At 60.8% G+C, this 56,845-nt stretch carries 53 protein-coding genes, 6 tRNA genes and 1 riboswitch (1 of these 60 cut by a window edge); of the genes, 14 read left to right on the plus strand and 45 right to left on the minus strand.

Annotated features, from left to right (window positions below; all coding sequences use genetic code 11):
• Positions 1–4: 4 nt before the first annotated feature.
• The 18 genes from EJ576_RS19765 to leuC all read right to left on the minus strand — a co-directional run bounded on the left by EJ576_RS19765 (position 5) and on the right by leuC (position 18,641).
• Positions 5–81 (minus strand) — tRNA-Asp (locus EJ576_RS19765).
• Between the two features lie 55 nt (positions 82–136).
• Positions 137–212, minus strand: a tRNA-Val gene (locus EJ576_RS19770).
• 107 nt (positions 213–319) lie between these two features.
• Positions 320–1,084, minus strand: coding sequence for an SDR family oxidoreductase (locus EJ576_RS19775; RefSeq protein ID WP_122726011.1), 765 nt, complete (start codon positions 1,082–1,084; stop codon positions 320–322).
• An 11-nt stretch (positions 1,085–1,095) separates the two neighbouring features.
• Positions 1,096–2,307 carry an O-succinylhomoserine sulfhydrylase gene (locus EJ576_RS19780; protein ID WP_122726008.1) on the minus strand — a complete coding sequence of 404 codons (1,212 nt, stop codon included), beginning with the start codon at positions 2,305–2,307 and terminating at the stop codon, positions 1,096–1,098.
• 65 nt (positions 2,308–2,372) lie between these two features.
• Positions 2,373–3,878 (minus strand): amidophosphoribosyltransferase, encoded by a 1,506-nt coding sequence (purF, locus tag EJ576_RS19785; protein ID WP_015884965.1) that lies wholly within the window; start codon positions 3,876–3,878, stop codon positions 2,373–2,375.
• A gap of 41 nt (positions 3,879–3,919) precedes the next feature.
• A complete protein-coding gene (locus EJ576_RS19790; RefSeq protein ID WP_028617112.1) occupies positions 3,920–4,477 on the minus strand; it encodes a CvpA family protein in 558 nt (185 codons plus the stop codon).
• Positions 4,478–4,734: 257 nt separating this feature from the next.
• A complete protein-coding gene (locus EJ576_RS19795) occupies positions 4,735–5,394 on the minus strand; it encodes an SPOR domain-containing protein (RefSeq protein ID WP_028617113.1) in 660 nt (219 codons plus the stop codon).
• Positions 5,378–6,685, minus strand: coding sequence for a bifunctional tetrahydrofolate synthase/dihydrofolate synthase (folC, locus tag EJ576_RS19800; RefSeq protein WP_122726004.1), 1,308 nt, complete (start codon positions 6,683–6,685; stop codon positions 5,378–5,380). The genes EJ576_RS19795 and folC overlap by 17 nt, the downstream gene beginning before the upstream one ends.
• Positions 6,682–7,602, minus strand: coding sequence for an acetyl-CoA carboxylase, carboxyltransferase subunit beta (gene accD, locus EJ576_RS19805; protein ID WP_016976632.1), 921 nt, complete (start codon positions 7,600–7,602; stop codon positions 6,682–6,684). Before accD ends, folC begins: the two co-directional genes overlap by 4 nt.
• A gap of 244 nt (positions 7,603–7,846) precedes the next feature.
• Positions 7,847–8,479 carry a phosphoribosylanthranilate isomerase gene (locus EJ576_RS19810; RefSeq protein WP_122726002.1) on the minus strand — a complete coding sequence of 211 codons (633 nt, stop codon included), beginning with the start codon at positions 8,477–8,479 and terminating at the stop codon, positions 7,847–7,849.
• A gap of 64 nt (positions 8,480–8,543) precedes the next feature.
• Complete coding sequence (gene truA, locus EJ576_RS19815; protein WP_028617116.1) at positions 8,544–9,368, minus strand: tRNA pseudouridine(38-40) synthase TruA; 825 nt, start codon at positions 9,366–9,368, stop codon at positions 8,544–8,546.
• A 141-nt stretch (positions 9,369–9,509) separates the two neighbouring features.
• Positions 9,510–12,071 (minus strand): FimV/HubP family polar landmark protein, encoded by a 2,562-nt coding sequence (locus tag EJ576_RS19820; protein ID WP_126570927.1) that lies wholly within the window; start codon positions 12,069–12,071, stop codon positions 9,510–9,512.
• A gap of 162 nt (positions 12,072–12,233) precedes the next feature.
• A complete protein-coding gene (locus tag EJ576_RS19825; RefSeq protein WP_122725998.1) occupies positions 12,234–13,244 on the minus strand; it encodes an aspartate-semialdehyde dehydrogenase in 1,011 nt (336 codons plus the stop codon).
• Positions 13,245–13,361: 117 nt separating this feature from the next.
• Entirely contained in the window at positions 13,362–14,474 is a 1,113-nt protein-coding gene (asd, locus tag EJ576_RS19830; protein ID WP_016976627.1) for an aspartate-semialdehyde dehydrogenase, read from the minus strand.
• Positions 14,475–14,538: 64 nt separating this feature from the next.
• Positions 14,539–15,621, minus strand: coding sequence for a 3-isopropylmalate dehydrogenase (gene leuB / locus EJ576_RS19835; protein ID WP_033901802.1), 1,083 nt, complete (start codon positions 15,619–15,621; stop codon positions 14,539–14,541).
• A 53-nt stretch (positions 15,622–15,674) separates the two neighbouring features.
• A complete protein-coding gene (locus EJ576_RS19840) occupies positions 15,675–16,439 on the minus strand; it encodes a class I SAM-dependent methyltransferase (protein ID WP_122725996.1) in 765 nt (254 codons plus the stop codon).
• Between the two features lie 128 nt (positions 16,440–16,567).
• The gene (gene leuD, locus EJ576_RS19845) at positions 16,568–17,212 is read right to left on the minus strand and encodes a 3-isopropylmalate dehydratase small subunit (RefSeq protein WP_017256547.1); all 645 of its coding nucleotides are present in this window, start codon (positions 17,210–17,212) and stop codon (positions 16,568–16,570) included.
• Between the two features lie 10 nt (positions 17,213–17,222).
• Positions 17,223–18,641 carry a 3-isopropylmalate dehydratase large subunit gene (gene leuC / locus EJ576_RS19850; protein ID WP_126570928.1) on the minus strand — a complete coding sequence of 473 codons (1,419 nt, stop codon included), beginning with the start codon at positions 18,639–18,641 and terminating at the stop codon, positions 17,223–17,225.
• A 139-nt stretch (positions 18,642–18,780) separates the two neighbouring features.
• Here leuC and EJ576_RS19855 point away from each other — a divergent pair, with 139 nt between their 5' ends.
• Together EJ576_RS19855 and EJ576_RS19860 are read left to right on the plus strand one after the other, a co-directional pair.
• Positions 18,781–19,671 carry a LysR family transcriptional regulator gene (locus EJ576_RS19855; protein WP_028617122.1) on the plus strand — a complete coding sequence of 297 codons (891 nt, stop codon included), beginning with the start codon at positions 18,781–18,783 and terminating at the stop codon, positions 19,669–19,671.
• Between the two features lie 66 nt (positions 19,672–19,737).
• Positions 19,738–23,034: an EAL domain-containing protein gene (locus EJ576_RS19860; protein WP_123474331.1), complete on the plus strand. Its 3,297-nt coding sequence runs from the start codon at positions 19,738–19,740 to the stop codon at positions 23,032–23,034.
• Here EJ576_RS19860 and EJ576_RS19865 read toward each other — a convergent pair.
• The 13 genes from EJ576_RS19865 to uvrB form a co-directional block, all read right to left on the minus strand.
• A complete protein-coding gene (locus EJ576_RS19865) occupies positions 23,031–24,956 on the minus strand; it encodes a hypothetical protein (RefSeq protein ID WP_126570929.1) in 1,926 nt (641 codons plus the stop codon). The two genes, EJ576_RS19860 and EJ576_RS19865, sit on opposite strands and share 4 nt — an antisense overlap.
• A gap of 51 nt (positions 24,957–25,007) precedes the next feature.
• Entirely contained in the window at positions 25,008–25,973 is a 966-nt protein-coding gene (locus tag EJ576_RS19870; protein ID WP_371923949.1) for a hypothetical protein, read from the minus strand.
• An 81-nt stretch (positions 25,974–26,054) separates the two neighbouring features.
• On the minus strand, positions 26,055–27,221 hold the full coding sequence (locus EJ576_RS19875) for a hypothetical protein (RefSeq protein ID WP_126570930.1): 1,167 nt from the start codon (positions 27,219–27,221) through the stop codon (positions 26,055–26,057).
• 562 nt (positions 27,222–27,783) lie between these two features.
• Positions 27,784–28,761 carry a tRNA-dihydrouridine synthase gene (locus EJ576_RS19880; RefSeq protein WP_126570931.1) on the minus strand — a complete coding sequence of 326 codons (978 nt, stop codon included), beginning with the start codon at positions 28,759–28,761 and terminating at the stop codon, positions 27,784–27,786.
• A 55-nt stretch (positions 28,762–28,816) separates the two neighbouring features.
• Positions 28,817–29,251 (minus strand): thioesterase family protein, encoded by a 435-nt coding sequence (locus tag EJ576_RS19885; RefSeq protein WP_028617128.1) that lies wholly within the window; start codon positions 29,249–29,251, stop codon positions 28,817–28,819.
• 39 nt (positions 29,252–29,290) lie between these two features.
• Complete coding sequence (locus tag EJ576_RS19890) at positions 29,291–30,124, minus strand: alpha/beta hydrolase (RefSeq protein ID WP_122725988.1); 834 nt, start codon at positions 30,122–30,124, stop codon at positions 29,291–29,293.
• A 15-nt stretch (positions 30,125–30,139) separates the two neighbouring features.
• On the minus strand, positions 30,140–30,679 hold the full coding sequence (locus tag EJ576_RS19895) for a TetR/AcrR family transcriptional regulator (protein ID WP_010209050.1): 540 nt from the start codon (positions 30,677–30,679) through the stop codon (positions 30,140–30,142).
• 182 nt (positions 30,680–30,861) lie between these two features.
• Positions 30,862–30,937 (minus strand) — tRNA-Glu (locus tag EJ576_RS19900).
• A gap of 77 nt (positions 30,938–31,014) precedes the next feature.
• Positions 31,015–31,090, minus strand: a tRNA-Ala gene (locus EJ576_RS19905).
• A 50-nt stretch (positions 31,091–31,140) separates the two neighbouring features.
• Positions 31,141–31,216 (minus strand) — tRNA-Glu (locus EJ576_RS19910).
• Positions 31,217–31,294: 78 nt separating this feature from the next.
• Positions 31,295–31,370, minus strand: a tRNA-Ala gene (locus tag EJ576_RS19915).
• Between the two features lie 147 nt (positions 31,371–31,517).
• A complete protein-coding gene (gltX, locus tag EJ576_RS19920; protein ID WP_015884987.1) occupies positions 31,518–32,999 on the minus strand; it encodes a glutamate--tRNA ligase in 1,482 nt (493 codons plus the stop codon).
• An 81-nt stretch (positions 33,000–33,080) separates the two neighbouring features.
• Entirely contained in the window at positions 33,081–35,096 is a 2,016-nt protein-coding gene (gene uvrB, locus EJ576_RS19925) for an excinuclease ABC subunit UvrB (RefSeq protein ID WP_010209048.1), read from the minus strand.
• Positions 35,097–35,440: 344 nt separating this feature from the next.
• On the opposite strand from uvrB, the gene EJ576_RS19930 reads away from it, so the two are divergent.
• Both EJ576_RS19930 and EJ576_RS19935 read left to right on the plus strand, forming a co-directional pair.
• Positions 35,441–36,637 (plus strand): amino acid aminotransferase, encoded by a 1,197-nt coding sequence (locus EJ576_RS19930; RefSeq protein WP_028617132.1) that lies wholly within the window; start codon positions 35,441–35,443, stop codon positions 36,635–36,637.
• A gap of 100 nt (positions 36,638–36,737) precedes the next feature.
• On the plus strand, positions 36,738–36,947 hold the full coding sequence (locus tag EJ576_RS19935; protein WP_028617133.1) for a hypothetical protein: 210 nt from the start codon (positions 36,738–36,740) through the stop codon (positions 36,945–36,947).
• A 105-nt stretch (positions 36,948–37,052) separates the two neighbouring features.
• Here the strand turns inward: EJ576_RS19935 and EJ576_RS19940 are convergent, their stop codons facing one another.
• Positions 37,053–37,925 (minus strand): LysR family transcriptional regulator, encoded by an 873-nt coding sequence (locus EJ576_RS19940; RefSeq protein ID WP_126570932.1) that lies wholly within the window; start codon positions 37,923–37,925, stop codon positions 37,053–37,055.
• 104 nt (positions 37,926–38,029) lie between these two features.
• On the opposite strand from EJ576_RS19940, the gene EJ576_RS19945 reads away from it, so the two are divergent.
• Positions 38,030–39,412, plus strand: a complete 1,383-nt coding sequence (locus EJ576_RS19945; protein WP_126570933.1) for an aldehyde dehydrogenase family protein — start codon at positions 38,030–38,032, stop codon at positions 39,410–39,412.
• Positions 39,413–39,443: 31 nt separating this feature from the next.
• Here the strand turns inward: EJ576_RS19945 and EJ576_RS19950 are convergent, their stop codons facing one another.
• Positions 39,444–40,352: a LysR family transcriptional regulator gene (locus EJ576_RS19950; RefSeq protein ID WP_126570934.1), complete on the minus strand. Its 909-nt coding sequence runs from the start codon at positions 40,350–40,352 to the stop codon at positions 39,444–39,446.
• Between the two features lie 110 nt (positions 40,353–40,462).
• Between EJ576_RS19950 and EJ576_RS19955 the strand changes: the two genes are divergently transcribed.
• On the plus strand, positions 40,463–41,662 hold the full coding sequence (locus tag EJ576_RS19955) for an MFS transporter (RefSeq protein ID WP_126570935.1): 1,200 nt from the start codon (positions 40,463–40,465) through the stop codon (positions 41,660–41,662).
• 3 nt (positions 41,663–41,665) lie between these two features.
• Here EJ576_RS19955 and EJ576_RS19960 read toward each other — a convergent pair whose 3' ends face one another.
• Positions 41,666–41,971 (minus strand): protealysin inhibitor emfourin, encoded by a 306-nt coding sequence (locus tag EJ576_RS19960; RefSeq protein ID WP_126570936.1) that lies wholly within the window; start codon positions 41,969–41,971, stop codon positions 41,666–41,668.
• Positions 41,972–41,985: 14 nt separating this feature from the next.
• Positions 41,986–43,050, minus strand: coding sequence for a M4 family metallopeptidase (locus EJ576_RS19965; protein WP_122725976.1), 1,065 nt, complete (start codon positions 43,048–43,050; stop codon positions 41,986–41,988).
• 128 nt (positions 43,051–43,178) lie between these two features.
• Here EJ576_RS19965 and EJ576_RS19970 point away from each other — a divergent pair, with 128 nt between their 5' ends.
• Positions 43,179–44,105 (plus strand): DNA/RNA non-specific endonuclease, encoded by a 927-nt coding sequence (locus EJ576_RS19970; protein WP_126570937.1) that lies wholly within the window; start codon positions 43,179–43,181, stop codon positions 44,103–44,105.
• Positions 44,106–44,629: 524 nt separating this feature from the next.
• Here the strand turns inward: EJ576_RS19970 and EJ576_RS19980 are convergent.
• Positions 44,630–45,073, minus strand: coding sequence for a hypothetical protein (locus EJ576_RS19980; protein WP_126570938.1), 444 nt, complete (start codon positions 45,071–45,073; stop codon positions 44,630–44,632).
• Between the two features lie 103 nt (positions 45,074–45,176).
• Positions 45,177–45,372: riboswitch (cobalamin riboswitch) on the plus strand.
• Between the two features lie 101 nt (positions 45,373–45,473).
• Here EJ576_RS19980 and EJ576_RS19985 point away from each other — a divergent pair.
• From EJ576_RS19985 to EJ576_RS19995, 3 genes are read left to right on the plus strand one after another with little or no spacing between them, the layout of a single operon-like run.
• Entirely contained in the window at positions 45,474–46,484 is a 1,011-nt protein-coding gene (locus EJ576_RS19985) for an ABC transporter substrate-binding protein (RefSeq protein ID WP_126570939.1), read from the plus strand.
• On the plus strand, positions 46,481–47,485 hold the full coding sequence (locus tag EJ576_RS19990) for an iron ABC transporter permease (RefSeq protein WP_126570940.1): 1,005 nt from the start codon (positions 46,481–46,483) through the stop codon (positions 47,483–47,485). The genes EJ576_RS19985 and EJ576_RS19990 overlap by 4 nt, the downstream gene beginning before the upstream one ends.
• Positions 47,482–48,246 (plus strand): ABC transporter ATP-binding protein, encoded by a 765-nt coding sequence (locus EJ576_RS19995; RefSeq protein ID WP_122725966.1) that lies wholly within the window; start codon positions 47,482–47,484, stop codon positions 48,244–48,246. Before EJ576_RS19990 ends, EJ576_RS19995 begins: the two co-directional genes overlap by 4 nt.
• 47 nt (positions 48,247–48,293) lie before the next feature.
• Here the strand turns inward: EJ576_RS19995 and EJ576_RS20000 are convergent, their stop codons facing one another.
• From EJ576_RS20000 to EJ576_RS20020, 5 genes are read right to left on the minus strand one after another with little or no spacing between them, the layout of a single operon-like run.
• Positions 48,294–48,791 (minus strand): GNAT family N-acetyltransferase, encoded by a 498-nt coding sequence (locus EJ576_RS20000; protein ID WP_126570941.1) that lies wholly within the window; start codon positions 48,789–48,791, stop codon positions 48,294–48,296.
• On the minus strand, positions 48,788–49,012 hold the full coding sequence (locus EJ576_RS20005) for a hypothetical protein (RefSeq protein WP_126570942.1): 225 nt from the start codon (positions 49,010–49,012) through the stop codon (positions 48,788–48,790). Before EJ576_RS20005 ends, EJ576_RS20000 begins: the two co-directional genes overlap by 4 nt.
• A 43-nt stretch (positions 49,013–49,055) precedes the next feature.
• A complete protein-coding gene (locus EJ576_RS20010) occupies positions 49,056–49,529 on the minus strand; it encodes a GNAT family N-acetyltransferase (protein ID WP_256656625.1) in 474 nt (157 codons plus the stop codon).
• Positions 49,530–49,570: 41 nt separating this feature from the next.
• The gene (locus tag EJ576_RS20015) at positions 49,571–50,515 is read right to left on the minus strand and encodes an alpha/beta hydrolase fold domain-containing protein (RefSeq protein ID WP_126570943.1); all 945 of its coding nucleotides are present in this window, start codon (positions 50,513–50,515) and stop codon (positions 49,571–49,573) included.
• The gene (locus tag EJ576_RS20020; protein ID WP_122725960.1) at positions 50,515–50,955 is read right to left on the minus strand and encodes a TspO/MBR family protein; all 441 of its coding nucleotides are present in this window, start codon (positions 50,953–50,955) and stop codon (positions 50,515–50,517) included. Before EJ576_RS20020 ends, EJ576_RS20015 begins: the two co-directional genes overlap by 1 nt.
• A gap of 193 nt (positions 50,956–51,148) precedes the next feature.
• On the opposite strand from EJ576_RS20020, the gene chrA reads away from it, so the two are divergent.
• The gene (chrA, locus tag EJ576_RS20025) at positions 51,149–52,336 is read left to right on the plus strand and encodes a chromate efflux transporter (protein ID WP_256656626.1); all 1,188 of its coding nucleotides are present in this window, start codon (positions 51,149–51,151) and stop codon (positions 52,334–52,336) included.
• On the opposite strand, the gene EJ576_RS20030 is transcribed toward chrA, so the two are convergent.
• From EJ576_RS20030 to EJ576_RS20040, 3 genes are all read right to left on the minus strand, one after another.
• Positions 52,325–52,897: a nucleotidyltransferase family protein gene (locus EJ576_RS20030; protein ID WP_126570944.1), complete on the minus strand. Its 573-nt coding sequence runs from the start codon at positions 52,895–52,897 to the stop codon at positions 52,325–52,327. The genes chrA and EJ576_RS20030 overlap by 12 nt on opposite strands.
• A gap of 25 nt (positions 52,898–52,922) precedes the next feature.
• Complete coding sequence (locus EJ576_RS20035) at positions 52,923–53,156, minus strand: hypothetical protein (protein WP_028617151.1); 234 nt, start codon at positions 53,154–53,156, stop codon at positions 52,923–52,925.
• A gap of 105 nt (positions 53,157–53,261) precedes the next feature.
• Positions 53,262–54,206 carry a hypothetical protein gene (locus EJ576_RS20040; protein WP_126570945.1) on the minus strand — a complete coding sequence of 315 codons (945 nt, stop codon included), beginning with the start codon at positions 54,204–54,206 and terminating at the stop codon, positions 53,262–53,264.
• Positions 54,207–54,428: 222 nt separating this feature from the next.
• On the opposite strand from EJ576_RS20040, the gene EJ576_RS20045 reads away from it, so the two are divergent.
• The 3 genes from EJ576_RS20045 (at position 54,429) to EJ576_RS20055 (ending at position 56,632) form a co-directional block, all read left to right on the plus strand.
• A complete protein-coding gene (locus EJ576_RS20045) occupies positions 54,429–55,418 on the plus strand; it encodes a zinc-dependent alcohol dehydrogenase family protein (RefSeq protein ID WP_126570946.1) in 990 nt (329 codons plus the stop codon).
• 341 nt (positions 55,419–55,759) lie between these two features.
• Positions 55,760–55,990, plus strand: a complete 231-nt coding sequence (locus EJ576_RS20050; RefSeq protein WP_126570947.1) for a DUF6124 family protein — start codon at positions 55,760–55,762, stop codon at positions 55,988–55,990.
• Positions 55,991–56,263: 273 nt separating this feature from the next.
• The gene (locus EJ576_RS20055; RefSeq protein WP_123474360.1) at positions 56,264–56,632 is read left to right on the plus strand and encodes a hypothetical protein; all 369 of its coding nucleotides are present in this window, start codon (positions 56,264–56,266) and stop codon (positions 56,630–56,632) included.
• Positions 56,633–56,763: 131 nt separating this feature from the next.
• Here the strand turns inward: EJ576_RS20055 and EJ576_RS20060 are convergent, their stop codons facing one another.
• On the minus strand, positions 56,764–56,845 hold the 3' portion of the coding sequence (locus tag EJ576_RS20060) for a TetR/AcrR family transcriptional regulator (RefSeq protein ID WP_178083559.1). It continues 506 nt past the right edge of the window; only the last 82 of its 588 coding nucleotides appear in the window; its start codon lies beyond the right edge, outside the window; the stop codon is at positions 56,764–56,766.

Below are 56,845 nucleotides of genomic sequence, written 5' to 3' on the forward strand. Positions count from 1 at the left end.
AATATGGCGCAGCGGACGGGACTCGAACCCGCGACCCCCGGCGTGACAGGCCGGTATTCTAACCGACTGAACTACCGCTGCGCGTCGGTGCAACCTTTAACGTTGCGTCTTGCCCTGGGGCAAAACTCTCAAGAAGTGGTGGGTGATGACGGGATCGAACCGCCGACCCTCTGCTTGTAAGGCAGATGCTCTCCCAGCTGAGCTAATCACCCTTTGCTTCGTTGAGGCCGCGAAATTTACGCAGGTAGCGGACCTAAGTCAATAGCCTGCTTGAAGTTTTTCTGAAAAAGACAAAATTGCTTCAAGACGGCTACCCGCCCTACTCGCTGTAAATCATCTTCTTGCTCATGCCACCGTCCACGACAAACTCTTGCCCGGTGACAAACCCTGCCTGGCGCGACAGCAGCCACGCCACCATCGCCGCCACGTCTTCTACAGTACCTACCCTGCCCGCCGGATGCTGCGCATGATCAGCATCACTCAACGGCTCGGCCCGACGCGCAGCCGGATCACGCGCATCGATCCAGCCAGGGCTGACAGCATTGACCCGTACTTCCGGCCCCAGGCTCATCGCCAAGGCATGCGTGAGGGCCAGCAGACCACCTTTGCTCGCCGCATAGGCTTCGGTGTCCGGTTCCGACTGGCGGGCGCGGGTCGAGGCCAAATTGACGATGGCACCGCCATGGGCACGCAGGTAAGGCGCACAGTGCTTGGCCAGCAACATCGGCCCACTGAGGTTCACAGCAAGCACCCGATTCCAGTACGCCAGGTCGAGGCTTTCCAGGGTGATATTGTGCGGGTCAGCCACCGCCGCATTGCAGACCAACGCGTCCAGGCGCCCAAACTGCCCCAATACCTCGGCAACACCTTGGGCCACTTGCTTCTCGTCGGCCACGTCCATGCTGATGAACCAGGCGTTTTCACCCAGCACCTTGGACACCTTGGAGCCGCGCTCGCGGTCCAGGTCAGTCAACACCACCTGCCAGCCTTCGCTGATCAGCCATGCGGCAATCCCGAGACCAATGCCTCGCGCCGCACCTGTGACCAGCCCAACGCGCCCGTTAGTGGCAGCCGCCGCTTCCATGGACCACTCGATCACAAGGCCGCCAGCCCGCGAGCCAGGTCAGCTTGCAAGTCAGCCACGTCTTCCAGGCCAACCGCAATGCGGATCAGGCTGTCACGGATACCCGCCGCTTCACGCTCCTGCGGCGCCAGGCGCCCGTGGGAAGTGGTACTCGGGTGGGTAATGGTGGTCTTGCTGTCACCCAGGTTGGCGGTGATGGAAATCAGGCGAGTCGCATCGATAAAGCGCCAGGCGCCCTCTTTGCCGCCCTTCACCTCAAAGCTCACCACAGCGCCGAAACCACGCTGCTGGCGCTGGGCCAATTCGTGTTGCGGGTGGCTCTTGAGGCCGGCGTAGTGCACCTTCTCGATACCGTCCTGCTGTTCCAGCCACTCAGCCAAAGCCTGGGCGTTGGCGCAGTGGGCCTTCATCCGCAGGTTAAGGGTCTCAAGCCCCTTGAGGAAGATCCAGGCGTTGAACGGGCTCAAGGTCGGGCCAGCCGTGCGCAGGAAGCCGACGATTTCTTTCATCTGCTCGCTGCGACCTGCAACCACACCGCCCATGCAACGGCCCTGGCCGTCGATGAACTTGGTCGCCGAGTGCACGACGATGTCCGCCCCCAGCTTCAACGGCTGTTGCAGCGCCGGGGTGCAGAAGCAGTTGTCCACTACCAGCATGGCACCTTTGGCATGCGCCACTTCAGACAACGCAGCGATGTCCACCAGCTCAGCCAATGGGTTGGACGGCGATTCGACGAACAGCAACTTGGTGTTGGCCTTGATCGCCGCATCCCAGCCGGAAAGATCCGCCAAGGGCACGTAGTCCACTTCGATACCGAAGCGCTTGAAATACTTCTCGAACAGGCTGATGGTCGAACCAAACACACTGCGCGACACCAACACATGGTCGCCAGCACTGCACAGGCTCATCACCACCGCCAGGATCGCCGCCATGCCAGTGGCCGTCGCTACTGCCTGCTCAGCACCTTCCAGTGCCGCAATACGCTCTTCGAACGCGCGTACTGTCGGGTTGGTATAACGCGAATACACGTTGCCCGGCACTTCGCCAGCAAAGCGCGCAGCGGCATCGGCGGCGGTGCGGAACACATAGCTGGAAGTGAAGAACATCGGGTCACCGTGCTCACCTTCCGGGGTGCGGTGCTGGCCGGCGCGCACAGCCAGGGTATCGAAAGCTACGCCATCGAGGTCGCTGTCCAACCGACCGGCATCCCATTCCTGACTCATGCTGCGACTCCTTACTCAATTCTTTATTTAAGATACAAAACCGGCCCCTCAGGGCCGGTTGTCACTCAGTTGTTGTACAGGTCGATGATCGCGCTGACCGCCTGGGTCTTGATCTTCGACGAGTCGTTACGCGCCTGCTCGATCTTGTTCAGGTAGGCCTCATCGACATCACCGGTCACATACTTGCCGTCAAACACGGCGCAGTCGAACTGGTCGATCTTGATCTTGCCACCACCGACCGCCTCGATCAGATCAGGCAGGTCCTGGTAGATCAGCCAATCAGCACCGATCAGATCGGCCACGTCCTGGGTCGAACGGTTGTGAGCGATCAGCTCATGGGCGCTCGGCATGTCGATGCCGTAGACGTTCGGGTAACGCACCGCTGGGGCTGCAGAACAGAAGTACACGTTCTTCGCACCAGCTTCGCGGGCCATCTGGATGATCTGCTTGCAGGTAGTACCCCGCACGATGGAGTCATCCACCAGCATCACGTTCTTGCCGCGGAACTCCAACTCGATGGCGTTGAGCTTCTGGCGCACCGACTTCTTGCGCGCAGCCTGGCCCGGCATAATGAAGGTACGGCCAATGTAGCGGTTCTTCACAAAGCCTTCGCGGAACTTGACGCCCAAGTGGTTGGCCAACTCCAGCGCAGCGGTGCGGCTGGTGTCCGGGATCGGGATCACTACATCGATGTCGTGTTCAGGACGCTCGCGCAGGATCTTCTCGGCCAGCTTCTCGCCCATGCGCAGACGCGCCTTGTAAACCGAAACACCATCGATGATCGAATCCGGACGCGCCAGGTAGACGTGTTCGAAGATGCACGGGGTGAGTTTCGGCGCCACGGCGCACTGACGGGTGTGCAACTTGCCGTCTTCGGTGATGTACACCGCTTCGCCCGGCGCGAGGTCGCGAATCAGGGTGAAACCCAGCACGTCCAGGGACACGCTTTCGGAAGCGATCATGTATTCGACGCCTTCGTCAGTGTGACGTTGGCCGAACACGATCGGACGGATGCCATGCGGGTCACGGAAACCGACGATGCCATAACCGGTGACCATGGCCACAACGGCGTAACCACCGACGCAACGATTGTGCACGTCAGTGACGGCGGCGAACACGTCTTCTTCGGTCGGTTGCAGCTTGCCGCGCTGGGCCAGCTCGTGGGCGAACACATTGAGCAGCACTTCCGAGTCGGAACTGGTGTTGACGTGGCGCAGGTCAGATTCGTAAATCTCCTTGGCCAGCTGTTCAACGTTGGTCAGGTTACCGTTATGCGCCAGGGTGATGCCGTAAGGCGAGTTGACGTAAAACGGTTGAGCTTCAGCCGACGTCGAGCTACCGGCGGTCGGGTAACGCACATGGCCAATGCCCATGTGCCCGACCAGGCGCTGCATGTGACGCTGATGGAACACGTCACGCACCAGACCATTGTCCTTGCGCAGGAATAACCGGCCGTCGTGGCTGGTCACAATACCGGCAGCGTCCTGGCCGCGGTGCTGGAGGACGGTTAGCGCGTCATACAGCGCCTGATTGACGTTCGACTTACCGACGATACCGACGATGCCACACATGCGACGCAACCCCTACTTAATGAATCTTGACTGAACACAGCTTACTGAGGCGTTTTGGCCGGTAAGAGGTGTTCCTTGAACGGTATATCAGCGGGTACGCTGATTCCGCTGGCCAGCCACTGACTGCTCCACCCCAATATGAGGTTCTTGGACCAATCTGCAACCAATAGAAATTTTGGCACGAGCACAGACTCCTGCCACCACGAATCCTGCTGTACCGGCCCCAGGCTCAACAGCCCGACCGCCACGACCACCAGCAACGCGCCACGCGCGGCGCCGAAGGCCATGCCGAGGAATCGATCGGTACCGGAGAGGCCGGTGACACGTATCAACTCGCCAATAAGATAATTGACCATTGCTCCCACCAGCAGCGTGGCGATGAACATGATGGCGCAGCCCGCGATGACGCGAGCCGAAGGTGTCTCGATGTATCCGGCCAGGTAGACCGACAAAGAACCGCCGAACATCCAGGCTACGACTCCTGCGATGATCCAAGTCAGCAACGACAGTGCTTCTTTTACGAAGCCGCGGCTTAGACTGATCAAAGCGGAGATGGCGACGATTGCAACAATCGCCCAGTCAACCCAGGTAAATGGCACGTTTGAGCCTACGGACAGATAAGGCGGCGCATTTTAGCAGAGCGTCGGGCTATCGGTAAGCTGTGATTACGGCTGCTTTGCAAATCAATAGTTTGGGGCGAGCGAATCCGACTTCAAGCGCACCCCGGAACAACTGTGGGAGCTGGCTTGCCTGCGATGGGGCCGGCCCATTCAACATCACTGTTGACTGACCCACCACTGTCGCAGGCAAGCCAGCTCCCACATTTGGCTTGCATTCCAACCAGAGACTGGCGGTATTAGCCGCGCTCAGGCTGGAAACGGGTCACAAAACCCTTGAGGTTCTGCTGGCGATCCAACAAGTCCCGCAGGCGATCCGCTTCGGCGCGCTCGATCAGCGGCCCAATAAACACGCGGTTTTTGCCGTCGGCGCTGCGGATATACGCGTTATAGCCTTGGCTACGCAGCTTCTTCTGCAAAGCATCAGCGCCTTCGCGGTTGCCCAGACTGGCCACTTGAATCGACCAACTGATCGGCAGGCCATTCGGATCAATACGGCTCTGGCCCACATCCGGCTTGCCCGGTGCAGCAGGTTGCGGCGCTACCGGCTTCGGTGCGGGTGCAGGCGCGGCAGGCTTGGCCGCTACGGTCGGTGCAGGCGCCGGCTTGACCACCGGCACGCTCGGCTGAACCGGCATCGACGGCGCTTGCTGGGCCGCAACCTCAGCATCGCTCGGCACCGGCTCTTCTTCCGGCAAGGCCTGGGGCTCAGGCACCACCACCGGTTCAACCTGTACTTGCGGCACCGACGGCGCCTGCGGGGCAGCCGGCGCTTCGACGACTACTTGACGCTCCTCGTCCTGACGCGAAAACAACATCGGCAGGAAAATCACCGCCAACGCCACCAGAACCAGGGCTCCGACCATTCGCTGCTTGTATGCGCTATCCAGTAATGCCATGTGCAGCTTCCTCCGTGGAGCGCCGGGCCAACCACTCGAGCGCCTCGGCAACACAATAAAATGACCCGAACAACAGAATCTCATCATCGGGGGTGGCAAGGGCGCACTGTGCTTCAAGGGCAGCGGTCACGCTTGCATACGACGCCACCGGCGCACCAAGGTTCTGCAAGGCCACTTCCAGCTCGGCGGCCGGACGGCTGCGCGAGGTATCCAGTGGCGCTACGGCCCACGCCTGGACATTGCCCAGCAAGGGTGCAACCACACCGCCCAGGTCCTTATCGGCCAGCAAGCCAAAGACTGCAAGGCGACGACCGACCGGCGGCGTACGCGACAGGCGTTGTGCCAGGTACTCGGCCGCATGGGGGTTATGCCCCACGTCCAGCAACAGGTTCAGGCGCTTGCCTTGCCATTGGAACGCACGACGATCCAATCGCCCGACCACACGGGTCGATAGCAAGGTGGCGGCAATCTGCTCGGCATTCCACGGCAGGTCCAGCAACAGGTAGGCCTGCAGCGCGAGCGCGGCGTTTTCCATTGGCAGGTTCAGCAGCGGCAAGTCACGCAGCTCTACTGCCTGGCCGCGAGCATCGTGCCCACGCCATTGCCAGTGTTGCGCACCAATTTCGAGATTGAAGTCGCGACCGCGCAGGAAAAACGGGCAATCCAGCTCGCGCACCTTGTCGAGCAAGGTGTGCGGCGGATCCAGGTCGCCGCACAGCGCAGGCTTGCCCTGGCGGAAGATCCCGGCTTTTTCATAGGCCACGGATTCGCGGGTATTGCCCAGGTAGTCGGCGTGGTCCACACCAATACTGGTGACCAACGCCAGGTCGGCATCTACCACGTTGACCGTGTCCAGACGCCCGCCCAGGCCGACCTCCAGCACCACCACATCCAGTTGCGCACGCTCGAACAGCCAGAACGCCGCCAGGGTGCCCATCTCGAAGTAAGTCAGGGAAATCTCGCCCCGACCGGCATCGAGCGCAGCGAAGGCTTCGCAGAGTTGCTCATCGGTGGCTTCGACACCATTGAGTTGCACCCGCTCGTTGTAACGCAGCAGGTGCGGGGAATTGTAGACGCCAACTTTCAGCCCTTGGGCCTGCAGCAGCGCCGCGACAAAGGCACAGGTAGAGCCCTTGCCGTTGGTGCCGGTCACCGTGATCACGCGTGGTGCCGGCCGGCCCAACCCGAGGCGGGCCGCTACCTGTTGCGAGCGCTCCAGGCCCATGTCGATGGCGGACGGATGCAACTGCTCAAGGTAGGCGAGCCATTCGCCCAGGGTACGTTGGGTCATAGGTTTGCAGGCACCGGCGGCACGACAATCGGTTCAACTTTAGGCGCGACGTACACAGGCGTCGGCAGGCCCATCATTTGTGCCAGCAGGTTGCCCAGGCGTGGACGCAGTTCACCGCGCGGAATGATCAAGTCGATCGCACCGTGCTCCAGCAAGAATTCGCTACGCTGGAAACCTTCCGGCAGTTTTTCACGTACGGTCTGCTCGATCACACGCGGGCCGGCAAAGCCGATCAGGGCCTTTGGCTCGCCGACGATCACATCACCCAGCATTGCAAGGCTGGCGGAAACGCCGCCGTAGACCGGGTCGGTCAGCACGGAGATGAACGGGATGCCTTCTTCGCGCAGACGCGCCAGTACCGCAGAGGTCTTGGCCATTTGCATCAGGGAGATCAGGGCTTCCTGCATGCGCGCACCACCGGAGGCGGCGAAGCAGATCATCGGGCAACGGTTTTCCAGGGCGTAGTTGGCGGCGCGAACAAAGCGCTCACCGACGATGGCACCCATGGAGCCGCCCATGAAGGAGAACTCGAACGCCGACACCACGACAGGCATACCGAGCAGTTTGCCGCTGACGGAAATCAGCGCGTCCTTCTCGCCTGTCTGCTTCTGCGCGCCGACCAGACGGTCCTTGTACTTCTTGCTGTCGCGGAACTTGAGACGGTCAACCGGCTCCAGGTCTGCGCCCAGCTCGTTGCGGCCTTCGGCGTCCAGGAAGATGTCAATGCGGGCGCGAGCGCCGATACGCATGTGGTGGTTGCACTTGGGGCAAACGTCCAGGGTCTTTTCCAGCTCCGGACGGTACAGCACCGCGTCGCAGGATGGGCACTTGTGCCACAGACCTTCAGGAACCGAGCTTTTCTTCACCTCGGAACGCATGATCGAAGGGATCAGTTTGTCTACTAACCAGTTGCTCATGCTTTCTTTCTCCAGTACCGGTGGCTTGAACACAGCCCCGCGTATGCCCTTGAGCTAAATTCATATGTGGCGATGACACATGCTGGACGGGGTCAGACGTTCGACCGGCCTTTTCCCGCATGCCTCCTCAGCCTTCCAGACAACCTGCCAGCGCAGGGTTGCCACTTCGTTTCCAGGCCACCCTCAGGCGGCACCGGGCTGTTTTACACAGTGGTAGTTATGGACGGCGGCAGACTGCCAGCCGTCACATCCGGTCACTGCTGTTGCGCACGGCCTGCATGAATGCGCGAATCTTGCTGTGATCCTTGATGCCCTTGCCCTGCTCCACGCCGCCGCTGACATCCACGGCATAGGGTCGCACCTGCTCTATCGCCGACCCGACATTGCCGGGGTTGAGCCCGCCGGCCAGGATGATCGGCTTGCTCAAGCCAGCAGGAATCAGCGACCAATCAAACGCTTCACCGGTGCCGCCGGGCACGCCTTCGACATAGGTATCGAGCAGAATCCCACGCGCCCCAACATAGGCGGCACACGCTACCGCGATGTCATCCCCGGCCTTCACGCGCAACGCCTTGATGTACGGACGCTGGTAGCTCTCACATTCGTCCGGGGTTTCGTCGCCGTGGAACTGCAGCATATCCAGCGGTAAGGCATCCAGGGTTTCGTTGAGTTCGCAGCGACTGGCGTTGACGAACAACCCTACGGTGGTCACGAACGGCGGCAAGGCGGCGATGATCGCCCGCGCCTGCAACACATTCACCGCCCGCGGGCTCTTGGCATAGAACACAAAACCGATGGCATCCGCCCCCGCCTCGACCGCCGCCAGCGCGTCTTCTATGCGGGTAATCCCGCAAATCTTGCTGCGAACGGCTGACATGTCGTGGAAACCCCAGGGATTGGACCGAGAAAGTCCCGGATGGTAACAAAAGCTTTTCCGGGCGTCAGCCGCCAAGTTCGCTGAAACCTGTGAGGAAGTGCGGCCCGATGAAACGTTCCGGCAATTCGAACTCGTCGCGGTACTCCACATCCACCAGGTACAGGCCGAACGGATGCGCCGTGACCCCGCCCGTACGGCGGACGCGGCTTTCCAGCACTTCCTTGGCCCACTCCACCGGGCGCTCGCCGGTGCCGATGGTCATCAGCACCCCGGCAATGTTTCGAACCATATGGTGCAGGAACGCACCGGCACGGATATCCAGCACGATCATCTTGCCGTGACGGGTCACCCGCAAATGATGGACCTCCTTGATCGGCGACTTGGCCTGGCACTGGCCGGCACGGAAGGCGCTGAAATCATGCACACCCACCAGATGCTGCGCGGCCTCGGCCATGCGCTCGGCGTCGAGCGGGCGGTGGTTCCAGGTGATTTCTTCGTTGAGGTGCGCAGGGCGGATCTGGTCGTTGTAGATCACATAGCGATAACGCCGGGCGATGGCCTTGAAGCGCGCATGAAAATGCGCCGGCATGACCTTGGCCCAACTGACGCTGACGTCGTGGGGCAAATTGATATTAGCGCCCATCACCCAGGCCTTCATGGACCGCTCAGCCTGGGTGTCGAAGTGCACCACCTGGCCACAGGCGTGCACGCCTGCATCGGTGCGCCCGGCGCACATCAGCGACACTGGCGAATCAGCGACTTTCGACAGTGCTTTCTCCAGGGTTTCCTGCACCGTCAGTACGCCGGACGCCTGACGCTGCCAGCCGCGATAGCGCGAGCCTTTGTATTCCACGCCCAGGGCGATGCGGTAAAAGCCTGCGGCCGCCATTTCGGCGGCCGCGTTATCTATATTTGCCAAGAACTGAGAGCCTGATGAGTTGCGCAAAGACGGGCATTATGCCGATTTGTGCGGGTGCCCACAAAAGCAAAACGGCGACCCGAAGGTCGCCGCTGCGTTGACGATTGGCGGTCAGGCCAGTCGACCGAGCATTTCCTTGGCCTCGCCGCGCTGAGTCTCGTCGCCTTCAGTCAGCACTTCGGTGAGGATGTCCCGCGCACCGTCCGCATCGCCCATGTCGATATACGCCTGGGCCAGGTCGAGCTTGGTGGCCACCTCGTCTGTGCCGGAGAGGAAGTCGAATTCCGGCTCATCGTCGCCCTTCGCCGCATCTTCTGCGGTGAAGGAAGGCTCGATGGGCGGATGCTCCAGGCTCTGGGACAAACGGTCCAGCTCGGCGTTGACATCGTCCAATTCGGACGCAAATGCATCAGGCTTGGCCGTTACTTCCGGCTCATCGGCCAGGGACAGGTCGAAATCTTCCGGCAGGTCGAAGTCATCCAGCGCCGCCGGAGTCAGGGTGGGCGGCTCGACGGCCGGCACATCCTTCATCTGCTCTTCCAGGCCAGAGAGGAAGTCGTCATCGGATTGCGTCGACGCCGGAGCATCCAGCTGCAGGTCCAGGTCGAAGTCCGACAGGTCATCCGGCGCAGCCTGGGCTTCAGTCTGCTGCTGCAGGAGCGATTCGAAGGTCTGCTGGTCGTCCTTGACCACCGCTGGAGAGGCTTCTTCCAGATCGCCCAGGCTCAGGTCGAAATCGGTGTCGAACGCCTCGGGCTCCGAAGGCGCAGGCGCTGGCTTGTCTTCCAGCAAATCCTTGACGTATTGAGCGTCCAAGGCAGCTGCGGCCACTGCCGCACTGACACCCGCCGCCAGCACGGCCATGGCCGGGAAGCGACTCTTGAGCTGCTCGACCTGGGCATGGTTGTCACCATTGGCCACCAATTGGCGCTCCTGGGTCACGAAGCCGTCCTTGTCGTTTTGCAGACCGTAGACTTCCATCAGCTTCAAACGCAGGTCGCTGCGCTTGGGCTCCTGCTTGATCGCCTGCTCCAGCACGTCGGCAGCCTGGTTCAGGTGACCACGGTCGACGAGAGACTGGGCTTGGGCCAGCGCATCGCTGGAGTTCGCCGGGGCCACGGCAACCGCCAGAGGCGCCAGCACGGAAGCGACGGTCGGCACGGCAACTGCTGGCTCAACCGCAGGGGCTGGCACCGGAGCGGCGGCCAGCTTGACGTTTGGCGGCGGCACTTCCAGGCCTTCGAAGCTGTCTGGCGGCAAGTCCTGGTCGATGTTCGAGGTGAATACTGGCTCTTCCGCCAGGGCCCGCGCCATGCGCAGGTGTTTTTCCTCTTCGCGACGGGCGTTGCGATGGCGTATCCCCAGCAGCAGGAGCAAAAACGCCAACAACGCTGCAGCGCCGCCGATCACCCAGAGAACGATAGGGTTGGTCAGCAGGTCGTTGAATTTGCCCTCGTTGGCGGCAGGCGTTGCATCCGCCTTGACCGGCTCAGGCACTGGCGCGGCCGGTGCAGGGATCGCTGCGGCTACGTCGGGCGCTGCCGCTGCGGCCGCCGGCTCACCCGCCAACTGCGCAGGCATTGCCGCCGTGGCCGGAGCTGTCGGGGCGCCCTTCTCAGCCTGCAGACGCGCGAGCTGATCGTTTTTCAGTTGAATCAGTTTCTGCAACTTGTCCAACTGGCTTTGCAGGTCTGCTGCGCGGCTTTTGAGTTCTTCGTTGTCGCGACGGGTGGTGTCCAGTTGCTCCTGGGTCATCGCCAGTTTGTCGCTCAACCCCGCACTATCGCCCGCCTTGCCCTTGGCCCCCTTCTTGGCCGCTTCGGCAGAAACCAGGCTCAAGTTGTCCTTGGCGTTAGTGCTCGCCGGGGCATTGCCGGCCTGGGTGCGCTTGGTCGCGTCCAGTTGCTGCTTGCCCGCCGTCGGGTTGGTGGCGGCGCGTCGGCCTTGGCGCCAGGCGGCATTCTGCGCACTGACTTCGGCGATCGCCTGGGGTTGCGGCAGCGCGGTGCTTTGTACGGGATCAGGCAGGCGCAGGACCTGGCCGGTCTTCAAACGGTTGATGTTGCCGTCGATAAACGCGTCAGGATTCAGCGCCTGGATCGCCAGCATGGTCTGCTGTACCGAGCCGCCATTGCGGTTCTTCGCGGCAATTTCCCACAAGGTGTCGCGGGAGGTGGTGGTGTGCTGCGCCGGCTTGCTCGCGGCCGGCGCGCTGCTGGCCGGTGCCGCCAGGCGCGGGGCTGGCGCGGCGGTCGTCGGAGCAGGCTGGTCGAATTTGGCCGGGTCGAGCAACACGCTGTAGTCGCGCATCAAACGGCCATTGGGCCATTGCACTTGCAGCAGGAAACGTACGTAGGAATCGGGCAACGGCTTGCTGGAGGTGACACGCACCACACTGCGGCCATTGGGATTGACCACCGGGGTAAACGTCAGGTCATCGAGGAACGCCTGGCGATCAACGCCGGCATCCACAAAGGCTTGGGACGAAGCGAGGCTCGGCGTGATCTCGGAAGCGGTGAGGCCACCGACATCGAGCAATTCGATTTCCACCGCCAACGGCTGGTTCAACTTCGACTTGAGGGTCATCTCCCCCAGCTGCAGCGCCTGCGCCATACCGGAGGACAGCGCCGAGGCGGCCGCTATTGCTAACACCAGTTTGCGAACTTGAACCATAGCCTCATCCTTTGTTTGAACACTCCCCGGCCTGCGAGAAGGTTGGTAACCGCTGCCATAAGGCATGGCGAGCCGATAGGTCACCGACGCGCAACTTTTCCTGCCTGGGGCCAAGCATAGCGCTTGGATAGAATCAATCTACAAATTGCCGCCAAGTATCTTTTACGCAAGGCCTTTTATCAACAACTGCGCCAGCTGCACGGCGTTCAGTGCGGCGCCTTTGCGTACGTTATCTGACGTCAGCCACAGATTTAGTTCCGCCGGGTCATCCACACCTGCGCGAACCCGTCCTACATAGATCACGTCCTGGCCTACCGCGTCGCCCACCGCCGTTGGGTAGTCCCCCTCCTCCACAAGCTCTATTCCTGTCGCTGCGTCGAGCAGGCGGTTCACGGCGGCGAGGTCGACCGGTGCGCCCAGTTGCAGAGACACAGTCAGGCTATCGCCAAAAAACACCGGGGCTTGAACGCAGGTTGCGGAAATCTTTAGCAATGGAGTTTCCAGCACTGCACGCAATTCGTGTATCAGCCTTTTCTCCAGATCAGTATGACCTTGGGCGTCCGGCTTGCCGACTTGTGCCAAAAGATTGAAAGCAACCTGCCGATCAAAGAACGTGGGCTCCAGCGGGCGCATATTCAGCAACTCGGCGGTTTGCCGGGCCAGTTCGCTGACAGCTTCACGCCCCTGGGACGACATCGCCAGGTTGGCGGTAACGCTCACGCGCTGGATATCCAACAGACTGCGCAATGGCGCCAGGACTACCGCCAAATGGGTCGCCGACGGGCTTGGGCTGCCGAGCCGGAAGGGTTTTTCCAGGCCGTCGAGCACATGGGCATTGGCTTCCGGCACCACGCGCGGTGCCTGTTCGGCCGACAACGCGCCGGACAAGTCGATCACCGAGCAGCCCGCCGCCGTGGCACGCGGCGCGAAACTCAAGGTCACCGCCGGCCCCGCTGCAAAGAACGCCAGCTGTGCTTTGCCGAAGTCAAACTCATCGACTTCCCTCACCCGCACGTTCTTGCCACGAAACGGCACCGACGCGCCGGCGGAATTATTGCCCGCCAGCAGATGCAGGCTACCCACCGGGAAGTCCAGTTCTTCGAGGATCTGCACCAGGGTTTCACCCACGGTGCCGGTGGCGCCAATCACGGCGATATCAAAGGTCTGGGTCATGGAGGCTGCCTCGGGCATTGCGGGGGGAGCGGCACTTTACCGGGTGGCTGGGGGTGAGGCCAATAAAAAACCCGCGCCTGTCACCAGAGCGCGGGTTTCTTCAACACATCAAAGCGATCAACGCTCCAGCAAGATCCGCAGCATCCGGCGCAGCGGTTCGGCCGCGCCCCACAGCAGTTGGTCGCCTACGGTGAACGCACCGAGGAACTGGCTGCCCATGTTCAGCTTACGCAGGCGGCCCACCGGTACATTCAGGGTGCCGGTGACCTTGGTCGGGCTCAGCTCCTGCATGCTGATGTCGCGGTTGTTCGGCACCAGCTTGACCCAAGGGTTGTGCTGGCTGATCAAGGCTTCGATATCACTGATCGGTACGTCTTTGTTCAGCTTGATGGTCAGCGCCTGGCTGTGGCAGCGCATCGCGCCGATACGCACACAGATGCCATCCACCGGGATCGGGCTCTTGAAGCGACCGAGGATCTTGTTGGTCTCGGCCTGGGCCTTCCACTCTTCACGGCTCTGGCCGTTCGGCAGCTCTTTGTCGATCCACGGGATCAGGCTGCCAGCCAATGGCACGCCGAAGTTCTCGGTCGGGTAGGCGTCGCTGCGCATAGCTTCGGCCACACGGCGGTCGATGTCGAGGATCGCGCTGGCCGGGTCGGCCAGTTGATCGGCGACAGCGGCGTGGGTCGCGCCCATCTGTTTGATCAGCTCACGCATGTTCTGCGCGCCGGCACCGGAGGCTGCCTGATAGGTCATGGCGCTCATCCACTCGACCAGGCCGGCTTCGAACAGGCCACCCAGGCCCATCAGCATCAGGCTGACGGTACAGTTGCCGCCGACGTAGTTCTTGGTGCCCGCGTCCAGCTGCTGGTCGATGACCTTGCGGTTCACCGGGTCGAGGATGATCACGGCATCGTCCTGCATACGCAGGCTCGACGCGGCGTCGATCCAGTAACCCTGCCAGCCGGCTTCACGCAGCTTCGGGAAGACTTCGCTGGTGTAGTCGCCACCCTGACAGGTCAGAATCACGTCGAGGGTTTTCAGCTCTTCAATGTTGTAGGCGTCCTTGAGCGGGGCAATATCCTTACCCACGGACGGCCCTTGGCCACCAACGTTCGAAGTGGTGAAAAACACCGGCTCAATAAGATCGAAATCCTGCTCTTCCAGCATCCGCTGCATGAGCACGGAACCGACCATACCGCGCCAACCGATCAGACCTACACGTTTCATCGCAACTACACCTTGTTAAAAAGTGGGCCGCCTTGCAGCAACAACTGCAAGCGGGCCCGAGAGATTACAGATTCCGCAGCGCGGCGACTACTGCGTCGCCCATTTCTTGCGTACCGACCTTGGTGCAACCCTGCGACCAAATGTCGCCGGTGCGCAAGCCCTGGTCCAGAACCAGGCTCACGGCCTTCTCGATCGCGTCCGCCGCGTCCGCCAGGTTGAAGCTGTAACGCAGCATCATCGAGACCGACAAAATCGTCGCCAACGGGTTGGCAATGCCCTGGCCCGCGATGTCCGGCGCCGAACCGTGGCAAGGCTCGTACATGCCCTTGTTGTTGGTGTCCAGGGACGCCGACGGCAACATGCCGATGGAACCCGTGAGCATCGACGCCTGGTCGGACAGGATGTCGCCGAACAGGTTGTCGGTGACGATCACGTCAAACTGCTTGGGTGCACGCACCAGTTGCATGGCCGCGTTATCGACGTACATGTGGCTCAATTCGACGTCCGGGTAGTCCTTGGCCACTTCTTCGACGATTTCACGCCACAGCTGGCTGGAAGCCAAGACGTTGGCCTTGTCCACCGAGCAGACCTTCTTGCCACGCACACGGGCCATGTCGAAGCCGACACGGGCGATACGGCGGATTTCGCTCTCGCTGTACGGCAGGGTGTCGTAGGCCTGGCGCTCGCCATTTTCCAGCTCACGCACGCCACGTGGCGAGCCGAAGTAGATACCACCGGTCAGCTCGCGCACGATGAGGATATCCAGGCCCGCTACTACTTCCGGCTTGAGGCTCGACGCATCGGCCAGTTGCGGGTAGAGGATCGCCGGGCGCAGGTTGCCGAACAGGCCCAGTTGGGCACGGATTTTCAGCAGGCCGCGCTCAGGGCGGATGTCACGTTCGATCTTGTCCCACTTCGGGCCGCCCACGGCGCCGAGCAGTACGGCGTCGGCCGCACGCGCACGGTCCAGGGTCTCATCGGCCAGCGGTACGCCATGCTTATCGATGGCGGCGCCGCCGATCACGTCGTGGCTCAGCTCGAAACCCAGGCTGTACTTGCTGTTGGCGAGTTCCAGCACCTTGACCGCTTCGGCCATGATTTCCGGACCAATACCGTCGCCAGGGAGAATCAGAATCTGCTTGCTCATGCGTTCCTCATTTCATCAAGCGACCCGCCCGTGGGCAGGTCGGGAAAAATCAATCAGCGTTCAGCGAAGACCACCAGCACGTCGGTGCTGAAGGTGCCGTCGGCCTGAATTTCGTAATAATCGCGCACTTCCTGGCCCATCGCCTTTTGCAGCTCAAGGATGGCAGCGCGCAGTACTTCTGGCGTGCGCATGCGCTCGACCCACGAGGTGTATTCCAGGCGCAGACGCTGGCGACTGCTGGTGCGCACATGCAAGCCGGATTCGCTGAGCTGCTGCATCCATTCGGCGGCGGCGTAATCGCGCACGTGGCTGGTGTCGCGCAGCACTTCGACGGTTTGCAGGTAAGTGTCCAACAGCGGGCTGCCCGGTGACAAGACGTCGACGAACGCGGCCACACCACCCGGTTTGAGCACGCGGCGCACTTCACGCAGGGCCAGGCCGAGGTCGCTCCAGTGATGGGCCGAGTAACGGCTGAACACGAAGTCGAACTCGCCATCGGCGAACGGCAGGCGCTCAGCGGCGCCGTGGACGGTGCGGATGTTACCCAGCCCCCGATCTGTCGCCGCAGCGGCGACTACGTCGAGCATCTGCTGCGACAGGTCGTAGGCGACGACTTCTTTGACCAGTGGCGCCACATGGAAACTGACATGACCGGCGCCGCAGCCCAGATCCAGCAGTCGTGCAGCGCCCTGCCCGGCCAGTTCGGCCTGGAGCAGCGCGAATTCGGTGCCTTGGGCGTGCACGGCACTGCTCAGGTAGGCGGAGGCTTGCTCGCCGAATTGTTTTTGCACGACTTGGGTGTGGGCGGTGGTGGTCATGGTGGTTTCCTTGGGTTTTGGGGTGGCTGTACGGGCGCTATCGCAGGCAAGCCAGCTCCCACAGTTGGAATGCAGTCCAATGTGGGAGTCGGGCTTGCCCGCGCTGGGGCCCGCACGGTTACCGCCAATCAGGCATCGCGAAACAACCAAGGCTGGCTCGCCCGGTGCTTGGCTTCAAACGCGGCAATCGCATCGCCGTCCTGCAAGGTCAGGCCGATGTCGTCCAGGCCGTTGATCAGGCAGTGCTTACGGAACGCATCCACTTCAAAGTGATACACCTTGCCGTCTGGACGGGTCACGGTTTGCGCGGCCAGGTCGACGGTCAGCTGGTAGCCCTCTTCGGCTTCCACCTGCTTGAACAGCTCGTCGACTTCCTCGTCGGTCAAGATGATCGGCAACAGGCCGTTCTTGAAGCTGTTGTTGAAGAAGATGTCGGCGTAGCTCGGCGCGATGATGCTGCGAAAGCCATATTCTTCCAGGGCCCACGGCGCGTGTTCACGGCTGGAACCGCAACCGAAGTTCTCGCGAGCCAGCAATACGCTCGCGCCTTGGTAACGGTCGGCGTTGAGCACGAAGTCCTTGTTCAGCGGGCGCTTGGAGTTGTCCTGGTAGGCGTAGCCCACGTCCAGGTAGCGCCACTCGTCGAACAGGTTCGGGCCGAAGCCGGTGCGCTTGATCGACTTCAAGAACTGCTTGGGGATGATCTGGTCGGTGTCGACGTTGGCGCGATCCAAAGGGGCGACAAGGCCGGTGTGTTGAGTAAAAGCACGCATCGGGTATTCCTCAGATCAATTCGCGAACGTCGATGAAACGACCGTTGACGGCCGCCGCAGCGGCCATGGCCGGGCTGACCAAGTGGGTACGCCCACCCGCGCCCTGTCGCCCTTCGAAGTTACGGTTGGAGGTGGACGCGCAATGCTCGCCCGATTCCAAACGGTCCGGGTTCATCGCCAGGCACATCGAGCAGCCTGGCTCACGCCATTCAAAACCGGCTTCAAGGAAGATCTTGTCGAGGCCTTCGGCTTCGGCTTGCGCTTTGACCAGGCCAGAACCCGGCACCACGATGGCTTGCTTGATGGTCGACGCCACTTTGCGGCCCTTGGCGATCACCGCCGCTGCGCGCAGGTCTTCAATCCGCGAGTTGGTGCAGGAACCGATGAACACGCGATCCAACTGGATATCGGTGATCGCCTGGTTGGCCTGCAAACCCATGTACTTCAAGGCGCGCTCGATAGAACCACGCTTGACCAGGTCGGCCTCTTTAGCCGGGTCCGGCACTTTCTGGTCAACGGCCAGGACCATTTCCGGCGAAGTGCCCCAGCTGACTTGTGGCTTGATCTGAGCGGCGTCGAGTTCGACCACGGTGTCGAACACCGCATCGGCGTCGGAGACCAGGTCTTTCCAGGCTTCTACCGCAGCGTCCCAATCCGCGCCTGCCGGAGCGAAAGGACGACCCTTGACGTATTCAACGGTCTTTTCGTCCGCCGCCACCATGCCGACGCGGGCACCGGCTTCGATGGACATGTTGCAGATGGTCATGCGGCCTTCGATGGACAGGTCGCGAATGGCGCTGCCGGCGAACTCGATGGCATGGCCGTTACCGCCGGCGGTGCCGATCTTACCGATCACGGCGAGGACGATGTCTTTAGCGGTCACACCGAACGGCAATTTGCCCTCAACGCGAACCAGCATGTTCTTCATCTTCTTGGCGACCAGGCACTGGGTGGCGAACACATGTTCCACCTCGGACGTGCCGATGCCATGGGCCAAGGCGCCAAAGGCACCGTGGGTCGACGTGTGCGAATCACCGCAGACCACGGTCATGCCCGGCAAGGTGGCGCCCTGCTCCGGGCCGATCACGTGCACGATGCCTTGACGTACGTCATTCATCTTGAACTCGGTAATGCCATATTCGTCGCAGTAGTCGTCGAGGGTCTGTACCTGCAAACGCGACACCTGGTCGGCAATGGCTTCGATGCCGCCCTTGCGCTCAGGGGTGGTGGGCACGTTGTGGTCAGGAGTGGCGATGATGGAGTCGACGCGCCAGGGCTTGCGCCCGGCCAGACGCAGGCCTTCGAACGCTTGGGGCGAGGTCACTTCATGGATGATGTGACGGTCGATATAGATCAGCGACGAGCCATCGTCGCGCCGTTTCACTTCATGGGAATCCCAAAGCTTGTCGTAAAGCGTTTTGCCGGCCATCAGTCGGTCCTCATCAGCGGTGTTCTCTATGCCGGGCTTTTCAATAACCCTTTGGCTTGTGAGGCTGATGGTATGGCGCTACATTAAATAACTCAAATTCATATTTTTTATGCTTTGGATTACCAACTGGAATACCACAATGGACTTGGCCAACCTCAACGCCTTTATTGCCATCGCCGAGACCGGCAGCTTCTCCGGCGCCGGTGAACGCCTGCACCTGACCCAACCGGCCATCAGCAAGCGTATTGCCGGCCTGGAGCAACAATTGAAGGTGCGCTTGTTCGATCGCCTGGGTCGGGAAGTCGGTCTGACCGAGGCTGGACGGGCCTTGCTGCCACGCGCTTATCAGATCCTCAACGTGCTGGACGACACGCGTCGCGCCCTGACCAACCTGACCGGCGAAGTCAGCGGCCGCCTGACCCTGGCCACCAGCCACCACATCGGCCTGCATCGCTTGCCGCCGGTGCTGCGCACTTTTACCCGGGAATACCCGAATGTGGCGCTGGATATTCAGTTCCTCGATTCGGAAGTGGCCTACGAAGAAATCCTCCATGGCCGCGCCGAAGTGGCGGTGATCACGCTGGCGCCCGATCCTCACAACCTGGTGCGCGCCACCCCAGTCTGGGACGATCCGCTGGATTTCGTGGTGGCGCCGGAGCACAGCCTGATCAGCAACGGACGCATCAGCCTGGCCGATATTGCCGGCCACCCGGCGGTTTTCCCCGGTGGCAACACCTTTACCCACCATATCGTCAGCCGGTTGTTCGAGGCCCAGGGCCTCACGCCGAACATCGCGATGAGCACTAACTACCTGGAAACCATCAAGATGATGGTGTCCATCGGCCTGGCCTGGAGCGTGTTGCCACGCACCATGCTCGATGATCAGGTGGCAAGTATCGCTTTGCCGGGCATACAGCTCAGTCGCCAGCTAGGCTATATCGTGCACACCGAAAGGACGCTGTCGAATGCTGCGCGGGCTTTCATGAGCCTATTGGATGCACAAGTCGATCTGCCAGGGACCCCGGCATGAAACTGTGCGGCCTCAAGGTCTGAACTGAACCGCGCCTTACGCCCATTGAGCCAAGGCCCTTTGATAATGCGCAACCCCGTCGATTCCGTGCCACCCTTGCCCCGCATCTACGCCCTTGACCCTCAAGCGGCGGAACAAAGCTGGGACAACGCTCCGCAATTGCTGGCAGCGCTCAATGCTGCCCGGCTGGGTGCGTGGAGTTGGGAGATCGACACCGGCAGAATAAGCTGGTCGCGCGGCACCCAGGCACTGTTCGGTTTTGATCCGCGCCAGCCGCTGCCCAAGGATCTGGATTACCTCGACCTGCTCGCGCCAGAGGATCGCGCCCGTGTGGTGCGGGCCTTTCATGCCGTACTGGCGGGCGAGCCGTTCGAACAGGCCATGCATCACCACATCCAGTGGCCGGACGGCACTCACCACTGGCTGGAGATCAATGGCAGCCTGGCACCCGACAAAGCCGGCCGGCGCCGCATGATCGGGGTGATCCGCGAGACCACCCGCCAGCGCGAACGGGAGTACGCCCTCAGTCACTCCGAAAAACGCTTCGCCACGTTGTTCCACCTGTGCCCGAACATGGTCCTGCTGACCCGCCAGGCCGACGGGCTGATCAGCGAGGCCAACCAATACTTCGAAATGCTGTTCGGCTGGCCGCTCGCCGACGCCATCGGCCGCACCACCCTGGACCTGGGTCTGTGGCGTCACCCGGAGCAACGTGCGCAGTTGGTGATGGCTACGCAGCGCATGGGCGAGCCCATCACCATGGAGGTGCAGTTTTGCGCCAGCAACGGCCAGATCCACGACGGCACCCTCAGCGCGCAAAAGGTCGAGCTGGAGGGCGAGGCCTACCTGATCAGCACGTTTCTGGACACCACCGAGCGCAAAAACGCCGAGCAAGCCCTCAAGGACAGCCAGGAACGCCTCGACCTGGCGTTGGACTCGGCGCAACTGGGCACCTGGGACTGGCACATCCCCACCGGCATGCTCTATGGCTCGGCCCGCGCCGCCCAATTGCACGGCCTGCCGCCGGAACCCTTCCATGAATCCTTCGACGCTTTCTTCGAAGGCATGCCCGATGACGAGCGCGAAAGCATGCGCAACGCCTACCGCACTCTGCGTGAGGGCCCGGCCGGCAACTACCAACTGACTTACCGCGTGCCCATGGAAGACGGCAGCTCACGCTACCTCGAAAGCCGCGCGCGCCTGTACCGCGATGAACACGGCGCGCCGCTGCGCATGGCCGGCACCTTGCTCGACATCACCGACCAGGTCGAACGCGAACAACGCCTGACCGCCTCCGAAGAGAAATTCGCCAGCCTGTTCCAGGCCAGCCCCGATCCGATCTGCGTCACCAGCCTGGACAGCGGCGCGTTTATCGAGATCAACCCCGCGTTTACCCAGACTTTTGGCTGGACGGCCGCCGAAGTGATCGACAAGAGCGCCGAGCAGATCGGCCTGTGGGACGAATCCAGCAAGCGCCTGCAGCGAATCGAGCGGGTGATCCGCGAGCAGGCGCTGAGCAATGTGGCGATCGTGGTGCATCACAAGAATGGTCAGGCACTGACCTGCGTGATTTCCAGCAGGCTGATCAAAGTGGGGGACCAGCCGTGTATCGTCACCACCTTGCGCGACATCACTCAGCAACAACGCTCGGAAGCCGCGCTCAAGGCCAGCGAAGAGAAATTCGCCAAGGCCTTCCATTCCAGCCCTGACGCGATTTCCATCACCGAGCGCGACACTGGCCGCTATGTGGAGGTCAACGACGGCTTCTGCCGCCTGACCGGCTATCGCGCCGAGGAAGCCATCGGCCTGACCCTTTACCAGATCGGCATCTGGGCCGACGAGAACCAGCGTGCCGCGCTACTGGCCGAATTGCAGATCAAGGGCCGCATCCATCACCTTGAAATGCTCTGGCACAACAAACGCGGTGAGTTGCTGGCGGTGGAAGTCTCGGTCGAGCCCATCACCCTCAACGAAACCCCGTGCCTGCTGCTGACCGCACGGGACGTGAGCCTGCTGAAAAATGCCCAGGCGCAGATCCGTCACCTGGCCTACCACGACCCACTGACCAACCTGCCCAACCGCGCCTTGTTGATGGACCGCCTGAGCCAGCAGATCGCCCTGCTCAAGCGGCATAACCTGCGCGGCGCGCTGCTGTTCCTCGACCTCGACCACTTCAAGCACATCAACGACTCCCTCGGCCATCCGGTCGGCGACACGGTGCTGAAGATCGTCACCGCACGCCTGGAAGCCAGCGTACGCATGGAAGACACGGTGGCGCGCCTGGGTGGCGATGAGTTCGTGGTGCTGCTCAGCGGCCTGGATGGCACCCGCCTGGAAGTCAGCAATCAGGTACAGGAACTGGCTGACACCTTGCGCGAGCTGCTTTCGGAACCGATGTTCTTGGATGGCCATCGCCTGCAGGTGACGCCCAGTATTGGCGTGGCGCTGATTCCCGACCACGGCACCACGCCGGCGGACTTGCTCAAGCGGGCCGATATCGCCCTGTACCGCGCCAAGGACTCCGGGCGCAACACCACGCAGATGTTCCACAACAGCATGCAGAAAACCGCCAGCGAACGCCTGCGCATGGAAACCGACCTGCGCCTGGCCCTGTCGCGTGGCGAGTTCAGTGTGCACTACCAACCGCAGGTGGATGCACGCGGCAACCGCATCGTCGGCGCCGAGGCCCTGGTGCGCTGGCAGCATCCGCAACTGGGGGCGCAGTCGCCTTCCGAATTCATCAAGGTGCTGGAGGACAGCGGCCTGATCCTTGAAGTCGGCACTTGGATCCTGGATGAAGCCTGTGCGGCCTTCCAACAGTTGATCGGGGAAGGCCTGGTCGACCCGCTGAATTTCAGCCTGTGCGTGAACATCAGCCCTCGGCAGTTCCGCCAGAACGACTTCGTGGAGCGGGTGGAGCGCAGCCTCAAGCAGCACGAATTGCCATTCAGCCTGTTGAAACTGGAAATCACCGAGGGCATCGTGATCCAGAACCTGGACGACACCATCAGCAAAATGCGCCGCCTGAAAAAACTCGGCGTGAGCTTTGCGATGGATGACTTCGGCACCGGCTATTCATCGCTCACCTACCTCAAACGTCTGCCGGTGGATGCGCTGAAGATTGATCAATCCTTCGTGCGTGACGCCACCCATGATCCCAACGATGCCGAGATCATCCGCGCCATTGTCGCCATGGCCCGCAGCCTGAACCTGGAGGTGATTGCCGAAGGCGTGGAAACCCAGGACCAACTCGCGTTCCTGCAGGGCCTGGGTTGCCATTTGTACCAAGGGTATTTGCACAGCCGGCCACTGCCTATGATCGGATTCCGGGAGCGTTTGCTCGCAGGAGATGGCCGGGGTTAAACCAGTTTCAAGGCGTTACAGTCCTGTTGCATCCAGTGCGAACCAGACAACTCGCGCTTGATGCCATATTCATCAACGACCCCCTCCACCACTACCACCGAATGCCCGAAGTTCGCCAAGGTGCCTGGCACGCCTGATGCCAGTTCCTGCACGCTACTGGAGCGGATAAAGGCGTACAGGCCGAGGCGGCGTAACGCATCACCCGGAACCTCACCGTCGTTCAGCGTTTTCAGGGCGGCGTCGAAACCGGCGCCCGCGCGAAATTCGTGATTTTCCAGCTGGGCACGCTTGGCACTCGCCGCGTAGAGGAAGACAGCATCGTCAACCAGGCCTTTATCCTCGCCATGAAAGTTGGCGGCCGCTCGCGCCCTTTCCAACTCGGCGTGAGTGAGACTCACCGTGCAACCATCACGCATGGTGAGGGTGAAACCCTCGGGCGTTTCGGTGACACGCTTGAAGATCCCCAGAGGGTTTTGCCCGTACTTCATCATCGCTGCCTTGATGGCCGACACCGTGACGCAGTTACCCTCAACACCTTGATAGAAACCGCTCCAGATATTGTCGGGCTTGACGCCGACAGGTGCAGCCGGGAACTGCGCAGGCCTAGCGCTGTGGTTGACAGGCAAGTCCGCAGCCAGCTGGTAGCCGTAGCTTTTACCGACGGACTCCTTCTTGTTACCGCTATGTTTGATGCCATTCACTACCAATGCACCTGCATAGCTATGGGTATCGGTGACGCCGACGCTGTAAGGTTCGAGCAGTTTGTCGGGTGACACCATCCGCAAAAAGCCGATCACCCCCATCCCCTTCAAGAGGCCGTAAACGTGTGCTCCCTGCAAGGAGCTCGATAACGCCGTATCAAACGGGACATTACTATTAACTTGTTTGCGCTTGACATAGGCTGCCAGCATGAAATTGGCATCGGCGACCATTTGCGCGTCAGGGCCGGTAAACCGGGAGGCTTCGGCAGTGCGCCGCAACTCCTCCTTTGACAACTTCACTTCAAAACCATCTTTCATAGTGACGCTGTACCCATTCTCAACGACCTCGACCTTTTCAAACATGTCGGAGGGCGAACGACCGAACCTGAGCATCATCATCTTGATCACAGAGACATAGCTGCTCATCTCAGATACGTCACCGAAATTTCGCTCGGTCGCGGTGAAACCCTGCAATACCTCGGAAACTTCGGGGTGCACTTTTTTATCGGGGGGGGCTACGTCGGGGAGGACTGTCGGCAGCTCGGGAGCAGGGGCAATGCGGGGCTTTGGCGCACGGTCGCTCACCAACGTGTACATGTAACTTCGATCGGGAGAACGCTCCCGACCAAATTGATGCGCCTTGCCTGCGTGAATCAGCGATGACCCTGCGTCATAGCTATCCGCAACCCCCGATCGTCTTTGGGCAACAACTGTTGCAGTGGGCACGTACTGGAGATGGCCGGACAAGCCCATGCCTTTGAGCATGTTGTAGGTCGTCTCACCCTGCAGCGATTGATTCAAGGCAGCCTCGAAACTTGGCGGGGCAGCCGTATTGCCACTGCTCAGTTGTTTGCGCTTGATGAACGCAGCCAACGCGAAATGGGCACTGTTCAGTACATCATTTTCATTGCCGGAAAAACGCGATGCAGCAGCCGCCTGCTGCAACTCCTGCCCGGAAAGATGCAATCTATAGCCATCTTTCATGGTCACGTCATAACCCTCGCGGTTGCCCCTTACATCATTGAATAAATCAGTAGGATGCGGGCCAAACGTGAGCATCATCAACTTGATGACCGCGCTGTGCGAGCTCGCGTTGAAATGCTCGCCGAAACTCCGCTCCGGCGCGTCAAACGCCGGGATGCGAGAGGTGTCCAAGTTGTTCGACACCTGAGCTGCCGAGGGATTTGAGCGCGCGAAAGATCCAATTGCAAACGTATTCATACTGTTCACTCTTTTATTGAAAAGTTGGACGAATCCGCTAGAAATGCCTGATCAAACTTTGCGGTCAATCAAAGCAATGGCGTCCCCACCTGTGGGCCGGCCGCTTTTGCGCCCATAGAATTCTTCACGCCCATCCACGACAGCCACTGAGTGCCCGCGCCGGTTGACCATGCCAATCAAAGAGTTGTCAGCGGCAAAGTCACGCACCGATACGCGCTTCATATGATCCTTTAGCCCCAGACGTTTGAAGCCCTCTCCCGGCCCCCACTCATCCTCACCATCGTTGAGGCTTCTTATGGCGGCTTCAAAACTTCTACCTGCCCACCCGTCGTTATTCTCGTTTTGCGCTCGTTTGGCAGAACATGCAAATAGGAAGTGCGCATCCTTGAGCATTCCAGGATCACCCAATCCGACAAAGTTTGAACCGCGAATGGCACGCTCCAACTCCGCTTTGCTGAGTTTTACAGTCACGTCATCACGCATCACGACCTTAAATCCATTGGCGGTTTTCTCGACAGACTTGTAAATATCCTTAGGGCTTTGGCCAAACTTTTCCATCGCCGCCTTGATTGCGGAGATCGTTACGCAGTTACCATTCTTGCCCTGACGAAAACCGCTGAAGACATTAGTGGGCTTAGAACCTTTAGGTTTATTGGAAAGCTCGGGAATGGGTTCGCCTTGTTTATCGGTGGGTTTCGTATCGGGAGTGGGTTGCACACGTCGCGGCCGTACAGGTACATCATTATTTTTAGGCTCAACCGGACGCACGTCGCCACGCAGGAGGCTTTGCAATTGGGTGAAAAACTGCTTGAACAGTTCTCCCAGCATGTTGAATAAGGTGGAAGTGTCCGCGTTATCACTGAAACTATTGGACTTCACCTCTGAGTGAGGAACAGGTATTGCAGTCCGAATATTTTCTCTTCGTGCAGAATCAAGCGATGCACGAACTGAAAGGTCTGGTGCCCGGCAAGTTTCATTAGTTGGCGGTGCAACACGGTTATGGCTTATCGATATCATGGCTTAACTCTCATTGAGTGCCCCCCTGGCCGTCACGACCAGGGAGCCAGCGTTTATGTTTAACGCATCAAGATAACGGGCTCAAAAACGTGAGCGGAGGCTGGGCCTGTTAGCTCGATGGTTGTCGAAACGCGTTTGGGAGTGGCCGCTGAAATCATCAATCAAGTCATCAGGTGCGGGGCAAGTAAGGTCTGGAGTGGGTGGAGTGACCGGAGGCTGTGGCGACGGGTTCGTATCAAGCCCCGGCGTTACTGGCGGTTGTGGCGATGGCTGCTTATCAAGCGCCGGTATTAGTGGCGGTTGTGGCGATGGCTTCGTATCAAGCGCCGGCGTTATTGGCGGTTGTGGCGATGGCTGCTTATCAAGCGCCGGCATTAGTGGCGGTTGTGGCGATGGCTGCTTATCAAGCGCCGGCATTAGTGGCGGTTGTGGCGATGGCTTCGTATCAAGCCCCGGCGTTACTGGCGGTTGTGGCGTAACTTTCTCACCTGTATGCGGGCAATGACAGTTCTGGACCTGCACCGTCACGTTCACATCAGACGACAGCTTGTTCTTATCATCCACTCGGATGAGAGAAGGCCTTGCCGGCTGGGCATCGAGCTTGCCGTCATGCGACGTGGTCATCTGGGTACGACCATCGGGCATGACCTTAACCTCCAGACCCGGCTTCACTAGTGTCTTGGTATCCGCTTCGGGAGCAACCTTGTGCTCCGCCTTCGCATCCGGAACGACCTTGGCATCGGTGCCTGGCAGCACGGTCGCCTTGGTATCCGTCCCCGGCGCAACTTTGTGTTCTGCCCTCGCATCCGGAACGACCTTGGCATCAGTACCAGGCAGCACGTTCGTCTTGGTATCCGTCCTCGGCGCAACTTTGTGTTCCGCCTTCGCATCCGGAACGACCTTGGCATCGGTGCCAGGCAGCACGGTCGTCTTGGTATCCAAACCAGGCTTCACTTGGGGCTGGGCATCAAGTTCACCGGGCTGGCGGGGCAACACCCCCATTCCCGCGAGCATGCTACGCATCGCATTGACCACGAACTCAAACATGGCAAACAACTTTTCCAGGGACTCCTTATTCATCGGCACACTGTTTGCTTTTGGTGCCGGACCACTGTCCTTAAGAAACTTATTCATACTGTCCATAGACGGAGACACTTCGAGCGACTTATCAGCTTGCACGGAAGACTGATTAAGCTGTGCATAATGTGTATTCATCGGCAGGATTTGTTTGTTCGAGACATTAGACATTTTTTATTCCTAAAACTGCGCCCACCCCCGCACTGGCAGGAGAGAGACAATTATTGATATTAAGTGTGGAACAACAGTGAGCTCAACGAACTCGCAAGATTCGTGGGGCGTAACGGAGATGAGTTCCGAACAATCGAGACTTATATAAGGAAACCAAATAACCACCAGAGACTTTTGCCTATGGACGTCCGTAGGAAAATCCAGGCTGTACGCGCCTCACACCCCCCAAGAGTGGAAACGTAAAGAAACACCCCATGAACAAAGCAACTTAAAGAAAACAACAAAGCTATATAAAAAACAAAAAGCATGTTAATCAGCGCGCACGCAGGTACCTAACCATCCCCCGAAGAACATTAAAAATTAAAAATTAGTATCAACCGAGGCAAACATTCATACGTCCTTGCATATATCTCGCAACAACACGAATAAAACACCCAAAACAAATAAACACATCAGGCCGGCCCAGGCAGTGCGTGGTGACGCCAAACGCATTTTTCAGACAAAAAAAAGGCACCTTTCGGCGCCCCTTGCAACTACAGATGAAACACCTATATATGTAAACCTAATCTTGCAGTGCAGCCGGCTGTTCACGCTGTGCGGGCATGCCCAGCAAACGCCCGACCTGCTCCAGATCGGTTTCCCTACGCATCAGCGTAAACAACTCCACCGCCTCCGGATAATTGCGGGTGAGCATCGCCAGCCATTGCTTCAAACGCCCCGGCGCCTGACGCTCGGTCAATTGCGCCACCGATTGGGTCCAGAAATCCTGAAGCATGGGCTGCATGTCTGCCCAGGTCATCTCAACGACTTCATCACCCGCCCGCGCCGCGGCGATCTGACGCGCCAGGTCTGGCCGAGCTACCAGGCCACGGCCCAGCATGATGTCTTCGGCGCCACTCACTTCGCGACAGCGCTTCCAGTCTTCAACGCTCCAAATATCACCATTGGCGAAGACTGGCACCTTGACCACATCCTGTACGCGCGGGATCCACTCCCAGTGGGCGGGCGGCTTGTAGCCATCGGTCTTGGTGCGCGCATGCACCACGATATGCGCCGCGCCACCCTCGGCCAGCGCCGTAGCACAGACCAGGGCGCCATCCGGACTGTCGAAGCCCAGGCGCATCTTGGCGGTGACCGGAATGTGGGCCGGCACGGCGCGGCGCACGTGTTCGACGATCTGGTTGAGCAGCTCGGGCTCCTTGAGCAGCACCGCACCGCCACGGGACTTATTGACGGTCTTGGCCGGGCAGCCGAAGTTCAGGTCGATGACCTGCGAGCCGAGTTCACAGGCCAATGCCGCATTTTCCGCCAGGCACACCGGGTCGGAGCCGAGCAATTGCACGCGCAGCGGCACGCCGGCAGCAGTGTGGGCGCCGTGCAGCAGTTCCGGGGCGAGCTTGTGGAAATACGCGGGGGTGAGCAGGCGGTCGTTGACGCGGATGAACTCGGTCACGCACCAGTCAATCCCGCCGACACGGGTCAGCACGTCCCGCAGGATGTTGTCGACCAACCCCTCCATGGGCGCCAAAGCAATTTGCATGGAAAACACTCAACAAAAATCGTGGCGCAGTTTACTGGGTTTCCCACAGCAACCGTTAACCCCCTGTCAGGGCGGGGCCATAACCGTCGAGAAACTCAGCGGGCATACGCTTGGGCTTGCCGGTGGAGAGTTCGATACAGACAAAGGTGGTTTGCGCACGCAGCAGGGTGGTGCCATCACGCGGGCGGACCAGCTGGAACCGCCGGGTCATCTTCAGGCGCTGGTCCCAGTCGACGATCCAGGTGGCCAGTTGCAGTTCATCGCCCTCGTAGCCGGCGGCCAGGTAGTCGATCTCATGGCGCACCACCGCCATGGCGCGGTCCAGGCGGCGGTATTCGGTCAAGTCCAGGCCCAAGCGCTGGGAATGGCGCCAGGCACAGCGCTCCAGCCAGGACACGTACACCGCGTTGTTGGCGTGCCCCAGGCCGTCGATGTCTTCAGGGGCGACCTGCAGATCGATGATAAACGGCGTTGCCAAATCCCAGCCCATGCCTTGCTCCCAGTCGATTAACTTAACCGGGCCAGTGTATCAGGCGGTTTGCCGCTCCTGTAGACGACGGCCGGCGAGCAACGCCAGCACAGCGTCGATTACGCGAGGGTCGGCCAGCACTTTCTGATGCCCACCCTGATCCAGGCGCAACAGGCGGCTGTCGAACCAGGCTTCGTGAATGGCCTGAGAGGCCTTGACCGGGACAAAAGTATCGTCTTCGGCATGCACGATCAGGCCAGGGAGATTCATCTGGTAGTGGGCCACATCCAAGTGCTTGAGCGGCATGCCGAACGTTTGCTCGACTTCCTGGATGAAGGCTGAGCGCGCCCGCGCCGGCAATCCGACCATCTTGGTGAAGCCGCGCAGCACATCCAGGAAGCGAGACGGCGCAGCGATGCTTACCAACGCCTCGGTCCGCAAACCCAACTGCACCGCCAGCATCGCACTGGCGCCGCCCATGGAATGGCCAATCACCGCGTGCAGTGGCGGCAACTCGGCCGCCGCTTCGAGCATGGCACGGGCGAACAGCAGCACATGGGCTTCACGCCCTGGCGAACGGCCATGGGCGGGACCGTCCAGCGCAATCACTGAGTAACCGTTATCGACCAATGCCGTGATCAGGCTGGCAAATTGAGTGGGCCGCCCTTCCCAACCGTGCATCAACAACACTGCCGGCCCTTGGCCCCAGCGCAAGGCGGACAAACCAAAACGCAAGGTGATGCGCTCCGATTGCGCCAGCAGCGGCAGCTCCCAATCACGCGGCGGCAGGTCGCGGGGCGTCATGAAGGCACGGCGCATCTTGTTGGCCACCGTTTGCGGCGCCAGATGCCCCAGGGTGCCATTGAAGCGACGAATCCAGGTTAACGTGCCCATCGTGACAGCCCTCTTCTAGCGCACGGCCGACTTGGCGGCGCGCAGCACACGGTCAGACAACTCACCCGGCCCCAAGGCTCGGGCCAAGGCCAGGCCACCGATCATCAGTGCCATGTCGGCCAGGGCTTTATCGGTGTCTTCAGGACTGGCGGCGAGTTGCGCGGCCATCAGCTCGCAGTGTTCGTTCAGCGCTTGGCGGAACTCATCCGGCAGGCGGCTCATCTCGCCGACAGTCGCCGGAATCGGGCAGGCCTGGGCGGTTGAGTCACGGTGCTTGCGCGACAGGTAGAACGCCGCCACCAGGCTTCTGCGCTCCTCTCCGGTCAACTGGGCGTCCATGTCATCAATCGACGCACGACGCTTGGCCAGCAACTGGGTGAAGGCCTCCAGCATCAGCGCGTCCTTGCTTTCGAAATGCGCATAGAAACCACCGACGGTCAGCCCCGCCGCGCCCATGACTTCACCCACACTCGGTTCGGCCGGACCGCGCTGGATCAACGCGGCGCTGGCGGCCTGCAGAATGCGTTCGCGGGTTTGCGCTTTTTTATCGCTCATCATTGCCTCCGATGTTCATGGGTTGAATATTATTACCATAATAATATTTCGCAAGCCACAGGCATGACCGCTGGTCAGAAGAGAAGAATGGGATGAAGGAAAGATTTGGCCAAACGCCAGACAAACAAAAGGGCCATTCAATAATTGAATGACCCTTAAAAATCCCGCAGAGCGGGTAATCGTGGCGTCCCCTAGGGGACTCGAACCCCTGTTACCGCCGTGAAAGGGCGGTGTCCTAGGCCACTAGACGAAGGGGACACAAACCTTCTGTACACTGATCAGGCTGAGACTGATCGATCCAAGGACGGTGTGGCCGGAACCTTGGAACTGTAAATTGGTGGAGCTAAACGGGATCGAACCGTTGACCTCTTGCATGCCATGCAAGCGCTCTCCCAGCTGAGCTATAGCCCCAAATTTTTCGTCTCTCGACGCAGCAGACCTTGCGAACTGCTTGTTGAAAATGGCGTCCCCTAGGGGACTCGAACCCCTGTTACCGCCGTGAAAGGGCGGTGTCCTAGGCCACTAGACGAAGGGGACAAAACCTTCTGTACAACTGATCAGCGCTGAGAACTGATCGATTCAAGGACGGTGTGGCCAGACCTTGAACCTGTAAATTGGTGGAGCTAAACGGGATCGAACCGTTGACCTCTTGCATGCCATGCAAGCGCTCTCCCAGCTGAGCTATAGCCCCTCATCGGTGAGGACGGGGCGAATCTTAATGGCGCTTTGGAAGTGTGTCAAATTTATTTTCAACATTTTCCAAAATTTTTTGCCGGGATAACAATCACTTACCGTCGAAACCCCGGAAAACCGGGGTTTCGACGTTTCAACCGCGTGCTTAAGCGATAGCGCCCAGCAGCTTTTCCCACTCTTTGTTTTCTTTCTTCGACACACCACCAAGCAAATCAAGGGCTTGGCGCAGACGGAAACGCGTCAGGTCCGGGCCGAGAATTTCCATCGCATCGAGCACCGACACCGAACTGGCCTGCCCGGTGATCGCGGCAAACATCAGTGGCATGGCATCGCGCAGTTTCAATTCCAGGGACTCCACCACCGCCTGGATCGTCGCGGTGATCGCATCCTTCTCCCACTGGCGCAGGCTTTCCAGCTTCCACAGGATCAACTGCATCAATTGGCGAACCTGGTCACCCGAGAGTTTCTTGGACTCGAACAGCTTAGGATCCGGATTCACGCCTCCGGCAAAGAAGAAGCTGGCCAACGGCGCGACCTGGCTGAACGTCTCCACCCTGCCCTGCACCAGCGGCGCGATCTTCATCATGTACTCAGGGTTCAACGCCCACTGCTGCACACGGCTGGCGAATTCTTCCACCGGCAGGTCACGCAACCACTGGCCGTTGAGCCACGACAGCTTCTCGATGTCGAAGATCGGTCCGCCCAGGGACACGCGGGACAGGTCGAAGTTATCGACCATTTCCTGCAACGAGAACTTCTCGCGCTCGTCCGGCATCGACCAGCCCATACGACCCAGGTAGTTGAGCATCGCTTCCGGCATGAAACCCATACGCTCGTAGAACGTCACCGAAGTCGGGTTCTTGCGCTTGGACAGCTTGCTCTTGTCCGGGTTACGCAGCAGCGGCATGTAGCACAGTTGCGGCTGTTCCCAGCCGAAGTATTCGTAGAGCAGGATCAATTTCGGCGCCGATGGCAGCCATTCTTCCCCGCGCAGCACGTGGGTGATGCCCATCAGGTGGTCGTCGACCACGTTGGCCAGGAAGTACGTCGGCAGGCCGTCGGTCTTCATCAGCACCTGCATGTCCATGCGGTCCCACGGAATCTCGACGTCACCGCGCAGCATGTCCGGCACCACGCACACGCCTTCACTCGGCACCTTCATGCGGATCACGTGAGGCTCGCCAGCAGCCAGGCGCTGGGCCACTTCTTCTTTCGACAGCAGCAGCGCGCGGCCATCGTAGCGCGGGGTTTCGCCACGGGCCTGTTGTTCAGCACGCATCTGGTCCAGTTCTTCCGCGGTGCAGAAGCACGGGAACGCATGGCCCATGTCGACCAGTTGCTGGGTGTATTGCTTGTAAATGTCGCTGCGCTCGCTCTGGCGGTACGGGCCGTGCGGCCCGCCGACATCCGGGCCTTCGGCCCAGGTAATGCCCAACCAGCGCAGGGCATCGAAAATCTGCTGCTCCGACTCGCGGGTGGAACGCAGTTGATCGGTGTCTTCGATCCGCAGGATGAATTCACCGCCGTGCTGCTTGGCAAAGCAGTAGTTGAACAAGGCGATGTAAGCAGTGCCGACGTGGGGATCCCCAGTAGGCGATGGCGCGATGCGCGTGCGGACGGTGGTCATGGCAGGTCTCGAATGGGCGATAAAACTGAAAATTGAAACAAGGGGCGAATGGTAACAGCCCGGAGCACCCGGGCTCCAGCCTCACACCGCCAGCAACCGCTCCCGCAACTTGCCAATCTCGTCCCGCGTCTGCGCCGCCGCCTCGAACTCCAGGTCCCGCGCCAACTGGTACATCTTCTCTTCCAACTGGCGGATGCGCTTGGTGATCTCGCTCGGCGAGCGCAGTTCGTTCTCGTACTTGGCGCTTTCCTCGGCGGCCTTGGCCATGCCCTTACGCTTCTTGCTGCGCGAGCCCGGCACGGTGGCGCCTTCCATGATGTCGGCAACGTCCTTGAACACGCCCTTGGGCGTGATGCCATTTTCCAGGTTGAAGGCGATCTGCTTGTCGCGACGGCGCTGCGTCTCACCAATCGCCCGCTCCATGGAGCCGGTAATGCGGTCCGCATAAAGAATTGCCCGGCCATTGAGGTTGCGCGCCGCACGGCCAATGGTCTGGATCAGCGACCGCTCGGAGCGCAGGAAGCCCTCCTTGTCCGCATCGAGAATCGCCACCAACGACACTTCCGGCATGTCCAGGCCTTCACGCAGCAGGTTGATCCCCACCAGCACATCAAAGGTGCCCAGGCGCAGGTCGCGGATGATCTCCACACGCTCCACGGTGTCGATGTCCGAGTGCAGGTAGCGCACGCGCACGCCGTGGTCGGCCAGGTAGTCGGTCAAGTCTTCGGACATGCGCTTGGTCAGCGTGGTGACCAAAACCCGCTCCTCCAGAGCCACACGCTTGGTGATTTCCGAGAGCAAGTCGTCGACCTGGGTCAGCGCCGGGCGGATTTCGATTTCCGGGTCGACCAGGCCGGTCGGCCGCACCAGCTGCTCGATCACGCGGCCGGCATGCTCGGCCTCATAGTTACCCGGCGTGGCGGACACAAAGATGGTCTGCGGGCTGATGGCTTCCCATTCATCAAAGCGCATCGGCCGGTTATCCAGGGCCGACGGCAGGCGGAAACCGTACTCCACCAGGGTTTCTTTACGCGAACGGTCGCCCTTATACATCGCGCCCACTTGCGGCACGCTGACGTGGGACTCGTCGATCACCAGCAGCGCATCAGGCGGCAGGTAATCATAAAGCGTCGGCGGCGGCGCACCGGATTCACGGCCCGACAAGTAGCGTGAGTAGTTTTCGATACCGTTGCAGTAACCCAGCTCAAGGATCATCTCCAGGTCGAAACGGGTACGTTGCTCCAGGCGCTGGGCTTCCACCAGTTTGTTGTTGGAGCGCAGGTACTCCAGACGCTCGGCCAACTCGACCTTGATGCCTTCGATGGCACCCATCAGGGTTTCACGCGGGGTCACGTAGTGGCTTTTCGGATAGAAGGTGAAGCGTGGCAGCTTGCGGATCACCTCGCCGGTCAATGGGTCGAAGGCCGACAGGCTCTCGACTTCATCGTCGAACAACTCGATACGGATCGCTTCCAGGTCGGATTCCGCCGGGTAAATGTCGATCACATCGCCGCGCACGCGGAACGTGGCGCGGGCAAAGTCCATGTCGTTGCGCGTGTATTGCAGGCTGGTCAAGCGACGCAGCAGTTCGCGCTGGTCGAGTTTGTCGCCGCGATCGACGTGCAGCACCATCTTCAGATAGGTTTCCGGGCTGCCCAGGCCGTAGATGCACGACACGGTAGTGACGATGATCGCGTCCTTACGCTCCAGCAAGGCCTTGGTCGCCGACAGCCGCATCTGCTCGATGTGGTCGTTGATCGACGCATCCTTCTCGATAAAGGTATCGGAGGATGGCACGTAGGCTTCGGGCTGGTAGTAGTCGTAGTAGGAAACGAAGTACTCCACCGCGTTGTTCGGGAAGAACGCCTTGAACTCGCCGTACAGCTGCGCGGCCAGGGTCTTGTTCGGCGCCAATACCAGGGTCGGTCGGTTGATCTGCGCGATCACGTTGGCAATGCTGAAGGTCTTGCCCGAGCCGGTCACCCCGAGCAGCGTCTGGTGCGCCAGGCCGGCCTCAATGCCCTCGACCATCTGGCGAATGGCTTCCGGCTGATCGCCAGCGGGTTCAAAGCGGGTGACGAGTTGGAAATCCGACATAACGTACCTCGTGTAGTCACCCCCGGACTGTAAACCCGTCGAGGACGAAATAGACCGCCACCCGCGAAGAATCAGAGCGGATAGTAGGAAAAAACCATGATAGACATAGAAGTGGTGGCGAATGTGACGGGTTTCAAGGCAATCGCCCTACGCGCCCTGACCGATCAATGTTGCAATAAGACTAACGGTCAGCAAATAAACCGAAAAACTTGGCCGAAAAGCCGTTTCGGCTGTCGCCTCAGGCGGTGATGGTCTCTATACTAACTCCCCGTTTGTGCACCGCTCTAGTGCATTCGGCTGGAGCGCGACACGTCCCTCCTACCCCCCATAGAGCTGCCGCAAAAATGAGCCTGTTCTCCGCTGTCGAAATGGCACCACGCGATCCAATCCTGGGCCTCAACGAAGCATTCAACGCCGATACACGAACCACCAAGGTCAACCTTGGCGTGGGCGTTTACTGCAACGAGGAGGGGAAGATTCCACTCTTGCGTGCCGTTGCCGAAGCGGAAGCCATTCGCGTGGCGCAACACGCCGCCCGGGGCTACTTGCCAATCGACGGCATCGCGGCCTACGACAAGGCCGTGCAAACCCTGCTGTTCGGCGCAGAATCGCCGCTGCTGAACGCTGGTCGCGTTACCACCGTGCAAGCGGTAGGCGGCACTGGCGCGCTGAAACTGGGTGCTGACTTCCTCAAGCAGTTGCTGCCAAACGCCGTCGTGGCCATCAGCGACCCGAGCTGGGAAAACCACCGCGCCCTATTCGAAACCGCCGGTTTCCCGGTGCAGAACTACCGCTACTACGACGCCGCCACCCACGACGTGAATCGTGCCGGCCTGCTCGAAGACCTCAACGCCCTGCCACCCCAGTCCATCGTGGTGCTGCACGCCTGCTGCCACAACCCGACCGGCGTCGACCTGACCCCGACCGACTGGCAGAACGTGCTGGACGTGATCAAGGCCAAGAACCTGGTGCCATTCCTCGACATGGCCTATCAGGGCTTTGGCGATGGCATCCACGAAGACGCCGCCGCCGTGCGCCTGTTCGCTGAATCGGGCCTGACCTTCTTTGTGTCCAGCTCGTTCTCCAAGTCGTTCTCCCTGTACGGCGAGCGTGTGGGCGCATTGTCCATCGTCGGCGACTCCAAGGAAGAAAGCGCGCGCATCCTGTCCCAGGTCAAACGCGTGATCCGCACCAACTACTCCAACCCGCCGACCCACGGCGCGGCGATCGTTGCAGCGGTACTGAACAACCCTGAACTGCGCGCCCAGTGGGAAGCCGAACTGGCCGAAATGCGCCTGCGCATCCGTGGCATGCGCGAGCAGATGGTGGCCGAGCTGGCCAAGGCTGCTCCGGGCCACGACTTCAGCTTCGTCGGCCGCCAGCGTGGGATGTTCTCCTACTCCGGCCTGACTGTTGAGCAAGTCACCCGCTTGCGCAGCGAGTTTGGTATCTACGCACTGGATACCGGGCGTATCTGTGTGGCGGCGTTGAACCAGTCGAACATTGATGCAGTCACAAAGGCAATCGTTCAGGTGCTGTAAACCTGCAGCTGTTGCACCATAAGGGGAAGCCGATGGCTTCCCCTTTTTCGTCTCCAGCCCCTAGACTGAACCTTGACCGCCCCTTTGCTGTGAGAATGCTATGAGAAACGACGACCTGGACCTGCGCGCCGACCGCGACGAACTGCATGACTACGCCCCACGCGCACCGCAACCCAAGCGCCAGAAGAGCCTGGTGCTGCAAGTGGCACTGGGTGTGTTCCTCGGCGGCCTGGCACTGTGGCTGGTGCAATTGGGTGCGACCGCACTGATGGCAAAGCTGGCGATGGGCACCCTGCAATTTGGCGGCTGAAAACGATCAAAATGTGGGAGCTGGCTTGCCTGCGATAGCATCAACCAGTTTTGCCTGATACACCGAGGTGCCAGCATCGCAGGCAAGCCAGCTCCCACATTTGAATTACTGCGCTACTAGATTGCGTTCCTCCAACAACCTCACAAAACTATTCAAACTCTGCGACACCGTCCCCCGCCGCCAAATCAGCCATGTGTGCAGGATCCGGAAGTTGTCCGTCAGCGGCCACACGCTCACCGCCGCCGACCCCGGCATGCTGTCGAGCATGCTGCGCGGCATCAGCGCCAGGCCCGCGCCGGCGCTGACGCAGGCGAGCATGCCGTGGTAGGACTCGATTTCGAAGATCTTGCCCGGCACCGCGCCGTCCTGTGAAAACCAGCGCTCCAGGTGATGCCGGTACGAGCAGTTGGAGCGAAAGGTGTAGATGCTCTCGCCATTCACATCTTGCCCACGGGTGATCGGCGCGTGATGCAGCGGCGCAATCACCACCATCTCTTCCTCAAACACCGCCACGCCTTCCAGGGTCGCGTGCAACAGCGGGCCGTCGACGAACGCAGCTGTCAGCCGCCCCGATAACACGCCTTCGATCATGGTGCCTGAAGGCCCGGTACTCAGATCCAGCTCGACCTTGGCGTGTTTCTGGTTGTACGCCGCCAGCAGCGCCGGGATACGCACCGCTGCCGTGCTCTCCAGCGAACCCAGGGCAAACGCGCCCTGGGGCTCCTCGCCCGCCACGGTTGCGCGGGCTTCCTGCACCAGGTCGAGAATGCGCCGCGCATAACCGAGGAAATTCCACCCGGCCGGGGACAGGCGCAGGCGGCTTTTCTCGCGAATGAACAGCTCCACACCGAGATCCTGCTCCAGTTGCTTGATGCGCGTGGTCAGGTTCGACGGCACACGATGAATCAACTGCGCGGCGGCGCTGATGCTGCCTTGCTCGGCAACGGCCTTGAAGATTTCCAGCTGCACCAGGTCCAAATCATTCTCCAATCGTGAACGTATTGCTTAATATTATTCAGTTTCCAGAAAAGAGATAGCCCCGTACGCTGAACTCCACTTAATTCACTCAGCAGGACGGTGCCATGAACGCGACTACCCACGCCCTCTCGATCAACCCGGCCAACGGCGAAACGGTCGGCAGCTATCCGTATGAAACCGCGCAGCAACTGGACGCCGCCCTCGACCGCTCCACCCTCGCCTTCCGCGCCTGGCGCCACCAACCAGTGAGCCAGCGCGCCGAGTTGCTGCTGAGCCTGGCCACCGCGCTGCGTGAACAAGCCGAAGACATGGCGCAGATGATCACCCTGGAAATGGGCAAACCCATCGCCCAGGCCCGTGCCGAAATCGAAAAATGCGCACAACTCAGCGAATGGTACGCCGCCCACGGCCCGGCCATGCTCGCCCCTGAGCCGACCCTGGTAGACAATGGCAGCGCGCAGATCGAATACCGCCCGCTGGGCCCGATCTTCGCCGTGATGCCGTGGAACTTCCCGGTGTGGCAAGTGCTGCGCGGCGCCGTACCGACGATGCTGGCCGGCAACACCTACGTGCTCAAACATGCGCCGAACGTGATGGGCAGCGCCTATCTGATCCAGTTGGCGTTCCAGAAGGCCGGTTTCGCCGATGGCCTGTTTGAAGTGGTCAACGTGACCAACGAGGGCGTGTCCAAAGCCATTGCCGACCCGCGCATCGCCGCCGTCACCCTCACCGGCAGCGTGCGTGCCGGCGTCGCCATCGGCTCTCAGGCCGGTGCCGCGCTGAAAAAATGCGTGCTGGAGCTGGGCGGTTCCGACCCCTTTATCGTGCTCAACGACGCCGACCTCGACGCCGCCGTGCAAGCCGCGCTGATCGGTCGTTTCCAGAACAGCGGCCAAGTCTGCGCCGCCGCCAAGCGCCTGATCATCGAGGAAGGCGTAGTGGAAGCCTTCACCGCCAAATTCCTGGAAGCCAGCCGTGCCTTGGTGATGGGCGACCCGACGTCAGCCACCACCTACATCGGCCCGATGGCACGCTTCGACCTGCGCGACGAGTTGCATGGCCAGGTCCAGGCCACCCTGGAAGAAGGCGCGACCCTGCTGCTGGGTGGCAATAAAGTACCCGGCGCCGGTAATTACTACGAGCCGACCGTACTGGGTAACGTCACCGACCAGATGACTTCGTTCAAACAGGAACTCTTCGGCCCGGTCGCTTCGATCATCACCGCCCGCGACGCCGACCACGCCGTGGCGCTGGCGAATGACAGCGAGTTCGGCCTCACCGCGAGCATCTTCACCACCGACCCGGCCAAGGCGCGCGATATCGCCAATCAGTTGGAAACCGGCGGCATCTTCGTCAACGCCTTCAGCGTTTCCGACCCTCGGGTGGCGTTTGGTGGCGTGAAAAAGAGTGGTTTCGGCCGCGAGCTGTCGCACTTTGGCGTGCGGGAGTTCTGCAACGCGCAGACGGTGTGGCTGGACCGCAAGTAACACACGTGGGTGGCGCGGGCACGGGTCGTGGCTATCGCCCTCCCAGCCCCGCCACCAAGGCCTCCAGCACAACACTGACCTTGGGCAACGCCTGGCGATTCCTTACCCAGGCCAGCCTGATCGCAGCCCCCTCGGTGGCCAACTGCGGCAGCACCTCAACCAGCTTGCCTTCCTCCAGCGATGGCCGGACCACCCAGGACGGCAGTTGCACGATCCCACAACCGGCCAACGCAGCCTGCATCAAGCCATCGCCATTGCCGATCACCAGGTGCGGCGCCATCTGCCAACGACGTGCAGTGCCCTGTTCACCGGCGAAGTTCCAGGGGCTGACGCGTCCGTCCACCCAGCCGTAGGCGAGGCACTGATGCCGTTCAAGCTCACGCTCGCACGTCGGGGTGCCATGGTTCGCCAAGTAATCCGGCGAGGCACAAAACGTATACCATTCGTGCGCGAGCACACGCTGTTCGATCGTGTCTGGCCAGCCCTGCGCCCCACCGACACGCACCACCAGATCCACACCCTCCTTGAACGGGTCCACTAACCCGTCGCTGAAGGAAATGTGCGGCACCAAGGACGGAAAAGCCTTCAGCAAAGGCAGCAGCACCGGCAACACCCTGACGCGCCCAAACACATTGGGCAGATCAATGCGCACACGTCCACGCGGCTCGCTTTGCTCGGCGCGCAGCGACAGCTCGGCCTCCTCCAGGTCAGCCAACACCCCCGTACAGGTACGGTAAAACGCCACACCGGCCTCGGTGAGGGACAAGCGCCGCGTTGTGCGCTGGAACAGTCGAGCGCCCAGGCGAGTTTCGAGCCGCGCGATGCTTTTGCTGATGGCCGAGGCAGTCAGGCTCATTTTCTCGGCAGCGGCGGTAAAACTGCCGTAGTCCGCGACACACACAAACACATCAATACCTTTCAAGCGTTCGGAAGAAAACATGCACGCCCCGCATTTGTGAATTCAGGTCAGCCAAACTGGTAATTAACATCCTAAATCAGAATTCAACTCAACAGTAAGCTATGGCCGATGAACCTGGCACTGAGGCTCGGATGCTGACCACGCTGAAAAACTACCCCTTGACCGTCAACCTGCTTCTGAGTGCGTCACTGGTGTTGACCCTCGCCAGGGCCATCACCTTGCCCTATCTGGTGATCTACCTGTCGAGCCAGTTCCAATTGGGCGTCGCCGACATCGGCCTGGTGATCGGCAGTTCACTGATCGTCGGCTCATTATTGAGCCTGTACGGCGGTTTCCTGGTGGACAGCCAGCCAGGTTACCGCTTGATCCTGGGCTGTTGCGCGATGTTCACCTGCGGGTTTCTGGGAGCGTTTGCCGCGCGGGACCTGTGGGTGTTCTACGCCTGCCTGGTCGCGATCAACCTGGCGTACGCCGTCATTGATATCGCAGTCAAATCAGGATTTGGCCGGCTACTGCCCGTCGATGCGCGCAGCGAAGCGTTTTCGATCAAATACACCCTGACCAACATCGGCTACGCCGTCGGCCCTTTTCTCGGTGCAGGACTGGCCGCGCTCGCCATCAGCCTGCCCTTCCTGGCGTCGGCGATGCTGGGCGCCGGTTTTTTTATCGTTTACGCTGTGTGGGGTGACAAGCACTCAATGCCCGTGGACACAAGCCAGCCCCGCGCGCCATTCCTGGCAGTCGGCAAAGTGCTGCTCAGTGATTACCGGCTGGTGTGTTTTACCCTGGGCGGTGCACTCAGTGCCGTGGTCTTCGGCCAATTCACCGCTTACCTCTCGCAATATCTGATCGTCACCACGACACCCGAAATGGCCTACCAGATAATCAGCAGCGTGGTGGCCACCAACGCGCTGATGGTGATCAGCCTGCAGTACGTGATCGGCAAGCGAATTACCCATCAGCACTTGAATCTGTGGCTCGCAGGTGGGTTGGGCATGTTCATCGTCGGCCTGGCGGGGTTCGGCTTGTCCACCTCGCTGATGTTCTGGGTGTTAGCCATGGCGGTCTTCACGCTGGGAGAGATCATCGTGTTCCCTGCCGAGTACATGTTCATCGACATCATCGCCCCCGATCATCTGCGGGGCATGTACTACGCTGCGCAAAACCTGGGCAACGTTGGCGCAGCCTTGGGCCCGGTGCTGTGCGGGATGGTGTTGGCGACACACCCCGCCCACACCATGTTCTATATGCTCGCGCTGTTCGTTATCGCCGGCGGGTTGCTCTACAGACTCGGTGCGTCGCTGGCAGGCAGGGTGAACGCTCCCACCTGAACCTCAGCAACGAACATGCCGACGCACGCACTGCACCAACCCGTCCAGCGCCTGCGATGTGACCGGCGCGAGCACGCAAACGGTGTGCTCGCGCTCGTCTTCCTTCACCGTCAGGGTGTAATGCACCTGGCCCGGATTACCGGGCCCAGGTGCATGGCTTTGCGGCAATTGAAAGAAATCGCAAGCCTCGACAAGCCGCCGCAGTTCCTGCTGGTCCTGCTCCGGCAGCGCATCGAGTTGCACCGTCTGAGGCTTGGCCAAGCCCGGAAAATAACCGGGACCGCCGTTTTCCTTGATCGAAATTTGCATGGCTGTTCCTCACGTCAGACAGAAATGCCGACCGCCTTCCAACCTTCCTTGACCGCCTTCTGTTCATCCTTGTTCGCGCCGTAGAGTCGGCCTGCAACATCGTAAGTGATGCGCGCAAAGCGCAGGAACCCCGAGTTGGGCCGCAGCCGCGCATCCCGCAGCGCGTCGTACCAGATACGCCCGGCGCGCTCCCAGGCGAACCCGCCGAGCTTGGTCGCCACCTGATAGAACGCATGGTTGGGAATACCGGAATTGATATGCACCCCGCCATTGTCCTCGTAGGTCTGCACAAAATCATCCATGTGCCCCGGCTGAGGGTCCTTGCCCAGCAGTTTGTCGTCAAACGCCGTGCCGGGGGCTTTCATCGAGCGCAGGGCGGTGCCTTTGATCTTTTTGGTGAACAGTCCTTTGCCGATCAGCCAATCAGCGTCTTCCGCACTTTGCTTCAAGGCATATTGCTTGATGAGCGAGCCGAACACATCCGACAGCGACTCGTTCAACGCTCCGGACTGATTGAAATACATCAGCTTGGCCTCGTCCTCGGTGACGCCATGGGCCAACTCATGACCAATTACGTCAAGGGCCACCGTGAAGCGGTTGAACAACTGCGCATCCCCATCGCCAAACACCATCTGGGTCGAGTTCCAGAACGCATTGTTGTAGTTCTGGCCAAAATGCACCGTGGCATCCAACGCCATACCGGCGTCGTCGATGGAGTTGCGATCAAAGACCTGGTCGAAAAAATCGAAGGTGGCGCCCAAGCCCTCGTAGGCTTCATCCACCGCGGCATCCCCGCTGGCGGGTTGCCCCTCACCACGCACCAGCTTGCCCGGCAGGCTGTCGATGCCCTCGGCGCTGTAGATCGAGCGGCGCTTATCGGCCCCCATGGCCAGGGCCATGTGCGCCGGTCCTTTGGCAGGTTCGGCGACCATGCGCAACGAGCGGAACGTCGTGTCCTTGGCGCGGGTGCGCAAGGCGACCTCCCGTTGCGCTTTATCACCGTTGCGCGCGATCTGGTCGAGCATATAGGGCGGGATCAGGCAGAAAATCGGATTGCGATGCGGCTGACGAACACACATTGGCTGGCTCCATTTGGCAGGTGACAACGTCCGGGTCATCGATTCAGGATAGCCCCCAGGGGTTAACGCGTGTCATCAATTGTCATTAACCTATGTTGCAGTCGTGTTTATCCAAGGAGGACTGACTGATGCCCGCACGTAAAACCAAAATCGACCTTTCATATTGCCCCAGGCTCGCTGACCTGCGCCCGTTGATCGCACTGAGCCCCACGTTGCTGGAGGCACGGGCGGCGACGCCCCGCGTCACCCCAGCCAGAGACTTGAAGGACCGACGCGGCTACGCCGAGGACTTTCTCGGCAGCTTCGGGGTGCCCTGGCCCACGGTTGAAGAGGCCTTGGCGGGGGATGCACAGAAGCGCCTGGACTACACGCACTTCTCGATCACGATGTCACGCGCCAAGCGGCTTGCGCTGTATGTGGGCGTCAACATCGATGGTGGTCAGCACGTCGACATCATTCGCAGCAACGACACCTGGGCCTATGACGGCCGCCTGCCCATCGATGCGCAGGTGGGCGAAGCGCTGTATGCCAGCAATGGCCTGGATCGCGGCCACCTGGTCCGCCGACAAGACCCCAACTGGGGCGACGAGGCGCAAACCGCCAACCTCGACACCTTCCATTTCACCAACTGCTCGCCGCAGATGAGCGGGTTCAACCAGAAGACCTGGCTGGAGCTCGAAGACTACATCCTCGATAACACCCAACGCTGGAAAGCCCGCGCCACGGTGTTTACCGGCCCGGTGTTCGCCGACGACGACCGAGTGTACCGAGGCGTGCAAATCCCCAAGGCGTTCTGGAAAGTGGTCGCCTACCTCAGCGACAACGGCAAGCCTAGCGCGAGTGCCTACATGATTGACCAGAGCCGCGAACTGGGCCAACTCGACCTAGTGTTCGGCCAGCTCAGGACCTACCAGCGCAGCGTGATCCAGATAGAGCGCCTGACCGGCCTGCGCTTCGGCAACCTGGCCGACTACGACGGCTTCAGCAACGAAGAGCGCGCCACCGGCACGCGGATTGAAGCGCTGATACAGGGTCCTGAAGACATTCTTCTCTGACCGACGCTTCACATGTTGAACTGCGTCACACCCAACGCCAACCACGATGCGAAGCGAGCCGCTCTTGCTCTTGCTCTTGATCTGGCTGTTGATCTCAGGCGCCCCGTCAAACACGCTGGCCGAACGCAGGCTTGAATCCGTGGGTAACCCGGCAGGACGCCGGGTTAGCCGCGCTGGGCCAAGGATGGCCCATCGCGGCGGCCCACGGATTCAAGCCGGAGTGAGGGCACACCGAGCCTAGGCGAGGTGCCGAGTGTTGGGGCGAGGACCTTTTGGCTGGGCCGGCATTCCGGTCCTTCCAAAAGTGACCCGCTGTAAGAGCGGAACCAATAGCAGCCGTTACCTAAATAACGGATATGTACCCGGCCTGATCCAACATCCAGGCCAGCCGTCAGGCCGCCTTCGCAGGCAAGCCAGCTCCCACATTCTGGATCGCGGGAGTAACAGTAAAATTGCGGCCGACCGTCAAGCCGCCAGCGCCGTACCCCGCGTGGTGTAGATACCTGCGCCCTTTGGCCGCCGCCTCATTGCGCATTGATGTAATGAAACTGCGCCTGCGACTTCTCAACCGCCGCACGCACTTTGTCCTTCTGCGCATCGGTGCCCGAGTAGTAAATCTGCAGGCCCTTCAAATCCTGCCCTTCGACGGCTTTGCCAATCACTGCAACGTCGACCGGGGTGCCGGCCCCCATGATCAAAAAGAACACATCGCCCAAGCGCTTGGTATTCAGCAATTCGCTCCTGAGGCTGGCAGCGTTTTGGTCGCCGGCCATGGAAATCGCCAGGGTGTCGCCGAACATACCGCTTTTGGGGATGCTCATCGTGTGCAAGCGAAGCTTGTCTGAATCGGCCGGCATCGACTTGACGTAGGCGGTGGTGGCCTCGTCGAGAATCTGCTTTTCAGATTTACCTTGCGTGGCGCAACCGGCCAGGGTGGCGATAAGGACGAGCGCGACAAATGATTTCACGGTGTATTCCTTGTGATAAAGCGATCCATGGGCTGACCATCATAGGAGCCTCAACGCCAGAGAGCTACCGTTGAGTTCACGGCCTCCCGTTCAACCGCGTGATCGACTACCATACCGCGCCGGTTCCCGAACGGGACTAATAGGGAATCCGAAGCGCGGTACACCCGTGCCAATCGGAACTGCCCCCGCAACTGTAGGTGCTGAGCCTGCTCCCTGATGCCACTGGACCTTGTCCGGGAAGGCCGGAGCCTGGCGACGACGCATCAGTCAGGAGACCTGCCGGCCCAAGCTCAATGACTAACCGGCGGGGTGTCCGGGAAGGACATTCTTGCCTGTCGCTCTCGCAGCGCTTAAGGGTGTATTTCCGAATGACACGCACGCTTCACTCGGAGATTGCCCCATGCTGCCACGCGTTACCGCCCTGCTCACTGGCCTGGGTTTCTGTGCCCTGGCCCAAGCCGCACCCACCCACTACCCGCTGACCGTGGAAAACTGCGGCAGCCACCTCACCTTCCAGCAAGCGCCGGCCCGCAGCGTGACCATCGGCCAGGCCGCCACCGAAATGCTCTACGCCCTGGGCGTGGGCAATAAAGTGGTCGGCACCTCGCTGTGGTTCAACAGCGTACTGCCACAGTACAAAGCGCAGAACGACAACATCGAGCGCCTGGCCAACAATGAGCCAAGCTTTGAGGCCGTGATCGCCAAACGCCCGCAACTGGTGGCCGCCGAACTGGAATGGGTTGTGGGGCCGCAAGGCGTGGTTGGCACCCGCGAGCAATTCCATGAGCTGAAGATCCCCACCTATCTGTTGCCTTCGGACTGCGAAGGCAAGGACAACCTGGTCGGCGCCGACGGCACGCGGCTGGAGCCGTTCCGTATCGAAACCATTTATAAAAGCATCAGCCAACTCGCCGAGATCTTCGACGTGCAGGCACGCGGCCAACAGCTGAACGAAGAACTCAAGGCGCGCCTGGCCAAATCCGTCGCCACCGTGCAAAGCAAGGGCCTCAAGCAAGCCAGCGCCTTGGTGTGGTTCTCCAGTTCCGAGATGGCCAGTGACCCTTATGTGGCCGGCCACAAGGGCATTCCGCAATTCATGCTGGAAACCCTCGGCTTGCATAACGTCGTACAGTCCGACGAAGAGTGGCCCGCCGTCGGCTGGGAAACCCTCGCCAAGGCCAACCCGACCGTGCTGGTGATCGCGCGCATGGACCGCCGCCGCTACCCCGCCGACGACCATGAAAAGAAACTCGCCTTCCTGCGCAGCGATCCGGTGACCCGCAACATGGACGCGGTGAAAAACAACCGCATCATCATCCTCGACGCCCTGGCGCTGCAGGCCAGCATCCGCACGTTCGACGGCCTTGAACAACTGGCCATGGCCATCGACGGCTACGATCTAACCAAATGATGCGCACCCTACTCGCCCTGGCCCTGCTATTAGCCGCCGTCCTCGCGGGCGTGGCCATCGGCGAAACCGCCATCTCGCCGCACGTGGTACTCCAGGTACTCGCGAACAAACTGTGGGCCGCCGGTTATGCGCTCGACCCCATCGACGAAGGCGTGGTGTGGAACTACCGCCTCACCCGCGCCCTGGTCGCCGCTGCGTGTGGCGCCGGGCTGGCGACGTGTGGCGTGATCCTGCAATCGCTGCTGCGCAACCCGCTGGCCGATCCGTACCTGCTGGGCATCAGCGCCGGCGCCTCGACCGGCGCGGTGCTGGTGGCGTTGATCGGTGTGGGCGGCGGGTTGATTTCGTTGTCGGCGGGGGCGTTTGTCGGCGCCATGGCCGCGTTTGCGCTGGTGATCCTGCTCGCGCGCGCCAGCGGTTCGGCCAGCGGCACCGGCCAGATCATTCTGGCGGGCATTGCCGGGTCGCAGTTGTTCAATGCACTCACCGCGTTCCTGATCACCAAATCCGCCAGTTCCGAACAGGCGCGCGGCATCATGTTCTGGCTGCTCGGCAACCTCAGCGGCGTGCGCTGGCCTTCGGTGTGGCTGGCTGTGCCGGTGGCGATTGCCGGGTTGGCCGTGTGCCTGTGGCACCGTCGTGCGTTGGATGCGTTTACCTTCGGCAGCGACTCGGCGGCGTCCCTCGGCATTCCGGTGCGCCGGGTGCAATTTGTGTTGGTGGGCTGCGCGGCGCTGGTGACAGCGGTGATGGTGTCGATTGTCGGCTCCATCGGTTTTGTCGGATTGGTGATTCCCCACGCCGTGCGCCTGCTGGTCGGCACCGGGCACTCGCGCTTGCTGCCAGCCAGTGCGTTGGGCGGTGCGTTGTTCTTGATTGCGGCGGATGTGCTGTCACGCACCCTGATCAAAGGCCAGGTGATTCCGGTCGGCGTGGTCACGGCGCTGGTCGGTGCGCCGGTGTTTGCGCTGATCCTCATTGGCCGGAGGAATGCGCGATGACCGTGCTGAGCTGCACAGGACTGGGTTTTAAAGTGCGCGAGGCGCAGTTGCTGAGCGACATTCATCTGGACGTTCAGCCAGGTGAAACACTGGGGATTGTCGGTCCCAATGGTTCTGGCAAATCCACCTTGCTCAAGTTGCTCGCAGGCCTGCGCACGCCAGCGTCCGGCGAAGTCCTGTTAGGCGGCCAGCGCCTTGGCAAGCTATCGCGCCGCGCCATCGCGCAGCAACTGGCGGTGGTGGAACAGCAGGCCGACACCGACGACGCCATCCGCGTGTTCGACGCCGTAGCGCTGGGCCGCACACCATGGCTGTCGGCGCTGAGCCCCTGGTCCAGCGAGGACGACGCCATCGTCAAGCAGGCGCTGCACGACGTCGACGCCACCCACCTGAGCCATCGCGCCTGGCGCAGCCTCTCGGGCGGTGAGCGCCAGCGCGTGCACATCGCCCGTGCCTTGGCGCAGCGGCCGCAGATCCTGTTGCTGGATGAACCGACCAATCACTTGGACATCCAGCACCAGTTGGGGATTTTGAAGGGCGTGCAAGGGTTGCCCGTCACCACCTTGATTGCCCTGCATGATCTGAACCAGGCATTGACCTGTGATCGGCTGGCGGTGCTGGATCACGGGCGGTTGGTGGCGCTGGGCAAACCACTGGAGGTGCTGACGCCGCAGCGTTTGCAGGAGACGTTTGGGGTGCAGGCGCATTACCTGACGGACCCGTTTGATGGGGCGCAGATATTGCGGCTACGCCCAAACTGATCAACGTATCCCACTGTAGGAGTCGGCGCCTACAGTGGGTGGTGGGGTTAGAGGGTGCGTTGCATATGCGTCGTGCGCCATACCGGGTCCGCGTCCACATCCACCACCTCGAACCCCTGCCGAAGCCAAAAATCAATCGCCCCCGGCAAAAACGGATGGGTGTGCAGGTACATCACCTCGACCCGATCTGCTTTGGCCTGCGCCTCCAGCGCACGGTACAAATCGCCCGCCAAACCCAAGCGGCGAAACGCCGGCAGCACAAACAGGCGCACCACCTCCACGGTCCTGCGGCCCTGATAATTCAACTGCGGGAAACGCTCGTCATAGGGCAGATAGCCGATGGCTGCGACAATCTGGCCCTCACCGCGGGCCACCAGAAATTGCCCGTCGCCCTGCAGATAGATCGCCTCGAACTGCGCCAAGTCCGCCGGCATCCCCGTCGCACTGAGCTTGGGGAAAAGCTCGGCACGGGCTTGCAGCACGAACCTCAATACCTCAGGGATATCCGCCGCCGTGGCCACCTGAATGATCGGGTTTGAACTCATGCAACGGCTATCTGCGTAATCCCCACCACCTGCGCCTGCTCCAGAATTTCATCCGGACTGGCATCCGCGGGCGGCAGGATCAAGCCATTCTCGGCGTCGCCAAAATGCAGCTGTAGCAGGTGCAACGCCGCTTCATGCATCTGCAGTTGGGGTTGCTTGAGTTCGAACACATGGGTGCGGGGCTCGTCGTTGAACAGGTAGTTGAGGGTGTATTCGCGCATGGGGGAGTCCTTTTTATAGAATAAGAGCAACTGATTAACCTGACTAACCGATCAAGTTTTTAGTTCCCAGTCCATTTGCGCGTTCATAACGAAGGTAACCATGGGAGTCTGTCCCCACCGCGATAAACCCTGCACCTTCATACATCAGCCGGGCAGGGTTGTCTGGGCGCACGCTTAAACTCAGGTGAGTGCAGCCGCTGCCCAGCGCCGTAACCCCATAGGCATCCAGTAATGCCCGACCTATCCCCTTGCGCCGATAAGCCTCGCTGACATTGATCGTGTAGAGCTCGGCGAAACTGTCCTTGGGTCTCCATAACGAATACCCGACCAATTGACCGTCTAGCACCGCTACCGTGAGTAGCTCGAAGTTATCGACCCACAGAGCGAGGTTGTGCTCCACCTGCGAGCGCCAACCGGCTTCGTGAGTAGGTTCCCATTGTTGGATGTAGGCCAGCTCCCCTCGGTAGATTGACGGGAGGTCAGTGACAATCGCCGGGCGTAGGCTCAGTGCGTTCACAGGCACGTTTTTTCCTTGGCGCTGTATTGAAAGGCGAAAGATTACTCGGACGATGGAAGGTTGAGTACTTCCCCGTTCACTCGCTGGCTTATCCACTCACGGCTATAGGCAAGCACTTCCTTCCCCATCACCACCGGAAAATGAATAAACCCATGCGCCGCCTCCGGCAACAAATGCGCCTCAGCCCCCGGCCACCGCTCAGCGATCAACAGCGTGTCATCCCTCAACGGGTCCAACTCACCCACAAACATCAACGCCGGGGGCAGGCCTTCGAAGTCGCCATACAAGGGTGACAGCGGCGGCAGCCGACGCACGTCATCACTCAACCCCGGCGTGAGCAGGCGCAACGCCTCGACCATGCCTGGGCCGTCCAGCAACAAGGTGTCGGGCCCCGCCGCGCGCACGCTGGGTGTGCCGGTCAAGTCGTAGACGCCGTAATACAATACCGCCCCGCTCACCCGTTGGAGCAACGCGGGCCATTGCTTCAACGCCAGCAACGTCGCCGCTGCCAGGTGCCCGCCCGCCGATTCGCCGACGACGATCACCGGCAGGCCGGCAAATTCCTCAGTGGTGAGCAGCCACCGCGCCGCCGCCAGGCAGTCGTCCATCAGCCCTTCGACCGGCGTGTCGACCGCCAGCCGATAATCCACCGACACCACCGCCACGTTGCAGGCGTTGACCATGCCCAGGTTGAGGTCGTCATCCATCTGCGCATTGCCGATCACCCAGCCGCCACCGTGGATATCCAGTACCACGCCCTTGGGCTTGCCGCTGGGGCGCAGGATGCGCACGGGGACTGAGTCGACGTAGTGGGTGTCAGCCAAAGGCGCTTGCTTGATCTTTTGACTGACCCGCAACAGCGCCTGGATCAAACGCGGCGTGACGCGATTGCGGATCTTGAAGCGCGGCAACCAGGCAAGCTTTTGGTTGAAGCGGCGCATCTCGGCCCGTTCGGGCTCGCTGGCGGGCCAGGCTTTAACGGCCATCAGCGGTTATTCCGCAGAATCGAGAAGTTGAGCGCCGCCGCCACACACAGCCACGCCAGGTACGGGAACAGAATCAAGCCGGTGATCAGGTCCAACTGCACCGCCAGCACCACCATCGTCGCGACGGTCAACCACAACACTGCCAGAATCACCATCCCCGCGAGGATGCGATGGGCGCCGAAGAACACCGGCGTCCACAAGGTGTTCAACGCTATCTGCGCCGCCCACAGCGCCAACACCATTTGGCTGCCAGGGATCAGGCTGAGGCGGTAACCGGCCCAGGCCAGCAGCAGATAAATGCTCGTCCACGCCACCGGGAACAACCAATTGGGTGGGGTGAAGCTGGGTTTGACCAGGGATTCGTACCAGGCACCCGGCTTGAAAATAAGGCCGGTGCTCGCGGCGGCGGCACAAGCCAGCAGAAAAATAAAGAAAGTCATCGTCTGTCCTTGGCTGTAGTCAGCGGTTGTGAAGGGCCGGCTTTTTCCGTGCCTGCTTAAATGACTCAAGCGCGCGGGCAAAAATTCAATCAAAGCGGCACATCGGGCAAACCGACACCGCTTCTTCACGTCATCAAATTTCGCTAAGGTGCTCGCACCTTAGCCCGATTTGTCATGAGCGAGACCCCTCACTTTGGCTCAGCCCTCTACCCATCCTTGGAAGGTGTTCCTGATCTTCCTGCGATTGGGCCTCACCTCCTTCGGCGGCCCGATTGCGCACCTCGGCTATTTCAGGGAGGAGTTCGTCACACGGCGACGCTGGCTGAGCGAGCGCAGTTACGCCGAACTGGTTGCGTTGTGCCAATTTCTGCCCGGCCCGGCCAGCAGCCAGGTCGGCATCGCCCTGGGCCTGTCCCGCGCGGGTTACGGCGGTGCCGCTGCGGCCTGGGCCGGTTTCACGTTGCCATCGGCCATTGCGCTGATCCTGTTCGCCCTGGGTCTTGCGCACTACGGTGCCCTAATCCCCACCGGTGCGTTGCATGGCCTCAAAGTCGTCGCCGTGGCCGTGGTGGCCCAGGCGGTTTGGGGTATGGCACGCAACTTGTGCTGGGGCGTGGCGCGTTTCACGCTGATGCTGATTGCTGCAGGCGTGGCACTGCTGGAACCGTCTGCCTGGGGCCAGGTCGGTGTGATCATCGCAGCAAGCGTGGCCGGCCTGTTGCTGTTCAAGCTGGAACCCGGCGCCGAGCATGACGCGCTGCCAATCGCCATCAACCGCCGCGCAGGCGCCCTGTGGCTGGGGCTGTTTGTGATTGCGTTGGTGGGCTTGCCGGTCCTGGTCAACTGGCTGCCCAATCCCACCCTGGCCCTGGTGGATGCCTTTTATCGCACCGGCTCACTGGTATTCGGCGGCGGTCACGTGGTGTTGCCCCTGCTGCAAGCCGACGTGGTCGCGCCGCAGTGGGTAAGCAACGACGTTTTCCTCGCCGGCTACGGCGCCACCCAAGCCGTACCTGGCCCGCTGTTTACCTTCGCCGCCTTCCTCGGCGCCTCGATGAACCACGCCCCGACCGGCTGGCTGGGCGGCACGGTCGGCCTCCTGGCGATCTTCGCACCGTCGTTTCTGCTGGTCTTCGGCGCCCTGCCCTTCTGGGCCAGCTTGCGCCGCAGCCCACGCACCCAGGCTGCACTGGCCGGGGTGAATGCGGCGGTGGTGGGGCTATTGCTGGCGGCGTTGTACCAGCCGGTGTGGACCAGCGCGATTTTCACTGCGCTGGACTTCAGCCTGGCAGTGGTCGCCCTGACAGCACTGATGGTATGGCGCTTGCCACCCTGGCTGGTCGTGGCCGGCTGCGGCGTACTGGGAGGCTTACTGGGCTGAACCCGGCTCCACGATCCGCAGCCAAGGCCAGCGCGCCTGATAACTGCGGGCTTTCTGCATAAACAACTCAGGTTCCGAATGCAGCGGGTTGATGCGCAGCACGCCCTGCGCCACGTCCTCCAGCCCATACGGCGCATACAACTCGCCAGTGGCAATCTCCAGCCCGATGCAGGTGCCCGCCACCAGATACCGGTCAATCCCCTGCTTGGCCGTGTGCAACTGCGGATAAGGTCGACCAAAGCGCTCGCCATACCAAAGATGAACCCGCGCCTGGTTCTTCACTTCCACATTCACGCCCAGGTCCTGGAACAACTGCTCGGCCGCACGGATTACCCTATCCTCGGCCTCGTAGGACAAGTCCGTATCAAAGTAGAAAACGTCGTAGTCCTTTACGCCCTGGGCAGCAGGCAAGTTCGACTGATGATTCCACACCGCCTGGAACAGGCAGCCCGCCGTGAGGAAACATTGGTCCACCCCGAGGTCAGGCAGGCGCGCGGTGATTTCGGCGTTGATGGGGTTGGCCATGGCCAGGTTGAGCAGGGTTTTGACGGTCAATGTCATATGCACTCCTTGGAACCACGCTGTATCAGCCTTTCAATTCACCCGCACGGTGAGTCGCCGCGTCATCGTAAATCACATACAACGACTCGGCGATCTGGCTTTTGATGGCCTTGGTGGATTCCAACCCGAGCACAAACCCTTCGGCTTTACCGCCGGCACGGTTGAGTGCTTCGTGGGTGGCGGCACCGGTGATAGCGTCGAAGAGCTTGCTGGCGTGGGGGCCTACGCCTTTCGGCAGGGAGATTTGGTCGATGGACATGGGCAATACCTTGCGAGAGAGAGATCGGTAGCGCGTGGAACCACTGCCGGGAGGGCATGGTAGACCGGCTGGCATAGAAAGGGGCGGCTTTTGCGCAAATCGCACTCAGGGGCCGGACTTGACCCGGCCTTGAATCGCAATACGCAGACAGGCCCAGGCGATGTAGCCAATGATCACCACCTCGACGACACCGATAAACAGGTTGAATGAAAAGCTCATAGGGTGATCGGCCCAGTCGAAGGTCGTTGCACGTGATCGAAACCCACTGACCCGCAGCCGCCCGGTCAACAAGGCGGGCACCAGTGCGAAGACCTGCGACAGCTCCAACACCCCCAGAAACGCACCCAGCAGGCCCAGTAGACCCCGTGCGGGCATGCCGATGGTTTCGGTCGATTCAGGTAAAGAAGCAGGCTCTTTTTCTTTTCGCGCACGGGCGACCTTGGCCGGGGATGGAGCAGGCCGATAGGGCGGCGGCTTGCGCGGCGCCGATGCATCGATCACGTCGGACGGCACCGCCACATTCAGATAGCCAGCCAACTCCACCAGCCACCGCTCGGTGCGTGGGCTGCCCGGCACTACCGGAACGTTGTCGGTGGTCAGGCGGTGCTCGGTGCCATCGCGCATCACCAGCCACAGCTGGGTGTAGACCGGCTCGGCCTGCGGACGGCGGCGCAGTTCGAGATGGCTGGGGTGGTCGAGCCGAAAGGCCTGACGCACACGCTCACGGCGCCCAAAAGCATTGCGGGTCAGACGTTGGCCTTCGCCGTCGTGCCGCGACAGGCGCAAGATCTCGCGAATGCCGGTGTAAAACATCAGGAACAGGCCAAGGGCAGGCATCAACAGCAACGCGAGCACGATCAGCAGCGAGGACAGTGGGTCCAGGCCGACCAGCGGCAAATACCCTTCAATGATTCCACACACCACAAACGCCACAGGCACGCTCACGGCCAGCCCGCCCACCAGCCACACAGCACCACTCTGTACCCTGTTGTGGGAGTGGATGAGCACGTCATCTTGCGCGGTACGCTCGAACCGATGGCCAATCCACATGCCGCTCTCCTGATGCGCTTGCGAGGCACCGGATGATACGGGAGCGCGCCCATTTCTTTCATGACCCTGCCCACAAAACCGTGATATCGATAAGTTACTTCCCCCCTGGCCACTGTTCGGCACCTTGCTCAGCGCATCGACCCAGCCCAGTGGCGCTATGTTGGCACTGGCGATTGGAGTGGCCTACATTGAACGCCTCATCGATCAACACCGAGGCCCCCCATGGCACGCATTGTCCGAATCCACGCCTACGGCGACGCCAGCGTCTTGAAACTCGAAGACATCGACGTCCCTGCCCCCTCCGCCGATGAAGTGCAAATCGACGTCAAAGCCTTCGGCCTCAACCGCGCCGAAGTGATGTTCCGCAACCACGCCTACCTGCAAGAAGCCGAATTCCCCAGCCGCCTGGGCTACGAAGCGGCCGGCGTGGTCACCGCAGTCGGCGCCGACGTCATCGACCTCCAAGTGGGCGACGCCGTCAGCGTCATCCCACCTCTCGACATCGCCCGCTGGGGCACCTACGGCGAAGTCGCCAACGTGCCCGCCCACCTCACCGTCAAACACCCGCACAACCTCAGCTTCGTCCAAGCCGCCGCCTCGTGGATGCAATACGTCACCGCCTGGGGTGCCCTGGTCGAACAAGCCAAACTCACCACAGGCGACTTCGTACTGGTCACCGCCGCCTCCAGCAGCGTCGGCCTCGCCGCCTTCCAGATCGCCCGCAGCGTCGGCGCCACCGCCATCGCCGTCACCCGTACCCGCGCCAAACAACAAGCCCTGCTCGATGCCGGCGCCCACCACGTCATCGTCAGCGACGAAGAAGACCTGGTGCAACGCGTGATGCAACTGACCGACGGCAAAGGCGCCCGCGTGGTGTTCGACCCTATCGGCGGGCCGGGCTTTGAAGCACTCACCCAAAGCATGGCTCAGGGCGGGATCTTGCTGGAGTACGGCGCACTAAGTTCCGAGCCGACGCCGTTTCCGTTGTTTACCGTGTTGGGGAAATGTTTGACGCTCAAGGGGTATTTGTACGCCGAGATCGTCGCCGACCCGGCTGCGTTGGAACGGGCTAAAGCGTTCATCTTGGATGGGCTCGCGTCGGGCGCGTTGGCGCCGGTGATTGCGAAGACGTTTGCGTTGGATGAGGTGCAGGACGCGCACAGGTATTTGGAGGCGAACCAGCAAGTGGGCAAGGTGGTGGTGACGGTATAAGGGAATCGTCCTAGGACATTTCCCAAAGGTGGCGAGTGGGTTGCCCGATTGCCTACGTGTAGCCCAGAATCCACTGGCTTGTGTGCTGAGGTGGTGGAATCTATGGTTGCGCGGTCGCTGAATTTTTCGGTGACCGGGTTTAGTAGCCCACGATTTAACCTAACGAGTGCATGAGCATCATCCGTCAGACGGCCTCCGTCTGTGCTTGATGGTGGCTGTGCGCAGGGCGCCCTCGGGCGCGCCGGTTTTGTTAGGTTCCACCGGTCTACTAACCTGCGTACAGCTGCCGCCTTTTCGTTTAGTAGCGATGGGGTGGCGGCATCAAGGTAAGGAACTTAACGATGGTTAATGATTCGACCACGCTCTTCACAGTCGCTCCCGACGTTAGCAACGAAGCGCTCATTGCCAATAGCTACGAGACCTTTAGCTCGGTTAGCACTCTTCTGCTCGACCTCTCGGAAGACCTCAGCGGTAAGCACCGTGACATTGCACTGGCGATTCACCAACTGAGCGAATTGGGCGTGCTGATGACGGCAAGACTCCTCGACCGCGAAGCACCGTGCCCTTGTTGAATAACAGAAGTTCCAGTCACTCGCGGACTGCTCGCCGAATCGTCGTATGCGGGAGTTACGATTCGGCGACTTTGCTTCCCATGAAATCGATGAACTCCAGAGCAGGTCTAAACTCCCGGCTTTACCTATGTAGTTCAGGGTCTGCTTTCGGCCAACACCGGCCATCCCACCTGTCTAATTAAGTAGAGGAGTTTCAGACTCCAGTCCGCTCTCTCGCAGTGCGCCGTAAAAATGCACCTAGACTCTGTGTGGTGAGCACCTTAAGGACAGTACATGGAAATCACGATTAAACGGAAAAAAGGACTGTTTGATAGCGCCTATGGCCAGGCTATCCCACTGGCAATCTTTATTGATGGAGTGGTCGTAGGGCGTCTGGAAGCGGGTGAAACATTGTCTCTGGACCTTCCGGACGCCTGCGGGATGTTGCAAGTCGGCATGCTTGACCCTGGAAATTCGCCTTACATTGGAAGCACGTCTGGTGAGGTCATATCGACCAGCAACGCACAGAGCGTTACCGCTGGGCAAACCGTACAGGCTTTTTCGGTAAGAACTCGGAGATGGGTTCTTTTTGACGTGCTGGGCTTGGCTGGCTCGGCGCCATTTAACCGTTGGGTGCTGGTGCTCGAGATAGATCAAACTTAGGAAGCCCTGACAGGCTGCAATCGGCCAAAAACCGTCATTCGCGCCCCATCGTTTTGGACTCAAATCAGCTTTCTGCTCCGAGCATAATCATCGCACTTCTACTGAAGCTACTCTTTGAATGAGCGCCGTCTCTACACCGGCTCCACCTCATCGACCGGCAATGAAGCAACCATTTCTGCCCGGCACACTTCAAGTATTTCATCAGCAAGTGCG

The sequence above is a fragment of the Pseudomonas sp. C 49-2 genome, assembly GCF_003970195.1.
Classification (GTDB): Bacteria; Pseudomonadota; Gammaproteobacteria; order Pseudomonadales; family Pseudomonadaceae; genus Aquipseudomonas; species Aquipseudomonas canadensis.

Bases quoted from the DNA above. Each gene is read 5' to 3' on its own strand.
- EJ576_RS19775 (WP_122726011.1), bottom strand. From the start codon at position 1,084: ATGGAAGCGGCGGCTGCCACTAACGGGCGCGTTGGGCTGGTCACAGGT.
- EJ576_RS19780 (WP_122726008.1), bottom strand. From the start codon at position 2,307: ATGAGTCAGGAATGGGATGCCGGTCGGTTGGACAGCGACCTCGATGGC.
- purF (WP_015884965.1), bottom strand. From the start codon at position 3,878: ATGTGTGGCATCGTCGGTATCGTCGGTAAGTCGAACGTCAATCAGGCG.
- EJ576_RS19795 (WP_028617113.1), bottom strand. From the start codon at position 5,394: ATGGCATTACTGGATAGCGCATACAAGCAGCGAATGGTCGGAGCCCTG.
- folC (WP_122726004.1), bottom strand. From the start codon at position 6,685: ATGACCCAACGTACCCTGGGCGAATGGCTCGCCTACCTTGAGCAGTTG.
- accD (WP_016976632.1), bottom strand. From the start codon at position 7,602: ATGAGCAACTGGTTAGTAGACAAACTGATCCCTTCGATCATGCGTTCC.
- EJ576_RS19810 (WP_122726002.1), bottom strand. From the start codon at position 8,479: ATGTCAGCCGTTCGCAGCAAGATTTGCGGGATTACCCGCATAGAAGAC.
- truA (WP_028617116.1), bottom strand. From the start codon at position 9,368: ATGGCGGCCGCAGGCTTTTACCGCATCGCCCTGGGCGTGGAATACAAA.
- EJ576_RS19820 (WP_126570927.1), bottom strand. From the start codon at position 12,071: ATGGTTCAAGTTCGCAAACTGGTGTTAGCAATAGCGGCCGCCTCGGCG.
- EJ576_RS19825 (WP_122725998.1), bottom strand. From the start codon at position 13,244: ATGACCCAGACCTTTGATATCGCCGTGATTGGCGCCACCGGCACCGTG.
- asd (WP_016976627.1), bottom strand. From the start codon at position 14,474: ATGAAACGTGTAGGTCTGATCGGTTGGCGCGGTATGGTCGGTTCCGTG.
- leuB (WP_033901802.1), bottom strand. From the start codon at position 15,621: ATGAGCAAGCAGATTCTGATTCTCCCTGGCGACGGTATTGGTCCGGAA.
- EJ576_RS19840 (WP_122725996.1), bottom strand. From the start codon at position 16,439: ATGACCACCACCGCCCACACCCAAGTCGTGCAAAAACAATTCGGCGAG.
- leuD (WP_017256547.1), bottom strand. From the start codon at position 17,212: ATGCGTGCTTTTACTCAACACACCGGCCTTGTCGCCCCTTTGGATCGC.
- leuC (WP_126570928.1), bottom strand. From the start codon at position 18,641: ATGGCCGGCAAAACGCTTTACGACAAGCTTTGGGATTCCCATGAAGTG.
- EJ576_RS19855 (WP_028617122.1), top strand. From the start codon at position 18,781: ATGGACTTGGCCAACCTCAACGCCTTTATTGCCATCGCCGAGACCGGC.
- EJ576_RS19860 (WP_123474331.1), top strand. From the start codon at position 19,738: ATGCGCAACCCCGTCGATTCCGTGCCACCCTTGCCCCGCATCTACGCC.
- EJ576_RS19865 (WP_126570929.1), bottom strand. From the start codon at position 24,956: ATGAATACGTTTGCAATTGGATCTTTCGCGCGCTCAAATCCCTCGGCA.
- EJ576_RS19870 (WP_371923949.1), bottom strand. From the start codon at position 25,973: ATGATATCGATAAGCCATAACCGTGTTGCACCGCCAACTAATGAAACT.
- EJ576_RS19875 (WP_126570930.1), bottom strand. From the start codon at position 27,221: ATGTCTAATGTCTCGAACAAACAAATCCTGCCGATGAATACACATTAT.
- EJ576_RS19880 (WP_126570931.1), bottom strand. From the start codon at position 28,761: ATGCAAATTGCTTTGGCGCCCATGGAGGGGTTGGTCGACAACATCCTG.
- EJ576_RS19885 (WP_028617128.1), bottom strand. From the start codon at position 29,251: ATGGGCTGGGATTTGGCAACGCCGTTTATCATCGATCTGCAGGTCGCC.
- EJ576_RS19890 (WP_122725988.1), bottom strand. From the start codon at position 30,124: ATGGGCACGTTAACCTGGATTCGTCGCTTCAATGGCACCCTGGGGCAT.
- EJ576_RS19895 (WP_010209050.1), bottom strand. From the start codon at position 30,679: ATGAGCGATAAAAAAGCGCAAACCCGCGAACGCATTCTGCAGGCCGCC.
- gltX (WP_015884987.1), bottom strand. From the start codon at position 32,999: ATGACCACCGTCCGCACGCGCATCGCGCCATCGCCTACTGGGGATCCC.
- uvrB (WP_010209048.1), bottom strand. From the start codon at position 35,096: ATGTCGGATTTCCAACTCGTCACCCGCTTTGAACCCGCTGGCGATCAG.
- EJ576_RS19930 (WP_028617132.1), top strand. From the start codon at position 35,441: ATGAGCCTGTTCTCCGCTGTCGAAATGGCACCACGCGATCCAATCCTG.
- EJ576_RS19935 (WP_028617133.1), top strand. From the start codon at position 36,738: ATGAGAAACGACGACCTGGACCTGCGCGCCGACCGCGACGAACTGCAT.
- EJ576_RS19945 (WP_126570933.1), top strand. From the start codon at position 38,030: ATGAACGCGACTACCCACGCCCTCTCGATCAACCCGGCCAACGGCGAA.
- EJ576_RS19950 (WP_126570934.1), bottom strand. From the start codon at position 40,352: ATGTTTTCTTCCGAACGCTTGAAAGGTATTGATGTGTTTGTGTGTGTC.
- EJ576_RS19955 (WP_126570935.1), top strand. From the start codon at position 40,463: ATGCTGACCACGCTGAAAAACTACCCCTTGACCGTCAACCTGCTTCTG.
- EJ576_RS19960 (WP_126570936.1), bottom strand. From the start codon at position 41,971: ATGCAAATTTCGATCAAGGAAAACGGCGGTCCCGGTTATTTTCCGGGC.
- EJ576_RS19965 (WP_122725976.1), bottom strand. From the start codon at position 43,050: ATGTGTGTTCGTCAGCCGCATCGCAATCCGATTTTCTGCCTGATCCCG.
- EJ576_RS19970 (WP_126570937.1), top strand. From the start codon at position 43,179: ATGCCCGCACGTAAAACCAAAATCGACCTTTCATATTGCCCCAGGCTC.
- EJ576_RS19985 (WP_126570939.1), top strand. From the start codon at position 45,474: ATGCTGCCACGCGTTACCGCCCTGCTCACTGGCCTGGGTTTCTGTGCC.
- EJ576_RS19990 (WP_126570940.1), top strand. From the start codon at position 46,481: ATGATGCGCACCCTACTCGCCCTGGCCCTGCTATTAGCCGCCGTCCTC.
- EJ576_RS19995 (WP_122725966.1), top strand. From the start codon at position 47,482: ATGACCGTGCTGAGCTGCACAGGACTGGGTTTTAAAGTGCGCGAGGCG.
- EJ576_RS20000 (WP_126570941.1), bottom strand. From the start codon at position 48,791: ATGAGTTCAAACCCGATCATTCAGGTGGCCACGGCGGCGGATATCCCT.
- EJ576_RS20005 (WP_126570942.1), bottom strand. From the start codon at position 49,012: ATGCGCGAATACACCCTCAACTACCTGTTCAACGACGAGCCCCGCACC.
- EJ576_RS20015 (WP_126570943.1), bottom strand. From the start codon at position 50,515: ATGGCCGTTAAAGCCTGGCCCGCCAGCGAGCCCGAACGGGCCGAGATG.
- EJ576_RS20020 (WP_122725960.1), bottom strand. From the start codon at position 50,955: ATGACTTTCTTTATTTTTCTGCTGGCTTGTGCCGCCGCCGCGAGCACC.
- EJ576_RS20030 (WP_126570944.1), bottom strand. From the start codon at position 52,897: ATGACATTGACCGTCAAAACCCTGCTCAACCTGGCCATGGCCAACCCC.
- EJ576_RS20035 (WP_028617151.1), bottom strand. From the start codon at position 53,156: ATGTCCATCGACCAAATCTCCCTGCCGAAAGGCGTAGGCCCCCACGCC.
- EJ576_RS20040 (WP_126570945.1), bottom strand. From the start codon at position 54,206: ATGTGGATTGGCCATCGGTTCGAGCGTACCGCGCAAGATGACGTGCTC.
- EJ576_RS20045 (WP_126570946.1), top strand. From the start codon at position 54,429: ATGGCACGCATTGTCCGAATCCACGCCTACGGCGACGCCAGCGTCTTG.
- EJ576_RS20050 (WP_126570947.1), top strand. From the start codon at position 55,760: ATGGTTAATGATTCGACCACGCTCTTCACAGTCGCTCCCGACGTTAGC.
- EJ576_RS20055 (WP_123474360.1), top strand. From the start codon at position 56,264: ATGGAAATCACGATTAAACGGAAAAAAGGACTGTTTGATAGCGCCTAT.